Consider the following 57,671-nt stretch of genomic DNA (forward strand, 5'->3'; position numbering starts at 1 on the left):
AAAAGTAGGGGAGGAAGAGCAGATTGTTAAAAGTACTAGTAGTTGACGATGAAATGTTAGCACGTGATGAACTAAAGTATTTATTAGAGAGAACGAAAGAAGTTGAGATAATTGGTGAGGCTGATTGTGTGGAAGACGCATTAGAAGAACTAATGCAAAGTAGACCAGATATTGTGTTTTTAGATATTCAATTATCCGATGATAACGGATTTGAAATCGCGAATATATTAAAGAAGATGAAAAATCCACCTGCAATTGTATTTGCTACTGCCTATGATCAATATGCGCTGCAAGCATTTGAAGTAGATGCGTTAGACTACATTTTAAAACCATTTGATGAAGAGCGTATTGTGCAGACATTAAAGAAGTATAAAAAACAAAAACAAGCGCAAATAGAAACGAAGCACGAAATAAAGGGGACAGATGTAACAGCAGAGATGCATAAATTAGCATTACCAATTGAAGAATCAATCGTACTTGTGAATATTGAAGATATTATATATGTAGGGCTTGTAGATGGGAAAGTAACAGTAAAAACAATGAGGGAAACGTATGTAACACATGATACACTTGTAATTTTAGAGAAGAAGTTACCACAAGCAAGCTTCATGCGCGTACACCGTAGCTTTATTGCGAATATTAATCATATTACTGAAATTCAGCCATGGTTTAATTCTACTTATAATTTAATCATGAAAGAAGGATCGAAAGTACCTGTTAGCCGTACATATGCAAAAGAACTCAAGAAGCTGCTTCGTATTTAAGAAGCAGCTTTTGTATTTCATCCTTTTATATTTGTAACTGATTCTGTATATTTGACGTTCTGTTATGTAAACGCTTACTTATGCGTTTGTATCCTATACAATAAAGGTACCAAATCGAAAGAGGTGGCCAAAATGAGTACGAAAAAAGTATATAGTTTCTTATCACAAGCATTCATATTCTCAGCTATTATGTTAATTTCTAATATTATTGCAACACATTTACCAATTCCAATGCCTTCATCGGTAATCGGGTTAGTTATTTTATTTAGTCTATTATGTTTAAAAGTTATTAAATTGGAGCAAGTTGAATCACTCGGAACAGCTTTAACAGGTATTATTGGATTCTTATTCGTCCCATCAGGTATTTCAGTTATTAATTCTCTTGGTGTAATGGGGCAATACTTTGTACAAATTTTAACTGTAATTGTTGTAGCAACAGTTATTTTACTCGCTGTAACAGGGTTATTTGCACAATTTATTTTAGGAAAAGATGAAAAAGAAACAGAAGATACAAAAGAATTGAAAGTAGTAAATAAAGGACGCAAGCACGGAAAGGTTGCGTAACCATTGCATTTATATATTGTTAGGAGGTAATGAACATGGCAAGCACAATGACTCCATATTTCGGAATCGTCGTTTCATTAATCGCATACGGAATCGGAACATTATTATTCAAGCATTCAAAAGGGTTCTTCCTATTTACGCCATTATTCGTAGCGATGGTATTAGGGATTGTCTTTCTAAAGGTAGGTAACTTTACTTTTGAAGAATATAATACTGGCGGAAAAATGATTAGTTTCTTCTTAGAGCCAGCAACCATTGCATTTGCTATCCCACTCTATAAACAAGTTGATAAGTTGAAAAAATATTGGTGGCAAATTTTATCAGCTATCGTGGTTGGATCTATTTGCTCAGTAATTGTCGTGTTCATTGTTGCAAAAGCAATCGGTTTAGATACAGCAGTAATGAATTCAATGCTACCACAAGCAGCAACAACAGCAATTGCGTTACCAATTTCAGAAAGTATTGGTGGTATTCCAGCAATTACATCGTTTGCAGTTATTTTCAACGCAGTTATCGTATACGCATTAGGAGCATTATTCTTAAAAACATTTAGAGTGAAACATCCGATTGCAAAAGGTTTAGCACTTGGAACAGCGGGTCATGCATTAGGAGTTGCGGTAGGAATTGAAATGGGTGAGGTAGAGGCAGCAATGGCAAGTATTGCTGTAACGGTAGTTGGGGTTGTAACAGTAGTTGTCATCCCAATGTTCATACCATTCATTGGATAGTAAAACTTACTTAAAAAACAAGAAAAGCAAGCTATTTGTAGGACAGATTTCTACTGATAGCTTGCTTTTTATGTTACAGTAGTGGTAAGACCTATTTAAAAAAATGTAAGTTTCCTTAAATCTTCATTAATACTATGTAGAATACGTTTTGAATTAGGTCATTGTATTGTAAAATAAGAAGTAAGCTACTGTATACCTGTTAAGGTAGGCATATAATGAGTTTATAAAAATCTTAATATGAATGAATAATTAAAAGTAGAAAAGAGAGAGAAATCTACTTAGTAACGTTTTAGTTTATAGGACAGGAGAGAGTATTCGTCGATTATGCAAATAAAAAACCTGTTTCAAAGTAAAGGATTTCAGAGGTTACTCGTATTAGTAATACTTGCTCTCGTGTTATACGGGCTGCAAAGTATGTTGAATTTAATATTAATTACGTTTATTCTCACGTATTTAATGGATCGATTCCAAAAGTTTATTTCCCGCAAATTAGATCATTTCATGCCTATTAATCGAAAAATTATTATAGCATTTCTATATGTAATGTTAATTGGTGGAATTGCTATTACGCTATTTAAATATTTACCAGTATTGACGATACAAATTTCACAACTGATTTACCAATTCAATGTATTTTTAAGAAACCCACCAGATAGTGAACTAATTAAGTATGCAGTTAATGCTGTCAATCATATGGAACTTTCTAAATATGTAGGACAAGGCGTAGACATTTTGTATAAATCGATTACGAATGTTGGTAAATTTGGCCTTCAGGTTTTACTTTCTTTAATTTTGAGTTTGTTTTTCTTATTAGAAAAATCTCGTATTGTTGGTTTTACTGCAAAGTTTAAAGAAAGCAGGCTTGCAATTTTCTATACTGAAATTGAGTACTTCGGAAAGAAATTTGCACGTTCATTTGGAAAGGTAATCGAAGCACAATTTTTAATTGCTGTTGTTAACTGTGTTCTTTCAGTTATCGCATTATGGATATTAGGATTCCCGCAATTATTAGGTTTAGCATTAATGATTTTCTTGCTTGGATTAATTCCAGTAGCGGGGGTTATCATTTCGTTATTCCCACTTTGTATGATTGCTTACAATATTGGCGGTATTATGTACGTTGTTTATATTTTAGTTATCGTAACAGTGATTCATGCGCTTGAAAGTTACGTATTAAATCCGAAGTTTATGTCGCAAAAAACAAATTTACCGATTTTCTATACTTTTATGGTATTAATTTTCTCAGAGCACTTCTTAGGTGTATGGGGACTGATTATCGGTATTCCAATCTTCATTTTCTTACTAGATGTTTTAGACGTGACAAGTGATGAAATGGAGAAGGATGTTGGAAAAAATAAAGTGAAGTAAGAAAAAGCATCGATGTTCGATGCTTTTTCTTTTATAACATGATGTTCCTTATGCCATACTGTAAGAAGAACATAGAATAGGGGTGAAAGAATGGCTGTAAATGAAAAGGTAGAGTTAGCTACATTTGCTGGAGGGTGTTTCTGGTGTATGGTTTCTCCATTTGAAGAGATGGAGGGCATTATACAGGTTATTTCAGGTTATACAGGCGGTCATAAAGAGGACCCAACGTATAAAGAAGTGTGCTCAGAAACAACAGGACATTATGAAGCGGTACAAATTACATTTGATGCAAATAAAATGTCGTATGAGGAATTGTTAAATATATATTGGAGACAAATTGATCCGACCGATATTGGAGGACAATTCCACGACCGCGGACAGTCTTATGAAACAGTGATTTTTTATCATAATGAAGAACAACATAAAAAAGCAGAAGCCTCAAAAGAAGAACTTGAGCAGAGTGGGCGCTTTTCAAAACCAATTGCGACAAAAATACTACCAGCAGCTACATTTTATCCAGCTGAAGAATATCACCAAGGATATCATAAGAAAAACACATTCCGCTATGAGTTATATCGTAAAGGCTCAGGACGAGATGCTTTTATTAAGCAACATTGGCCAAAGGATAATGCCCATTTAAAAGAAAAACTCAATGAGATGCAGTTTTATGTAACGCAGGAAAATGGTACAGAACCACCATTTCGAAATGAGTATTGGAACCATAAAGAGGAAGGTCTTTATGTAGACATCGTTTCAGGTGAGCCGCTATTTACTTCTCTAGACAAATTTGATAGTGGATGTGGATGGCCTAGTTTTACAAAACCAGTTATGTCAGCAAGTGTGAAAGAAAAGATGGATGTGAGTCATAATATGACACGTACAGAAGTGAGAAGTAAAGAAGGAGACTCACATCTTGGGCACGTATTTCCAGACGGTCCAGGACCAAATGGCCTTCGTTACTGTATTAATTCCGCAGCTCTTCGATTTATTCCAAAAGAGGAATTAGAGAAAGAAGGCTATGGTGATTTCCTAATCTTGTTTGGAAATAAAAAATAACCTCGCAGTTAGCGAGGTTATTTTTTGTTATTTTGTTTTTTTCTTTTTAAATTTGCTTAATACTTCATAAACGATTGGAACAATAAGAAGTGTTAATAACGTTGAACTTGTTAATCCACCAATTACCGTTACACCAAGTCCTTTAGAAATTAAGCCACTACCTTCAAATCCTAATGCAAGCGGGATAAGAGCACCGATTGTTGCAATTGCAGTCATTAAAATTGGACGAAGGCGTGTTGCACCAGCTTCTAATAAAGCTTCACGTGTTGATAGTCCTTCATTTTCTTTATGAATAACGCGGTCGATAAGCACGATTGCGTTTGTTACAACGATACCGATTAACATAAGCGCACCAATCATTGCAGACACACTTAATGTTTCACCGGAGATTAATAAGGCAACAAGAGCTCCGATAATTGTAAATGGTAGCGAGAATAAAATTGCGAATGGTGCAAGGGCACCGCCAAATGTAACGACAAGAACGAAGTATACAATGGCAATCGCAGCTAACATCGCTAAGCCAAGTTGCTTAAATGATTCTTCAATATCTTTTGTAACGCCGCCCATAGAAACATCTACGCCAGAAGGAAGATCCATTTTATCTACTTCTTTTTGAACAGCGGCAGATGCTTTTGAAACGTCATCAGATGTTAGTTTTGCACTTACTTCTGCATAAACACGGCCATCGCGGTGTTTCACTGTATTCGAAGTTTCACCTTCTTTTACAGTCATAACATCTTTCACAGCCACTTCATTACCAAGTGGTGTTGTAATTTTACGATTTGTTAAGTCATCGATTGTTTCATAATTTTGTTTTTCAGCTTCTACATATACATTGATATCTTTACCGTCTTTTTTAATTGTTGTCAGAACAGGGCGATCATGTTGATTAGAAAGTCCCATTCCAATTTGAGCAGCCGTTAAGCCCATTTTACTCAGCTTTTCTTGATCTGCGACTAAAGTGTACTCTGCATACGTTTTTGCAATACTAGAATCTATATCTTTTAAGTCTTTATTTTTCTTCATGATATTTTGAATATCTTTTACAACAGGCTTAATGTCTTCTGAGCTATCTCCGTAAACGTATAGTTTAATTTCGTTACTACCGCCACTTGCTCCGAAGTCTTGGTTTTTCCATTCGCCTTTGCCAGACATCTTCTGTAAATCTTTAACGACTTGTTCTTTCTCTTTTTCAAAGTTTTTCGTGTCGTTATCATATTGCACGAAGAACATTGCTTGGTTTGATTGACCAGGACTCATTGGGTTTTCGCCACCTAATGAGAATTGAATTGTTTTGACGTCTTTATTATTTTGGAAGTGCTTCTCAGCTTTTGTTGCAATTTTTTCAACGTCTTCTAACGTTTGACCTGGTTCAGGGTTGTATGTTGCGATAATCATTTTTTCTTCTTCAGAAGGTAAGAAACTTACACCGATAACTGGTACAAGTGCAAGACTACCAACTAATAGAAGGACAGCGATACTTGATGTAATAATTTTGTGATTTAAAGCCCATGCAAGTATGCGTTTATACCCATTTGCTAATTTACTTGGTTTTTCTTCATGATGTACTTCTTTTTCCCTCATGCTCTCTTTCTTAAATAAGGAATGAGCTAGCATCGGTACGATTGTAACTGCTACTAGTAATGATGCTAATAAAGCGAAGACGATAGTTAAGGCAAATGGTAAGAACATTTCACCAATCATACCTTTTACTAGTCCAAGTGGTAAAAATACAGCAATTGTTACGATGGTAGAAGACATAATTGGGATAAACATTTCTTTCGTAGCTTCACGAATTAAATCTTTTCCGCGCAATTTCTCTTCTGATAACGACATACGTCGGTAAATATTTTCAATAACAACAATTGAGTCATCGACAACGCGGCCTATAGCAACGGTCATTGCTCCAAGTGTCATAATGTTAAGCGTAATATCCATTTGCTTTATGACTAAAACAGCAATTAATAAAGAAAGTGGTATTGAAACGACAGAGATTAACGTTGTTCGAATATTTCGTAGGAACAGCATGATAATAACGATCGCAAAGATAGCACCGAAAATTGCTTTGCTTAGCATTGTTTCAACTGATTTTTCAATAGGTGCACCTTGGTCGAATGTTGAAATGATCTCTAAATCTTTATATTTTTTCTCAAGATCTTTTACTTTATCTTTTACTGCATTTACAACATCAACTGTATTTGCATCAGAGGCCTTCACAATTTGAATTCCAATTGCTTCTTTTCCATTTGTTCGAGAAATAGATTCTGCTTTCCCAACTTCTTTAATGTCAGCAATTTCTTCTAATGTAACTGTTGGAATCCCGTTCATAGCAGCTGGATTCATTTGCGGCGTTTGTGAACCAGCGCCAGCATTTTGACTACCTTGACCGTTAGGTGAGGAAGGTATAGCTGGGATTTTAAGTTCTTTTAATGCTTTAATCGTTGTAATATTGCCATCTACAACAACTGATTTTTCCGTGTCTTTAAATGTGTATAAGCCAAGTGGTAAAGATACATCCGATCCCTTAATAACATTTTTTACAGTATCTTCACTTAGTCCTAGTTCTTTCATTTTATCTTTCTTGAAGACAAGCTGTACTTCATCTACTTGTTGGCCAGCAATTTGGACAGATGCAACACCATCAAGTCCTTTTAATCCTGGTACAACATTCTTTTCTACATTTTCAGTTAAGGTAGCTAAAGATTCATTCTTGCTTGCTACGCTTAACGAAATAACAGGAAAGGCATTGAAGTTTACTCGTGAAACTTTAGGATCTTTAACACCTTCTGGGAGCTTTACATTTGTGAGAGCTTCTTTAATTTCTGTTTCTGCTTTTTCCATATTTTTATCAAAATCGTATTCTACTTGAATAGAAGATGCGTTTTGAAAAGATGATGAGCTCACAACGTTAACACCACTTAAATTTTGTAGTTGTTCTTCCATCGGCTTTGAAACTTTATCAGCTACTTCTTCTGGTGTAGCACCAGGATAGACCGTAGTTACTGTCACAATCGGTGTTGTAATATCAGGAATTGTTTCCAGCTTCATATTGAGTCCAGAGTAGATCCCGGCAATAGTAACAATAATGGTTAGTAGCCAAACTGCGAACTTATTTTTTAACGAGAAATTGATGATTTTGTTCATGTTTGCGCTCCCTTTTTATTATATTGACCAACTGGTCAGTCTAATACATAATATAACTGACCGTTCGGTCAATCGTCAATAAAAAGAGATGGTATAATACATTTATAATAAGATGCGAGATTAAATTTAGGAGAGAAGATATGAAAGAAAAAGAGCGTTTGATTATAGAATCGGCTATGAAGTTATTTGCTACTAAGGGTGTAAATGCGACATCAGTGCAGGAAATTGTGACAGCTAGTGGTATATCTAAGGGAGCTTTTTACTTATATTTTAAATCGAAAGATGAGCTTTTATTAGCGACACTTCGATATTATTATGACAAAATCCAAAAGAAAATGCTGGATATTGAACAAGAGTCTTTATTACCACGTGAAAAATTTGCAAAACAATTACATTGTCAGTTTAATGATATACAAAAGCATAAAGAATTTATTATTATGCATGCGAGAGAAAATGCAATTCCGTTTAATAAAGAAGTAGAAGAATTTATGATGCGGATGAAGTTAGAGTCTCATGCATTTTATCGGAATAGTTTATTGTCCATTTATGGTGAAAAGGTTATGCCATATTTATTGGATTTAGTAATTATAGTAGAAGGCATATGCCGTGGTTATTTAGAATTAATTATTTTACAAGCACCAGAAATTGATTTATCGTATGTCGCTGCTTTTATTTTAAAAAGAGTAGATCATTTAGTAGATGGTTTGGTAGAATCTTCGGAAGAACCTATTTTACATGAAGAAAAGCTTGGAGAATTCCTTTGTAAATCAGAGCTTATTAAGGAACAAGTTAAAGAGCATTTTTTAAAAGAAATTATTGTATTTAAGCGTAGTTTAGCTGATCAATTAGAGGATGATGAGTTGTTAGTAACGTTAGATGTTTTAGAGGCGGAAATACGATTGCTTAATCCAAGAATTCCAGTAATTAGAGGTATGTTAGCAAATTTAGAGGCGTATCCGGAATTAAAAGAATTTCGATTACGACTTATAGGATACTACAATATAAAAAATTCTTAATAAAAATAAGTAAAAAACTCCTTGTCTACACAAGGAGTTTTTTCTTAAAGACTATTTACTATTTTGAGACCATTCTTCAACATCCCAAACTTTTGTAATCCAATCTTCATAGAAGTCTGGTTCGTGACATACAAGGAGGATTGTTCCTTTATATGCTTTCATAGCCTTCTTAAGTTCCGCTTTTGCTGTAACATCAAGATGGTTTGTCGGCTCATCAAATAGTAGCCAGTTACTTTCCTCACCCATTAGCTTACATAAACGAACTTTTGCTTGTTCTCCACCACTTAATTGACTTAATGGGCGAGAAATATGTTCATTTTTTAATCCGCATTTTGCTAACATCGCACGAATTTGATGCTGGTCTAAACCAGGGAATGTATTCCATACATCATCAATTGGTGTTATATTGTCAGCTTTAACTTCTTGCTCAAAGTATGCAGGCTCTAAGAAGTCACCAAGGCTTGTTTTACCGCTTAAAGGCTTAATTTTACCTAAGATTGTTTTTAGTAACGTTGATTTACCAACACCGTTACATCCAACAATAGCAATTTTTTCACCACGTTCGATCGTCATTGATAGCTTTGGTAGTAGCGGATGTGTATATCCGATTTCTACATTTTCACCTTCAAAGACGAAGCGACTACTTGCGCGACTTTCTTTAAATGAGAATTCAGGTTTAATTGCTGTTTCTGGGCGATCAATAAGTTCCATGCGATCAAGTTGCTTTTGACGACTCTTTGCACGACCTGTCGTTGAATAACGAGCCTTGTTTTTTGCAATGAAGTCTTCTTGCTTTTTGATAAACTCGCGCTGCTTTTCATAAGCGTTTATATGTTGATTTTTATTGATTTCTGCTAGTTCTAGGAATTTTTCATATGTCGCTGTATAGCGTGTCATTTTTGTGAATTCTAGATGGAAAATAACATCAACACATTTGTTCATAAATTCTGTATCATGAGAAATTAATAAGAATGCATGTGGGTATTCTTTCAAATAATTTGTTAACCAATGAATATGTTCAACGTCTAAATAGTTAGTAGGTTCATCAAGCAATAACACTTCTGGCTGTTCAAGTAATAGCTTTGCAAGCAATACCTTTGTACGTTGTCCACCACTTAGTGCTGAAACATCACGATCTAAACCAATAGCATCAATTCCAAGACCACGTGCAGCCTCTTCAATTTTCATATCTAGTAAATAGAAACCACCTGCTTCAAGTGCATCTTGTATTTCTGCCATTTGTTCAAGAAGTTCTTCTAGTTCTTCTGGTGTAGCAGTTCCCATTTTTTCTGTAACTTCATTTAAAGCTTTTTCCTTTTCGAATAACGGTAAAAATGCATCCGCTAGTACGTCACGGATTGTACGTCCAGGCGTTAAAACAGTATGCTGATCTAAGTAGCCGTAATGTGTGCCCGGTGTCCATTCTACACGACCTTGGTCATGAATAAGCTGACCAGTAATGATATTCATGAATGTTGATTTACCAACACCGTTTGCACCAACTAATCCAACGTGCTCACCTGCTAATAATCGCATAGATACATCTTTAAATAATGTACGATCACCAAATGTATGTCCTAATTTTTCAACTGTTAATAAGCTCATAGTATCCTCCGTCCAACTTGAAATAGTACCTTGAATCATGATACTAAATTCTTTCATATAATGCCATCATTTCAAAATGTATATATTTTCAAAACAAGCTAATGTACAAATGTTTATTGCTCATTTCCCAGACTTTTATGGTCCAAATGCAAAAAGCACACTTGTCCATCATACATTAAAGGCAATACTTACAAATAAAATGTCTAGCTTTGTTGGAGATAAAAAGATTGCCCGTGAATATATTTTCACACCAGATGGTGCAAAAGCAATGGTTAAATTAGCTTCACATGATGAGGCTTATGGACAAAATTGGAACATAACAGATTATGGTGTCATTACAGGTGAGGAAATGATTCAACACATACGGGAATTAGCGGGATATACCAAACGAATAATAACTGTAAAAAGAGGAATGATCCAGTTCATTGGTCTGTTTGATAAGCAGATGAAAGAATTTGTGGAAATGCTATATTTGACGGAAAAACCAGTTGTATTAAGTGGAGAGAAATACGAGAAATGTATTGGAGAGTTACCAAAAACTTCTTATTATGATGGGTTAAAAGAAACAATTATGTATATGAAAAACAGATGTAAATAAAGAAGTTAAGTTCCTTTTCATGATTTTGAAAAGGAACTTAACTTTATACTACCTTTTCACCTGATTTTTGTTTTATAAACCCTAAAACGAATCCACGTATTTGAGGATCAATTACAATTCCGATTATACCGTATAGTATACCAGTAAGAGTTAAAGCAATTAGTGGTGGTAAGTTAATTAATGCAATTCGGTATAAACCGTAACTAATAATAAAGGCTAAGGAATTAAATATAATTCCTTTAACTAATAATTGCATGCCTTTACGAATAAAGAGGGTAAATCCGATTAATAGTGTAATTTCGGTAAGGATAGCTGCGACAGCTGCCCCCATCATTCCATATTTACTACCTAATACAATATAACCTATGATGGCAACAACTAATCCAATAGTCATTGTTGTTGCACGTTTCCATTGCTGGCCAATCGTTGTTAAATTATCGGCTAGTGGATAGTTAATTGATTGTAAAATAACCATAAACGCTAGAATAGCAAGAGCGTCACCGGCGGGAGCGTATTCTTCTCCTAATAAACTAACAATCCAGAAACTTGGATCAGCAATAAAGGGGATAGAAATTCCCATTCCTAAAAAAGACATAAGTTTTAATTCAAAACTTGATAATTTTCTATGTTCTTCAATATTTTTCTCATTACCAAAAGCAAACAGCCTTGGATAAAAGGCAGCTGCAATTACCCCAGGTATTTGATATAGTACAGCAGGTATTTTAGATGCAGCACCAAAGAATCCAACTTGATTATACGTTGAAACCTTTTCTAATATAATAGGGCCCAATTGTGGTAAGAGCATAATGATGATTCCATTGATTGTGAAAATAAGTAGTTGATCTAAAATGCCTTTATCCCAACCCTTATGGACTTTCGTGTAACGTATTGTCATTATAAAGGCGATAACACCTGTTACAAGACTAGATACCCCATACATGGCAGCAACCATCATAAGTGACCATTGGAAAGACATCCCTAGTAATAGGGCAGCAGCAGCTGTTACACCTTGTAGTACAGAAATAATAGCTGTAAATTGCATGCGTTCTGTTACTTGGAAGTAAGCCATTCCAACACCTTGTAAAGTTGCTCCAAACATTGTTGGCAGAACAACCCAATATACCATCGCACGTAAGTAAGCATCGGGATAGAAGAACTGGGCACAAATAGCGAAAAGTACAGAAATTACGATAGCTAATATTAAACGAATACGTAAATAACTACTTATTAGCACGCTAATATTAGCATCGCTTCTCGTTCCTTCACGCATAAACGTATGTGTCAAACCTGCATCTGTAAAGTAACAAATAACAGCTGAAACTGCTAACGCAGTTGTAAACATACCGTAATCACTTGGAGAAACATATCTTGCAAAGAAAATTGTTGCAATAGCCAGTACAAAACGGACAGTAATGTTTCCTACAAAGAGGTAGGATGCGTTTTTTAGAATTTTATTTGTTTTCATGGGAAAAGACCTTTCTATTCTTTAGGACCCGGTTAGCTTGTCCTATTTGTAAATTTGATTTGTTCACAGAAAGAGAGAGTATCGTTATATTTTCAGTTTAAGAAAACAGAAATTTAATTCGTACAAACCAAAGCATTGCATATAGTTTTTTACTACGTTTTCCATTCTTTGAATAGATTTTACGGCAATATTTCTTTATATCTTTTTTGATTAATTGAACTTGTGATTTATCTAATTGAGAGTTTCCCTTAATATATATACAAGCGTTATTGATGACTGTATAAGGGAATAAATAAGTCTCAAGAATCTCAATAAGTGACTGAGGGTCTTTTGTAATGAAATCTTGAGATTTATTATGTACCCAATCTTTCATACGATTGAATACTTCCAACTCTTTTGTCGTTTTTAATTCATAATCTTTATACTTAGAAGAAAGATTCCCTTCTGATAAGATTCTATAGTAAGTTAAGTATTCATCGACATAACATACATTTGTCACACTCATAAGTTTAAATAAAAACTCCAAATCCTCTCCCCAACTACATCCTGGTGTAAAACGAATGTTATGATTCATTACGATGGATCGTTTGAAAATCCAAGTACTTGTTTGAGCAACAACTTGATGTGTTAGGAATGCTTTTGCCATATCACCTTTAATAAAGTTTGTTGTATGTTCAACCTTTTCGCCTGTTTCTTCGTAGAAATTCATATAACCACAATAGCACGCATCCATGTTGTTTTTATGTATACTGTCGACTTGCTTCTCAATTTTAGTTGGATGCCATAAGTCATCACTATCAAGGAAAGCAATATATTCTCCACTAGCGTTTTCAATTCCTGTATTACGAGCTACCGAAACGCCTTGGTTTTTTTGATGAACGTATTTTACTTGCCCTGGGTATTTTTCAGCAAGATTTTTTACGATAGAAGGTGACCGATCTTTACTTCCATCATCTACAATTACAATTTCGATATTTTTATATGTTTGATCCAGTATTGACTGCATTGTCTCTTCAATATATTTCTCTGCATTGTATAGAGGAATAACAACTGAGACAAGCTGGTTTTGTTCCATCATAGAATTTTAACTCCTCAAATTTTTATGTTTTTAAATTAACTCCTTTTATAAGGAATAAAATGAAAAGAATATCTGTATAAGTTTACCGCATATAAACTTTGTAAATCAACTTAATGTATATAATAATAATTATTAAAGGTATAGAAGTTAGATATGAAAGATGGTTATAATAGAAAAATGTATTGTAATAAAAGGGAGGAAACTTTAGAATGTTACAAAAGTATATGCGAAGACCTGAATTAATAATATTAGGTATCATTCTAGTTATTGGCCTAATCTTTCGGTTAATGACTTTAAAAACATATGGTAGTGATTTGACGCTTGGTAGCGATGACTTAATGTATCAAAAAAATGCTGTCAATTTTTTAGAAACAGGTATGTTGACTTATCATGATCCGACAAAACCAACTATTCATATTATGCCTGGACAAGTATTTTTATTAGCAGGCATATTCGCCATATTTGGGCATGGAAGCCTTGGTGTTTTATGTGCAAAATTAGTTATGATAACTTTTGGTGTCTTAAGTATTTATATGACTTATAAGATTGGTACATATATCTTAAATCCAGCAGTAGGATTAATTGCCGCATTGTTATTAGCATTATACCCTCCTGAAGTAGTAGTAGAGAACTTGACGTTGACAGAAAGTCCGTATCTATTTCTATCATTAGGGCTATTATATTGGAGCTTGAAATTAGCAGATACGCATTCAATGAAAGATTTTTATATTATTTTATTATTCTACTTTGTAGCACTATATTTTAGGGTACAAATCGCTTTATATCCAATTTTATTATTTATATATCTTGTATTAAAACGTTATCCAGTACGTCTAATGGTAAAGCAAGCCCTTATTAGTGTATTGGTATTATTTGTTGTGCTTGGTCCTTGGTGGGCACGTAATTACGTTCAATTTCACAAGTTTATCCCGCTTACAGCAGGTTCAGGTAATCCGTTATTACTGGGCACATATCAGGGTGAAGGTTATCCCCCTGGAAAAAGTGTGGAAGAAATTGATGCGGAACTTCTTGCGAAATATCCGGGTATAGAAGCGCATGAATTAATGGCGAAGCAACAAGAAATAGCGATGGACCGTATTAAGGAATGGTGGCATACAGATAAAAAATCAATGTTGAAAAGTTATTTAATTTTAAAACCACAAATTTTCTGGGAAAAAGCATATTATTATCCAGGCACTCCAATTAGTATTTTTGATATATCTGGGGAAGATATGAAGAAAATTTATGATCCAATTAAAACAGGTTTCATAATTTGCTCGATCCTAGCATTTGTATTCTGTTGGAGAAGGTGGAGAGAGTATTCATTTTTATGGATAAACATTTTATTCCAAACCTTTTTCAATAGTTTATACCTTGCGTATGATCGCTATGCGCTTCCATTGATGCCAATGCTTTTTATAATGATAGGTGTAGGTATTGTCGCAACTGTTATGAGGGTTAGCAGACCATTTTTAAAATAGGTAAATGATTTCATTAAGCCTATCAAAAAAATTACATTTAAATGGTATATAAAAATGACCTACTTTCTAAAATAGAAAGTAGGTCATTTTTAATTATGCATCGTGTAAAGAATCATTTTGCTCTTTATTATTTAATTTTTGTTTTAGCAACGCATAATCTTGTGTCAATGTTACAAGTTGGTGATGCTGTTTAGAAACCTTACGAGTTAAATCAAAAATTAAAATAAAACAGAATAAAAGTCCGAACAGGAATAAAACAGATGGTGGGTATTCTACGTGTAATAGCTTCCCAATCCAATTTATAATCTTATCTGTAGAGCTTAAAATCGCCATTGCGATACAAACAAAAATCCAAAGAATGGAATATTTTGTTTCCAAAGCTCCTTTACGTATCGAGTTAATAATCAGGAAAAATAATAATAGAATAAAGATAAATGAAAAGGTAATTATAGGCATGGATTATCAACCTTTCACAATTTTTTGCATTAATATAGCTAAACTTACTTTAATCATGTAATATGCAGATTTCAATGGTGTAATAGAAGATTGTCCACCTTGTCTTTCTTGCATATTAACTGATATTTCATTAATGCGAAGATTTTTCTTTTTTAAGTGAATAAGTACTTCTGGTTCTGGATAATCTTTTGGATAATTGTGTGCGAAAATCTGAATTACTTCGCGATTAATAGCACGGTATCCAGATGTTGGATCCATAAATGTTTGTTTCGTTAGTAACTTTAATAAGGCAGTGAAGTAAAATATTCCAATTCGCCTTGAAAGACTTCCCTTATATGCAGTTTTTTCCGTAAATCGAGACCCTAGCACCATATCGCATTGATTTTCAGCAATAGGTTGGATGATTTTATATAAATCCTCTGGGTTATGTTGTCCATCGGCATCAAATTGAATAGCGATATCATAGTCATTCTCATAAGCATACTTATATCCAGTTTGTACAGCTGACCCAATTCCTAAATTATAAGGTAGATTTACAAGATGGACTGGGAATGTTGTAACAATCTCAGGTGTTTTATCCATTGAACCATCGTTAATTACACAAATATCTAATCCTACAAAATGTTCTTTTAGTTCTAAAAGTCTTGTTAATGTATCTGCAATCGCTTCTTCTTCGTTGTAAGCAGGAATAATAATCAAAGTTTTAGGTATTACAATTGGTACCTCAACAGACATATTGCACCATCCTTCATATAATCGGCATCATTACTTTTATTAAACATCATATACTATACCATTAATAGTATAACAAAATAAAGGACAAGTTAGTGGGTTGTTTTGTAAACTAGGAAGCATATTTAGGTAGTGATAGGTGTTTATAATTAAAATTGAAATAAAAAAGCAGGTAAACATAAAGGAATGTTTACCTGTGTTACATAGTGTTATATGCTCCATGGCTTACTTAAGGTTAATACTTCAGCCATTTCCTTACTTTTCAAACGCCCTTTTTTTCGGTTTTCTGCGCGTTCTGATCCAGTTTGGTGTAGCCAGTGCTCTTCTTCTGTTTCAGGTAGTACTTGTGGTACGGACGAAGGTTTTCCATCTTTTATAGCCACAAATGTAATGAAGCAAGTAGCAGCAATTCTACGCTCGCCTGCTAATAAATTTTCTGCGATTACTTTTACGAAAACTTCCATTGAAGATTTCCCTGTATAACATACAAATGCTTCATAACAAACAGAATCAGCTTGGTGAATTGGAGTTAAAAAATCAACTGAATCAATAGATGCTGTTACGCAATGTTTACGACTATGTCTTGCAGCCGCAATCGAAGCAATACTATCAATTTCTGCTAATAATTTCCCTCCAAAAAGTGTTTGGTGATTATTTAAATCGTTAGGAAAGACACGTGTTGTCTTAATTGCTTTAGATTCTCGCATGAATTTCTTTTCCATATATTCAGCCCCTATAGTCTGTTTTCAATCAGAATAATATGTGTAAGCGGATTACTCATATTAGATATTTAATGAAGTAAAGTGTATTCCAAAAGAGGATTATTTAAATTTCTGTATTTGTATTCATGTAACTGAAAGAAAATTTATTTTATCTAAAATGTAGTTTAAAAGAGGATTCGCTTACATTGCAAGTAAAAAGTAATGACTATGTATTTGTCATAGAAATTCTCTATCAGCCGTGTACCCATTCATGATAGAATCGTTTTGTTATGAATGGAAATAGAGGTGCAATGGACATATGAATCATATACAAACAAATTTTTCATCTTTCTTCAATAAAATTATGATCGGTGCGATGCTCGCATTTTTTGTTTATAGTTGTTGGGCAGCATTTGAGACAAGTAAGCAATTCTTTGGAGGAAGTACAACAAGTGTAACAATCATATTGGCAATTTTCGTCATACTCATTTTGTTAGTGGCATCAATTCTACAATATCGTTTTACAGATAAACAATTTCTTATTTTTCTTATAAGTATATCTATAGTTGTGAGGCTTAGTATGCTGTTATTTGTAGACGCTCCAATAATAGGTGATATGAAAGTGATGTATGAGTCTGCAAAGCAGATTGCAATTGGTAATAATATAGGGACTGTAACTCATTTGCCTTTTATTATATATGAGTCAGTAATTATTCGTATATTTGGTGATACATTATTCGCTTTACAACTATTTAATGTGTTATTTTGCGCAGGAACCACATTTTTTATTTATCGTATTGCGGTAATGGTTTTTGGAGAAGAATGCGGTCGTATTGCTTCTATATTTTATGCTCTGTATATTCCAAACATATTCATGAGTTCCGTATTAACTCCTGAGTCACTTGCAATATTTTTATTTTATTTTGCTTGTTACATACTTTTATATAAAGGATTAGATCATCTTTATATGTGGGTGTTTTCAGCGATTTTATTTGCATTTAGTAATATGATTTTCCCAATGGGACTATTTATTCCTATTTTTATCACGGTATATGTATTATTAATTGAAGTATTTCAATCAGCAACGAAACAGAAAGTGTTACTAAAGATGATAGGGATACTTATTCTGTTTTATAGTGCTCATTTTGGTGTGAATTATGGAATTAAGACAATGGGATTATCACAATATACGATTGCGAATGAGACATATGTTCAATCTGTCTTAATTGGAAAAACGAAACATGGGGAAAAAATATCGAAAAATCAAAGTGTAACAGAGCATATTGATCAAAAGTTAAAAGAGATTGAGGGAGAAAGATTTAAACTTTTAGAACCGATGATAAATCAGTTTTCAGATGAGGGGATAAATTCTATTCTTTTCAAATGTGAAAAACTGATATATATAGCCGTAACATTGTTTATGACTATAGCTCTATTACACTTCCTTATTAAGAAACAACAAAATGAGGGATATATGTTGTTCTTATTTTTAATTAGTGGCTACGTATTGCTAAGGCTCTTCCAAGTAGATATGGTATATTACAATGTAATTATGCCGGCATTGTTTATTTTGCAGAGCTTTGGTGTTTATATGGGTTATGTGTATTGTCAAAAAATATTTTTCAGAAAATAAAAAGAATCCATTCTGGATTCTTTTTTTGATGGAAGATGAAATTTAATAGTCAGTGCAGATGAAAAGTATGCCTGACCTGAATTTTATGCCGCTATTTTCCAGGAAGTAAGACCCCCATCTTAAAATTCAGCGAAAACAAAGAAATTAGGTGGGGCCCTGCTGCCCGTAAAAGCCTGATTAGTGAGGGCTAATAATCAGTGGGAAATGAACAACCCCCCACTGATTAAAGTTTTACTTTATCTTATCGATTTAGTTCTAGTTGCAAATTATCGGCTGTTAGAGCCATTTGTGAGGAATCATCTTGAATTCCTTTCATTACTTGTGAAATAGCTTGTAGTTCGTGTTCAATTTTCTTATTCTGTTCTTTTGAGTTAGACATATCTTTTACAATTTCTTGGAAGTATCGATCTGTTGCCGACATACTATCCGTTCCTTCCGATACGAGAGAGCTAATTTGTTTCACGGAAGACGAGACACGAGTAATTTGTTCATTTGTTTTTTCGACGAGCTTTGTAACGTTAAATATAGATTCTTTCGTTTGCTCTGATAATTTTCGAATTTCACCAGCAACAACAGAAAACCCCTTCCCAAATTCTCCAGCACGTGCAGACTCGATAGCAGCGTTTAGTGCGAGTAAATTTGTTTGCTCCGCAATCGATTTAACAATATCTATGATTTCATTAATTTTGTTAGAAATATTGAGAAGTTCATGAGTATCTGTAATAATCGTTTCCATATTCATTTGAATAGATCCCATTCGTTTATTCTGCTGGTTTAATTGTTCTTTCCCTTTATTTGCTTTTTCTTCAGATGTTGTAGCTAATGATGTACCTGTTTTAGCAATCTCTACAATAGTTTCAGATTTGGCGGTTAGTTTTTGAATAGAAGAGCTTGTTTTTTCAGATACAGCAGCTAGTTCTGTTGCGATATGCGTAATTGTCATAGCAGTTAATTCTTTTTCTTTCTCATGCTCTTTTTGCATTCTTTCATATTCAGATTCATAAGCTGCAAGAACAAGTTCTTGTTCAAGAGTGAATAATTTATTTATGACATTTATAGAATAGGAAAAATCATCGATTGTTGTTATTTTTGTTTGCAAAATCTTCATGATAGAGCGGAATAATTCTTGATAAGCAGCAGTATACCATTTTCGATGTAAACCAATTTGTACATGCCTTTTGGCAATCCTAACACGCTGTTCAATAAAATCTTCATGCATATTGCCGCTGAATAATTCTTTAATATGTGTTTTTAAAGTTTGTTTTAGTTTTGGAATAGAGCTGTAACGTTCAATAATAGTAATTAAATTAGGTTGTTTTGTAATGTTGGCATAGAATTTTTCAGTAATCCAATCAATTTCTGCATAAATAAAAGGCTGTAGTATTTTTACAACTTGTAAATCTTCTTTTGAAATATGTAGCATATCCATTTGAATTTTCAATTCAGAATTAGTAGGTACATTAAAAGTTATTTGTTGCTCTTTACTTAATTCGATTATACTGGCGTTTGTTTTATTAATATTTTTTTTGAAAACCCCAAGCATCATTCTTCCCCCTGTATATAAAACGTTTTCAATTTTAAAACTAATATAGAGTAATTATATATGCTTATATATAATTACTCTATATTAGTTTGTTGAATAGTACATAAATTAAGAGAATTCTAGATAGAATTCTCTTAATGGCCTTTATTAATTTTAGCATGTGTTTTAAAGAAAACAGGGAAATGCACATTATATATTACAGTGACGACACGAATAACGAATGTTACTAATAAACAAACATAGAAAGCTAATACGTGCGCCCCCATAGCGTGTGTGATTAGGAAGCTAATTGCTCCTAAGATAGAAGCGATTGCGTAAATTTCTTTTCGGAATACGTAAGGGATATCTTGAGCACAAATGTCACGCAAAATACCGCCTCCAATACCTGTAATGACTCCCATTGAAACAACTAGAAATGAGGCGTCAACATGATGTGACATTGCCGCATTTGCACCAATAGCTGTAAAAACGCCTAAGCCAACAGCATCAGAAAGCATAATAACGACTTGAAGTTTATTGATGCGTTCAAAAAACATACAAGTAAATAATGCTGATAATACACTTACGAAAAAGTAAATGGGTTTTACAAATGCGACAGGGGGCAGGTTACCGATCATAATATCACGAATAATACCGCCGCCGAGCGCAGTAGCTACAGCTAAACAAAGGACACCAAATAAATCTAAATCTTTTTTTAAACCAACTAATGTACCAGAAATGGCAGCGGCGATAATGCCAAGAAACGTAAATATATCGATTAATAACATGGCCTTAATCCCTTCCTCTTAAAGATGTTCCAGAGAAAAAATATACACTAAAGTATTGGAAATAACAATTACTTTTCGTTACATGTAGAAAAACGGATAAAATACATAAAGAAAGCGTTTGAAAATGTTTAGGGAAAAATGAAGCAAGGTTAACCTTTAGTTGTGGGATAGCTGAGTAGATGTCATTTTGTAATTATTAAATTATATATATTAATATAATAATTAATGAATGTTACTATAATGCTGATAATAAGTAGAAGAGTGTTAGATAGTTTTTATAGAGATAGGGAAGGATAGCTAAAGGATAATATTTTCTAGTACTACTTAAGGTAGAGTGGCTAGTTTCGGTATAAAAATAGTTCTCAATTTAAATATGAGTTATGTTATAATTGCTAGGTGTGTTTTAACGATAATAAATTATGATTAAAAGATAATGTTAAGATTTTGTATGGAGGTCTTGGAATGTTAGCAAATCAAGCTAGGGTTAGATTTGAGCGTTTTTTGCTCTTTTTTATTATTTTACAGCCTGTTTTAGATTTATTAACGTCTCTTAGCATCACTTTATTAAAGTCAAATGCTACCGTTGGAATTTTAGTAAGATTCCTTATTATGGCTGTTGGTGGCATTTATATTTTAATTCAGGCAAAAGAGAAGGAAAATAGAAAGTTTTTAATTTATCTTATATTATTAGCCGGAGTTTTAGGAATAGGATTTATTAATAACAAACTAGTTAAGGATCCTATTGTACTTAGTGAAGAAGTTAAATTCGTTGCAAAAGCATTATATATATATATCATGCTGGGATCATACATTTTAGCTTTAAAATCATTGAAAAAGACAGTTAATATTAGTGATAAGGTTCGAAATAGTATTGTATATTCTACATTAATCATTAACGCAATTATGGTTATTTCTATTTCAACATCTACTGACTTTGGTAGTTATGAATGGATGAAGGTTGGTTCTCGAGGTTGGTTCTATGCAGGGAATGAACTAGGTTCAATCTTAGCTATTATTTTCCCTATTGTGGTACTATATTCTATTCAAAAAACAAAGAGCTGGAAACACATTTTATATTGGATTCCATCACTTTTAATGATTTATTCGCTAATTCAAGTTGGTACAAAAGTAGGGATGGGCTCAATTGGTGCTACGTTAGCGGCAGCAATCGGAATCATTGTACTACAATTATTATTTGATAGAAAAAATCCGAACAAAAAATCCCTTGCGCTTAATGCAGTAATTGCTATTGTCCTATTAGCTGGTGTAGTTGGAACGTTTAAACAAACGCCATTAGCACAAAATATGGGTATTCACAATAATTATTTATCAGAGCAAAATGTGGCGCAGCAAGGTCAAAAAGAAAAAGAAATTAAAGAGAAGCTGAAAAAAGAGCAAGAACTTAAAGAAAAAGAAGAAAATCACCATAAAGTTGAAAAGCCAGAAGAAAAGGCGAAGATAGAAGAGGAAGTTAAGAAAGAGCTTGAGAAAGAGCAAAAGAAAGAAAATCAAGAAAATCTTATTTTCAGTGGACGTCAAGTATATGAAGAAAGACATAAGCAGTTCTTTAAAGAAGCGCCAATGTCACAAAAGTTATTAGGAATGGGTTATGCAGGTAACTTTAAATACAATGAACAAAAGCAGCCAGATCCAAAACTAATTGAAATGGACTTCCATGATTGGTTTTATGATTTCGGGATTATTGGCTTTGTATTACTAATGATTCCATTTATTTATTACGGGCTAAGAATTCTACTAGCATTTGCTACGAGATTTAAGGACATATTTAATATAAAATATGGAATGATTTCAGCAAGCTTATTGTTAGCGTTAGGTATTGCTTATATTGCAGGACATATTTTAACAGCACCAGGAGTTGGTATTTACTTTGTAGTGGTGTTAGCTTATCTAATAGTAGACCTAGAAATTGAATGATAAAAATAAAAGCTAACTTTTGTTAGCTTTTATTTTTTAGTACAGTAAAATAAAAATAGATGGAAACGTAGCGAGGATTTAAAGGAGGAAAAAATATGAGAATATTGCATATGAATGCAGGAGCAGAAGATGGGGGAGGGAAAACACATATTATTTCACTTCTCGATCAGTTTTCAGCTGGTGAAGTAGAATTAGCAGTATTTGAAGATGGAATTGTTGCGAAGGAAGCAAGGGAGTTAGGGATAAAAGTCCATGTGTTTTCACAAAAATCGCGCTATGATTTATCCATTTTAAAGAATATAAGTGAATTTATTAATAAAGAAAAATTTGATGTAGTTCATACACATGGCCCTAGGGCTAATTTCTATGTTTCTTTAATGAAAAAGAGAATAAAGGCAAAATGGGTAACGACTATTCATAGTGATCCATTTCAAGACTTTACTAAACAGGGCTTAAAAGGTTGGATTTTTACGAAATTAAATTTGAAAGCCTTAAAAAATATAGACTTATTTTTCGTTGTAACAAATAGATTGAAAAAAAGCCTGGCAGCATTAGGTATTTCAAATGAAAAGATGCATGTTATTTATAATGGAATTGAATACGATAAGGAAAAAGCAGAAGGCTATAATAAAAAAGAAATGTTCAATATTGATGAAGATGTATTTACGGCAATTCAAGTAGCACGATTACATCCTGTCAAAGGACATGAAGTTTTATTCGATGCGTTACAACAAACAAAATTAGAGAAAATTAAAGTATTATTAGTTGGCGATGGCCCATTAGAAGAAAATCTAAAGTCATTAGCTACTGAAAAAGGGATTAACGATAAAGTAGAGTTTTTAGGACATCGTCAAGATGTAAAACAATTATTTGCGTCGTCACATGTAAATTTATTAACTTCCCATAGTGAAGGGTTCCCACTAGTTTTATTAGAAGCGGCAAATCAGCGCGTACCATCAATTGTGACTAGGGCTGGAGAAATTGAACCATTAATCGTAGATGAAACTTACGGATGGATTGTGCCGACAGGTGATGGAAAGGCATTAGCATTAGCTTTAGAAGAAGCGTATGATAAGTGGAAAACTGGAGAGTTAGCAGCAATGGGTAAACATATTTATGAGCATGCTACTATGAACTTCTCACTTCAAAAACTATATGAAGATACAAAGGAAACATATAAGCAATTAATAGCGAAAAACTTGTAATGATAGAGAGGATAGTTAACTATGGCAGTACAAACAGTTGATATTCTAGGCGTTCCTTTTTCTACAATGACAATGGATGAAACGGTCCAATATTTAAAAGAACAACTAGAAGCGGAGCGAACTCATACGTTTCAGGTAGTAACAGCAAACCCTGAAATTGTTATGTGCGCAAAAAAGGATGAAAAGTTCTATCAAACATTATTGAATACAGATTTAATTACACCTGATGGTATTGGGGTTGTAAAGGCAAGCGGGATGCTTGGTACACCTTTAAAAGAACGTGTAGCAGGTTTTGATTTAATGTGTAATTTACTTGCGAAGTTATCAGAAGATAGTAAGCCGGTATCTGTTTTCTTATTAGGTGCAAAGCCGCATGTTGTACAAGCTGCAGCAGATCATTTAACAAAGACATATTCAGCTGTATCCATCGCTGGTATACAAGATGGTTATTTTAAACAAGAAGACGAAGAGAATATTATTTCTCGCATTCAAGAAGCAAAACCAGATTTATTACTTGTTGCACTTGGTTTCCCGAGACAAGAGAACTTTATCCAAAACAATAAGCATCGTTTAGAAACGAAAATGGCTGTTGGAGTGGGTGGAAGTTTAGACGTATGGGCTGGAGAGGTAAAACGCGCACCAAAATGGATTCAAGCGATTCATTTAGAGTGGTTTTATAGATTATGCAGTAATCCAACACGCTGGCGTCGTCAGTTAGTATTAGCGGAATTTTTAAAAGAAGTAATGCGTTCGAAAAAGTAGCGAAATATCGCTGCTTTTTTTATTTGTTCATTTTTAATAAATTGAAACTTTAATCAGTGAGGCATCCCCACTGATTATTAGCTCTCACCAATCGGGATAGACGTTTTACTTTTTGGGAATGATGAAGGAGAATTTTTTACACAAAAGTATTTTACTTATACAATTCACACATGTAAAATGATGTGTAAAGACACCTGTGTGAGGAGGACTTCTAGTGGGCAAGGTAAAAGAAATTTCGAAGCGCAAACTGCTTGGTATAGCTGGGCTTGGATGGCTATTTGATGCAATGGATGTTGGAATGCTTTCATTTGTAATGGTAGCCTTGCAAAAGGATTGGGGATTAAGTACGCAAGAAATGGGCTGGATAGGCAGTATTAACTCAATCGGCATGGCAGTAGGAGCGCTTATTTTTGGGATACTATCAGATAAAATAGGGCGAAAATCAGTCTTTATTATTACATTATTATTATTTTCTATCGGTAGTGGTTTAACTGCATTAACAACGACACTTGCGATGTTTCTCGTTTTACGCTTTTTAATTGGTATGGGGCTTGGCGGAGAGCTTCCGGTTGCCTCTACACTAGTATCAGAGAGTGTTGAAGCGCATGAGCGTGGGAAAATTGTTGTGTTATTAGAAAGTTTTTGGGCAGGTGGATGGCTAATTGCAGCTCTTATCTCGTATTTTGTTATTCCTAAATATGGTTGGGAAGTTGCGATGGTATTGAGTGCAGTTCCAGCATTATATGCTTTATATTTAAGATGGAATTTACCGGATTCCCCAAGGTTCCAAAAAGTTGAAAAAAGGCCATCTGTTATTGAAAATATAAAATCAGTTTGGTCTGGGGAATATCGTAAAGCAACAATTATGCTATGGATTCTATGGTTTTGTGTTGTTTTTTCCTATTATGGAATGTTTCTTTGGTTACCGAGTGTAATGGTGCTAAAAGGATTTAGTTTAATAAAAAGTTTCCAATACGTACTTATTATGACATTAGCTCAACTTCCAGGATATTTCACAGCTGCTTGGTTTATTGAACGTCTCGGTCGTAAATTTGTTTTGGTTACGTATTTAATCGGGACAGCTTGCAGTGCTTATTTGTTTGGGGTTGCGGATTCATTAACAGTATTAATCGTGGCAGGTATGTTACTATCCTTCTTTAACTTAGGTGCTTGGGGAGCATTATACGCCTATACACCTGAGCAGTATCCAACGGTTATTCGTGGTACAGGTGCAGGAATGGCAGCAGCATTTGGTCGTATTGGTGGTATTCTTGGGCCACTATTAGTGGGATATTTAGTTGCTTCAGAAGCTTCACTATCATTAATATTTACGATTTTCTGTGGATCAATTTTAATTGGTGTATTCGCTGTAATAATACTTGGACAGGAAACGAAGCAACGAGAATTAGTATAAAGTGAAAATTTAAACGTATCCCTGACCGTTTATTATCCTACACTACTCGGCTCTTTATAGGCAGTTAGTGCGGGATAAAAGGGGAGAGGAAACCGAAGTGGTTTCCTTTTTTCTGTTTTTTTAGATAAATAATGGTATAGTAAGAAAAAGGGATTATTTCTTATAAAAGCGAATGTATACAACAGGACATATGGACAAAGAATTAGGTGGTTGAAGAAATGAAAATTTTACTAATCATGGAAGAGGCAGAAGAGAGAAGAGAGTTAGCTGAAAATTTCACTGAAAATATGAGAAATGTAGAATGTTTTGAAGCAAAGACAGGAACAGAATCTTTATTTATGATGAAAAAACATATACCAGACTTTGTTTTTTTAAGTTCCAAATTACTAGATGGTACTGGTTTTGAATATGCAAGTTTATTACGAGAAATAAATTGCTATACAAAATTTATTTTTGTAGGTGAAAACATAGAAGAATCTATTACAGCCTTTCGTTTCCAAGCATTTTATTATTTATTGCGACCATTTCGTGAAGAAGATTTACAATTTCTTTTATATAAAATAGGTAAAGAACAAGGTGAGAAAGCAAAGAGTTATTTGCGAAAACTACCGATAGAAAGTCAAGAGGGTATACGATATATTCTTCCAGAAGATATCGTATATGTAAGTAAAAATAAAGAAAATAAAACTGTTTCAATTTACACAACGAATAATCAGTATATTTCAACATATACACTTCAGGAATTAGAAAATAAGCTAAATGCATATGATTTTTTACGTGTACATAAAAGCTATTTAATTAATATGTCATATGTAAAAGAACTGAAACCGTATTATAATGGCACGTATAATTTGTATTTAGATAGGTATGATGAGCAACCGATTCCAGTCAGTCGTAATTATGTAAAACGCCTTCGAAATAACATTGAATTATAGTAGGTAATGAGAGTAATTTAACATGATAAACTGAAAATCCTTCATGATAGGGAGGATTCAAGTTAAATATTCAGAAAATTTAGTACAATCTCCACTAAGAAATAGTATTGGGGGAATTGTATGTGAAGACATTGAAATCGATCTTACTTTGGGGCGTTATTACAGCAGTAGGAGCAGGTGCTTTTGGGGTAATAGCTTTATCACAAGGTGAAACCATTAATGCTGTATGGCTCTTAGTAGCTGCCGTATGTGTATATGCAGTTGCTTACCGCTTTTATAGTAGATTTATAGCGAGAAAGGTTTTTAATTTAGATGATAATCGGCAAACACCAGCCCATACATTAAACGATGGGAAAGACTATGTTCCAACAAATAAGTGGGTATTGTTTGGACATCACTTTGCAGCGATTGCTGGGGCGGGACCTTTAGTAGGACCGATTTTAGCAGCACAAATGGGATATTTACCAGGAACCATTTGGATTATTGTTGGGGTAGTTGTTGCGGGGGCTGTCCAAGATTTTGTCATTTTATTTGCTTCGATGAGACGTAATGGTAAATCGTTAGGAGAAATGATTAAAGATGAGATTGGACCTGTTACAGGACTAATTGCAATGATAGGTATTTTAGGAATTATGATTATTTTATTAGCAGTATTAGCGTTAGTCGTAGTAAAGGCACTAATCGGAAGTCCTTGGGGAATGTTTACGATAGCAGCAACGATTCCTATCGCTATTTTAATGGGAGTTTATATGCGCTATATTAGGCCTGGTCGTGTTGGAGAAGGATCAGTAATTGGTATTATCCTACTTATTTTATCTCTTGTTGGAGGACAGTATGTAGCAGAAAATCCAACACTTGCAAGTATGTTCACATTTAGTGGTGAAACAATTGCTATTATGCTTATTGTATATGGATTTATCGCATCGGCATTACCAGTTTGGATGCTTTTAGCACCACGTGATTATTTAAGTACATTTTTAAAAGTCGGAACAATTGTAGGGTTAGCAATCGGTATCTTAATTGTAGCACCAGATTTACAAATGCCAGCAGTTTCGAAATTTATTGATGGAACTGGTCCTGTGTTTTCTGGAAACTTATTCCCGTTCTTATTTATTACTATTGCTTGTGGTGCAGTGTCTGGATTCCATGCTCTCGTTTCATCAGGTACGACGCCGAAGATGATCGAGCAAGAGGGACACGCACAGCCAATCGGTTATGGAGCAATGTTAATGGAGTCGTTTGTAGCAGCGATGGCGATGATTGCAGCTTGTGTATTAACACCGGGAACGTATTTTGCAATTAATAGCCCCGCAGCACTTATCGGTACAGATGTTTCGCAGGCAGCTCAAGTTATTTCCTCATGGGGATTTGCTATTACACCAAATGAACTAAAAGATCTCGCTGTAAATGTTGGAGAGCAAACAATTTTATCACGTACAGGTGGTGCGCCAACATTAGCGATAGGTATGGCATATATTTTCTCACAAGTAATAGGTGGAACAGCCATGATGGCATTTTGGTATCATTTTGCGATTCTCTTTGAAGCTCTATTCATTTTAACAACAATTGATGCCGGAACGCGTGTCGGCCGATTTATGATTCAAGATATTTTAGGACATGTATATAAGCCATTTGGGAAAACGGATTCTACATTAGCGAATGTAATCGCTACAACATTATGTGTATTAGGGTGGGGATATTTCTTATACCAAGGGGTAATAGATCCGCTCGGTGGAATTAATACATTATGGCCACTTTTCGGTATTGCAAATCAAATGCTAGCAGGTATTGCATTATTACTTGGAACGACAATTTTGTTTAAAATGGGAAAAAAGGCGTACGTTTGGGTAACACTTATTCCAACTATCGGGTTGCTGATTGTAACGATGACGGCGGGATATCAAAAGCTATTTCATGAAAATCCTAAAATTGGATTTCTATCGCATGCAAAGGTATTTCAGGGAGCATTAGATGAGGGAAAAGTGTTAGCGCCAGCTAAAAATGTCGCTCAAATGAAGCAAATTATTTTCAATGATTATATCGATGCAGCGCTTTGCGGAATTTTTATGATAGTTGTAATCGCTGTGTTAATTTCAGCACTTCGAATTTGGATCCAAGTATTAAGAAATAAGCCAATGCCGTTAAAAGAGGCACCATATATTCCTAGAGATGAAAGTGAGTCGAGGAACTATGCTTAAAAAGTTGTGGCAAGTATGGGGTGAAAGAAAACGCTTTATTAGTTTGCTCGTTGGAGTACCAAGTTATGAAGTATATGTGGAGCATATGAAAAAGCATCATCCTGAAGAAGAGGTTGTATGTCAAAAGCAATTTTTTGCTGAGGCACAAGAAGCAAGATTTAATGCAAAGGGTGGAAAAATATCACGCTGTTGTTAATGAAAAAGGGCGAGTTTTCGCTCTTTTTATTTTTTTGCTGTTTCACGTGGAACAGCAAAAATAAACAAAATATTTGGGAATTAAAGGTATTTCGTATACAATAAGGTGAGGAAGGGGATAGATGGAAAAGTAGGGAGATTATTTTATGTTAAGGGACTTATTTGTAAATACAACAATTATTCTTTCCTTTATTTTTATTGGAGGTCAGCTTTTAAGGGATAAGCCGTTAAAAGAAGGATTCTCTTTTGGGCAGAAATGTGTAGTAGGCATTTTTACTGGGATACTAGGTATAGTATTAATGTATTTCAGTGTTCGTGTTGGTACCATTCTATTGGATTTACGCTACTTAGCTGTTATTCTAGCTGTTATTATTGGAGGACCGATAGCGAGTACCATAACAATTGGTATGATTTTAGTAACTAGGCTGTTGTTTATGGATTATTCATTAGCTTCTCAAGTGGCTTTTTATACAATCATTGCGATAGGAATAGGGAGTATCTTTATTTCGCGCATGAAGCTTTCTTTAGGGGGAAAGTGGGTATGGTTACACACATATATTTTATCTATTCTAATCCCAGCGTTATATATATGGTTAATTAAAGAGATCCACATAGTGGGATTATATTTAATTTCTAGTATTATTACAGGTTACATAACATTCATAAGTGCAAATTATGTTTTACAATCCAATGAGTTATTTCAAAAGATGAAACAATACGCAACGATAGATGCATTGACAGGTTTAGGAAACGTAAGACAGTTTGATTTAGAGATGAATCGTCATATTAGTAATAAGAACATGAAAAATGATTCGTTTTGTTTACTACTTATAGATATTGACCACTTTAAGTATGTAAATGATACGTACGGGCATCCTGCAGGAGACGAAGTGCTAAAACAAGTAGGATGTATTTTACGAGAAACTTCACAATTTCCAGATTTGGCTTTTCGAAAGGGTGGAGAGGAGTTTGCGCTTTTGATACCGAATAAGGGATTAGCTTACGGAATTCTTACGGGCGAGCAAATTCGTACAGCTGTTGAAAGTCACTCATTTCAATTGTTAGATGAAACGAAAATAAAAATTACAGTTTCGGTGGGGGTTTCAGAATATGAAGGATCACCGGAGCAATTTATTCAAGCGGCAGATGATGCGTTATACTACTCGAAACGAAATGGTAGAAATAAGGTCAGCTCTGTATCTTAAAGATAAGATGACCAGAAGACATAAAGCTTATAAAAAACACTCACAGAGGCAATGTATGAACTTTGTGAGTGTTTTTTATTTATATATTAGACAAGTTCTTTTGATACAACAAATTTACGATATGCACCATGGTGAGTTGGACCTACGTATTCGTTAATTTTGAATGAGTAACGAATAGCAGCTGTGATGAATTCTTTAGCAGTTTTTACTGCTTCTTTCACAGGTTTTCCTTTTGCAAGTTCTGCTGTAATTGCAGCAGAATATGTGCAACCTGCGCCGTGTGTATTTGTCGTATCAATTTTTTCTGATTCTAGAAGGTCGAATGTTTCTCCATCATATAGGACGTCGATTGCAGTTTCCGTACCAAGTTTGCTACCGCCTTTAATTAGGACGTATTTTGCACCTAAAGCATGGATCTTTTTCGCTGCTTCTTTCATGTCTTCAAGAGAATTAATCTTTACGCCACTTAATTGGTAAGCTTCAAATAAGTTTGGTGTTACAACTAATGCCTTTGGAACAAGAACGTCACGTAAGCAGTCATTCGTTTCAGGATGTAATGCTTCATCAGCACCTTTACATACCATAACAGGGTCAACTACTACATTATTGAAATTGTGCTTTTCGATTGTTTCTGCAACCATTTCAATAATTTCTACTGATCCAAGCATACCTGTTTTTAAAGCGTCTACGCCAACACCTTCAATTGTTGTTTCTAATTGTGGTTTTAATGTAGAAGCTGGGATTGGAAATACGTTATGTGCCCAACCGTTATGTGGATCCATCGTTACGATTGTTGTAAGAGATGTCATTCCGTATACGCCCAGTTCTTGGAATGTTTTTAAATCTGCTTGTATACCAGCACCGCCACTTGTGTCAGAACCAGCGATAGTAAGTGCTTTATTTAATGTCATTATGAAAGCCCCCTCGAGTGATATAATGAAAACTATGTTCTCACCATTATATCAATGTTACGAATAAGTACAAAGTGAAAAGTAGATGATTTATTTTAAGAGCTATTTAAAATCTTGTATGCAGGAGACTGAGTATGTTTCGAGATAATCGTACAAATGAATTAGTTATATTAAAGGAAATTGCAGAAACATTAAATACATCAAATGATACATATCATGTATTGCAAGCTGTCCTAGAGAAATTACTAAGTGTAACAGGTTTAACGACAGGATGGATTTTTCTTGCGGATGAAAATGGGAAGTATACGAAGTTAATTGATTATCAATTACCAGAGGCACTTACATATGAAAATAAACGCCCGATGTGCGAAGGTGAATGTTGGTGTTTACGAGGTTTTGTAGATGGAAAATTAGAGAGAGCCGTTAATATTATTGAATGTAAAAGAATTAATAATGCAATTGAATATAATTGGGGGGATACGGAGGGCATTCTTCATCATGCTACGGTTCCTTTAAAAGCTGGGGGAGAAAAATTTGGGGTGTTAAATGTTGCAAGTCCGGGTAAAACACATTTTTCAGAAGAAGAATTAGTATTACTCCAATCGGTTGCTTTCCAAATTGGTACGGCTTTAAAGCGAACAAAATTATATGAAAATGAAAAGAGAAGAGCACATTATTATGTGAAATTAGAGCGTTTCATTCAAGATTTAAAAACGATTCATAAGTTTAATGTACTACCTGAAAAAGTGGTAAATCACGTAGGTGAAGTATTTCAATGGAATCAAGTAGCGCTTTTTATTAGGGAGGAAAAAGAATTATCTCTGCGAGCGTCTTACGTTCAGGAAGAGTTACAAGAGGATGTAAAAGAGGCGGCCAAGAGGGCGTTAGAACAAGATGAACCAGTTCTAATAAAACATCAAATAGGACATAATGTACATCTAAATCGAGCTGTTATTGCTACACCAATACATATTCAAAACCATATATTTGGTGTTTTATGTGTTAGCTTGAATAATGGAGAGTTTGATGCTAATACAATAGACGTAATTCAAGCATTATCGAACCATGTTTCGTTAATAATAGAGAATTTGAGGTTAAACGAGCAGCGCCGTGAACTTGTACGAATGGAAGAAAGAAATCGGTTAGCAAGAGATTTACATGATTCTGTTTCGCAAAAATTATTTTCATTAACCTTCATGACAAAAGGCGCCGAGGCAGTTTTAAAAGGTAAAAATGAAAAGGTAGATCAATCTTTGCATGAGATGCGTGAACTTGCGCAAGGAGCTTTGAAAGAAATGAGGACATTAATTTGGCAGCTTCGTCCGGCGGGATTAGAAAAAGGATTATTGCCAGCTCTAAAGCAGTACGGTGAAAATTTGGGACTGAAAATTAGGGAGCAAGTTACGGGTGTTCGTGATTTACCTCGTGTAGTAGAAGAAGCTTTGTGGCGCATAGGCCAAGAAGCACTGAACAATGTAAGTAAGCATGCAGGTGTAAAAGAAGCGACGATTTATTTTACAGTGAATGAGAAAAATGTATCATTAGAAATAGTTGATCAAGGAAAGGGATTTGTGGAAAAGAATATAAAAGAAAAGAAATCACTAGGTATGACTACGATGCGTGAAAGAGTAGAATTAGTTGGTGGAACAATTAAAATTGTAAGTAGTAATAAACGAACGAGCGTAAAAGTAAACGTACCATTATGATGTGAAAATGAGGGAAGTTTGTGAAAATAAAAGTATTGTTAGTTGATGATCATACAGTCGTTTTAAAAGGATTAGCATTTTTCTTAAGTACACAGGAAGATTTAGAGTTAGTTGGAGAAGCGAATAATGGGAAAGAAGCGTTAGTGAAAGTAGGAGAAACAACTCCCGATGTTATATTAATGGATTTATACATGCCTGAAATGGATGGTGTTGAGGCGACGGCATATATTAAAAAAGAGTATCCAAATGTGAAAGTAATTGTATTAACTAGCTTTTCTGATCAGGCGCATGTGTTACCTGCATTAAGGGCTGGAGCAAGTGGGTATATTTTAAAAGATGTAGAACCAGATCAGCTTGTTGAGGCTATTCGAAGCGCATATAAAGGTAATATTCAATTACATCCGGATATAGCAAATGCTCTTCTCTCTCAAACATTACCTGTAGAAGAAAAGGAAGAAGAACCTTCTATTCAAGTGGATGTGCTAACAGCGAGAGAAAATGAAGTATTGCAGCTATTAGCAAAAGGGATGAGCAATAAGGAAATTGCATCGGTTTTAGTTATTACAGAAAAGACAGTTAAGGCGCATGTAAGTAGCATTTTGAGTAAGTTGAATTTATCTGATCGTACGCAAGCGGCATTATATGCAGTGAAAAATGGAATTGTATAAGACGAAAGTCGTAAGACCAAGTTCGCCTTTGGAAGGTGGACTTTTTTTATGAAAAAATACGTCTATGTGAGGACGAAATTGTCTTTATATAAAGATAAAATATGTTTGTAAGCAACAAAACAACAATTACAAGGGATACCTTTTTTGAAAGCATATAACAACATAAGAGTGAGTACTAGGAGGAATAAATAATGGCAACAGTTTTATTCGTTAAAGCAAATAACCGTCCAGCGGAACAAGCGGTTAGTGTAAAATTATATGAGGCATTTTTAGCAAACTATAAAGAAGCACACCCAAATGATACAGTAGTAGAACTTGATTTATATAAAGAAGAATTACCATATGTAGGCGTAGACATGATTAATGGTACATTCAAGGCAGGTAAAGGCTTTGATTTAACAGAAGAAGAAGCAAAAGCAGTAGCAGTTGCTGATAAGTATTTAAATCAATTCCTAGAAGCTGATAAAGTTGTTTTCGGCTTCCCATTATGGAACTTAACGATTCCAGCAGTATTGCACACATATATTGATTATTTAAACCGTGCTGGTAAAACGTTCAAATATACGCCAGAGGGTCCAGTTGGCCTAATCGGAGATAAGAAGATTGCATTATTAAATGCAAGAGGCGGCGTATATTCAGAAGGTCCAGCAGCTGAGGTAGAAATGGCTGTTAAATATGTAGCAAGTATGATGGGCTTCTTCGGCGCAACAAACATGAAAACAGTAGTTATTGAAGGACATAACCAATTCCCAGATAAAGCAGAAGAAATCATCGCTGCAGGTCTTGAAGAAGCAGCTAAAGTAGCAAGTGAATTTTAATTAAAATTATAATCGTCACTCGAAAAAACAGTATTAACGTTTACATGTTAATGCTGTTTTTTATATTTTTAGTTCATCAGCAAGTTTTTCTAATGTATTTCGATCTTGTATATAATATGTTCGGCCTTCTTTTCTTAAATAATTTTGTTGGCAAAACTGATTTAATATATATAAAAGATGACGGTAGCTGACATTTAAATATTCCGAGGCCTCGGTATGCTTTTCTATATAACAATTATTTTGCTCTGTTAATAAAATAAAAGCAGCTAATCGATTTTCAAAAGGATAACTATAGTTTTTTGCGTAATTTTCAGTGCGAGTAATTGTCTTTTCTCCAATAAATTTACATAAGTGCTGTAAAAACGTTGCATCTTGTAATAAAAGTTGCTGACAATCTTTAAGAGGAAGTGCCAAACACACACAATCTTCTAGTACTTCAACGGACTTAGTAATATTTTCTACTCCTATTAATCCTAATTCCCCGATAAAAGATGGTGCTTGAATAAAATTAATTAATGAAACCTTCCCGTTTTTATGACTCATATATATTTTTGCTTTCCCAGAAATTAAGTAATAGAGATAAGGGAGAGCATTTCCTTCGCTACATATCATCTCTTTCGTTTGAAAAGAATGCAGCTCTACATATGGCAAGACATGAAATGAAAATAGGGTATGGAATTGATGGATTCGCATGTATTGATAAATTTCTTCCTCATTTTTGCTGATTTTCATATTTTCACCCCTATGTATAGTATGAGATATCTCCTATTATCTTTACAAGAAGGAATGATACGATTTATGTAAATTTGTTTTTGTAGAAAAGAGAGTGTGATGAATTTATGAAAAAATATAAAACGTTGTTATTTGATGTAGATGATACATTACTAGACTTCCAAAAGGCTGAAAAAGTGGCTTTACGGGTGCTTTTTGAAGAGAAGGGAATCCCTTTAACAGACGAGATAGAGGCTCGTTATAAAAAAATAAATAAAGGTCTTTGGGATGCTTTTGAAAAAGGGGAACTATCACGCAATGAAGTTGTAAATACAAGATTTTCTCTGTTGTTTAAAGAGTATGGAGAAGAAGTAGATGGAATATTATTGGAAAATAATTATCGTAACTACTTAGAAGAAGGAAATCAACTCATGCAAGGTGCGTTTGAATTTATAAATCAAATTCAAGGAGAGTATGAATTGTATATAGTGACAAATGGTGTTTCTAAGACGCAAGATAAACGTTTGCGTAATGCAGGTTTACATTCATTATTTAAAGATGTTTTTGTTTCGGAAGATACAGGTTTTCAAAAGCCGATGAAAGAGTATTTTGATTATGTTTTTGAACGGATTCCTAACTTTGCACCTGAAGCAGGGCTGATTATTGGGGATTCATTAAGCGCTGATATGAAAGGTGGATATGTAGCGGGAATTGATACTTGTTGGTTTAATCCAGAAAGGAAATTAAATGATAGTGGGATTATACCGACATATGAAGTGCATAATTTTGAGGAGTTAGAAGCGTTATTAAAGCAGCATGTGTAATAAAAAAATAGGCAGTGGAGCTTTTATCCCCACTGCCTATTTTTATTAATTTTTATTTTCGTTATGTTTTGGGAGCGGAAAGGCATTCCCGATAGCAGCTGCACCAAGCATGGGCAATAGTAAATTAAGCGGGAAAAACATAAGTAATAGTAATGTTATAGCTATTGGCTTTCGTAACGCATAGCTTGAAATTGCTGTCGTTACGATGGCAACAGATGCTACTGGATCTATAGGAAGAATAGATGCTACAGCGTATCCGATACTTGACCCGGAAAATATAATTGGGAAGATATGTCCACCTCGCCACCCTGTGTTCAAACAAACGGCAGTAATGCACAACTTTAAAATCCCTGAAAGAAGTAGTATCCAAAAAGATAAATGGCTCCATTCAACAACTAATTCTTTTAATTGATGTTCCCCTGAAAATAATGTGTACGGAAGAAAAGTTCCCGCAATTCCTAATAAAATACCACCGATAATTCCGAGTGTCAGTTTGTATTCCCTAAAAGGGTGAATTAACTTCTCTAATGTGAATTCTAACTTGAAATAAAAGAAACCAACTATAGCACCGATACTAGCAAGTGGAAGAAATGCGATCCATTCATTGAAAGAAAGTGCACCTTCCCCGAAATCAACAATAAAGGATCCACGATTATCGAGTTTACTCAGTAGTAAATAAACAGAAAAACCTGCGAAAGTAGTAGTTAAGTATACAATCGCCTTTTTTCCTTTAGAAAAAGCAGCAATTTGTTCCCCCTCATTTTCATTTGGTGCTAAATAACCGAATAATGGTGCGTTAAAAATGACACTTAAAGTAGCTCCAATTCCGATCTCGGTTAGCTCATTCATACCCTTTAAGGCAAATTTAAAGCGATCCCCTACCCATGTGCACAGTCCGCCTATAATTCCAACTAGTGCGGCTTCTGGACCAAGACTAGCTCCGAAAATTAAAACAATAATCGCTGTTAAAGTAGCCTGATGGACAAAGCGATATTCGATTCGACCAGTTTTTTTATATTCAGCCATCACTTCAGGCATAAGGCGTGGGTATGTACCGAAATGTTTTTGTGATAGACCAACAAGGACCCCGCCAATTATTGTTACGCAAAGGGTGTAATAAGAGGGAAAAGAGAGAACTTCAGGCAAGTATCCCCAAATAAAGTGGATTCCAATATTTATTGTGACTAAAAATAACCAGACTGTAGCTCCTACTATAGATCCTAGAAGAATGCCATATAGAGCAAGTATGTACTGCATATCTTTTTTATTTGTCATGTTATACCTCCGTTATGTAAATCTTAGTAGGTAAAAAAGTGAAATATACTAGTGAAAAATGGATTGAATATATATAGTATCTTTTTGAGAAGATGGCCTATTCAACATATAGGCTAACTTTAGGGGAATTTGAATTTATAGGTTAAATTACTTATTTAATTTTATAGACTGATTTGAGGTTTTTAAAGGTCTTTTTTGAAATAGACTAGAATATATTTCTTTTGTTGCTTTATATGAAACTGTTAACATTTATTTTAGAACATTCAGAAAAACTGTTTGACATTAGGAAATTATTGCTATAAAATCAACGGTAATTGCATAGTCTTATCAAGAAAAGGTGGAGGGACAGGCCCGATGAAACCTTGGCAACAGCCGTATAACGGAATTGTGCCAAATCCTGCAGGTAGTAATCCTGAGAGATAAGAAAGAGCCTTTAGAGCGTGTTTTCAAACTGCTCCTTTCTTGTTTTCAGGAAAGGGGCAGTTTTTTATTTTGTATAAAAGAAAGGAGAATGAGAGATGGGAGAATCATGGGGAAAAGGAACAATTTGTGTGCAAGGTGGCTATACGCCAAAAAATGGTGAACCACGTGTTTTACCACTTTATCAAAGTACAACATATAAATACGATACTTCAGATGATTTAGCAGCCCTATTTAACTTAGAGGCAGAAGGATATATTTATACACGTATTGGAAACCCTACTCTAGCCGCATTTGAGCAGAAGTTATCAGATTTAGAAGGCGGTGTAGGAGCTGTTGCAACGGCTTCTGGGCAAGCAGCTATTATGCTCGCAGTTTTAAATATTTGTAGTAGTGGGGATCATTTACTTTGTTCTTCAACGGTTTACGGGGGAACGTTTAATTTATTTGGAGTGAGTTTGCGTAAACTGGGTATTGATGTTACGTTCTTTAATCCAAATTTAACGGCAGATGAAATTACGGCGCTTGCTAATGACAAGACGAAACTTATCTATGCAGAATCGTTAGGAAATCCAGCGATGAATGTTTTAAATTTTAAAGAATTTTCAGCTGCTGCTAAAGAATTAGAGGTACCTTTTATCGTTGATAATACATTAGCAACTCCTTATTTATGCCAGGCGTTTGAACATGGGGCAAATATTATTGTTCATTCTACGACGAAGTATATCGATGGGCATGCGAGCTCCTTAGGCGGTATTGTAATTGACGGTGGAAACTTTGATTGGACAAATGGAAAGTATCCTGAACTTGTTGAACCAGATCCAAGTTATCACGGTGTAAGTTACGTTCAAAACTTTGGTGCAGCAGCGTATATTGTGAAAGCACGTGTTCAGCTATTAAGAGATTATGGAAATTGTATGAGCCCATTCAATGCATATATTAGCAATATTGGCTTAGAAACATTGCATTTACGAATGGAACGTCATAGTGAAAATGCTCTTGCAGTTGCTAAGTGGCTTGCTAGCCATGAACGTATTGAATGGGTGAATTATCCGGGCTTAGATAGTAATGAAAATTACTCATTGGCACAACAGTACTTGAAAAAAGGCGCTAGTGGTGTTTTAACTTTCGGTATTAAAGGCGGATTAGAAGCAGCAAAAGAATTTATCGCAAATGTAAAACTAGCAACTCTTGTAACGCACGTAGCTGATGCACGAACTTGCGTTATACATCCTGCTAGTACGACGCATAGACAATTAAATGCTGAAGATCAGCGTTTAGCTGGTGTTACATCTGATTTAATTCGTTTATCAGTTGGTATAGAAGATGTTTCTGATATTATTGCAGATTTGGAAGCAGCTCTAGTTGGGGGCAAAACACATGCCGATCATAATTGATAAAGATTTACCGGCTCGCAAAGTGTTACAAAAAGAAAATATTTTTGTAATGACGAAGGAGCGAGCGGAAACACAAGATATACGCGCTTTAAAAATTGCTATATTAAATTTAATGCCAACGAAGCAAGACACAGAGGCGCAATTACTTCGCTTAATTGGAAACACACCGTTACAATTAGATGTTCATTTGCTTCATATGGAATCACATCTATCTCGTAATGTAACGCAAGAACATTTAACAAGCTTTTATAAAACGTTTCGTGATATTGAAAATGAAAAGTTTGATGGGCTCATTATTACAGGAGCGCCAGTGGAGACCCTCGCTTTTGAAGAGGTAGATTATTGGGAAGAGCTTAAACATATTATGGAGTATTCAAAAACGAATGTAACATCTACGCTCCATATTTGCTGGGGAGCACAGGCTGGCTTGTACTATCATTATGGTGTTCCAAAGTATCCCCTTAAGGAAAAAATGTTCGGTGTATTTGAACATGAAGTTTGCGAGCAACATGTGAAATTGTTACAAGGATTTGATGAATTGTTTTTTGCTCCGCATTCTCGTCATACAGAAGTACGAGAGAATGATATTAGAGGAGTGAAAGACTTAACATTGTTAGCAAACTCTGAAGAAGCAGGTGTTCACCTTGTTATTGGGCCAGAAGGAAGGCAAGTGTTTGCCCTTGGACATAGCGAATATAGTTGTGAGACGTTAAAACAAGAATACGAACGAGATCGTGACAAGGGATTAAATATTGATGTGCCAAAAAACTATTTTAAACATAATAATCCAGATGAAAAGCCGCTTGTTAGGTGGAGGAGTCATGGTAATTTATTTTTTTCTAATTGGTTGAATTATTACGTGTATCAAGAAACCCCTTATATATTGTAAAGAAAGATTGTGTAACACGTGGCAACGTTTTCCTTGTAAAGGTTAACCTTTATTTTTCCGAATGTTCAAAATACATTGTTTTTCAGATTTTTTACTCATATAATTTCATCTAAACACAATTTTTGAGGGGTGGACAGTACTATGAAAGAAATTCAAGTTGGGTTATTAGGTCTTGGGACAGTTGGCAGTGGTGTGGTTCGTATTATTACGGATCATCAAGAACGACTCATACACCAAGTAGGTTGTCCAGTGAAGGTAACGAAAGTATTAGTGCAAAACATTGAGAAAGAGAGAGAGGTAGAGGTACCTTCTACTCTATTAACACAAGATGCAAATGAAATTTTAGATAATCCAAATATTGATGTTGTCATTGAAGTGATGGGTGGCATTGATGATGCAAAATCATATATTTTACAAGCTTTAAAAAGCGGAAAGCATGTTGTAACTGCAAATAAAGACTTAATGGCATTACATGGGGCGGAACTATTAGCGACAGCAAAAGATAATAAGGCTGATTTATTCTATGAGGCGAGTGTGGCAGGGGGAATTCCAATTTTACGCAGTATCGTAGAAGGACTTTCCTCAGATCTTATTACGAAAGTAATGGGAATTGTAAATGGAACGACAAATTTTATTTTGACGAAAATGTCAGACGAAGGGAGAGCATATAACGACGTGTTAAAAGAAGCCCAACAACTTGGATTTGCAGAAGCAGATCCAACATCAGATGTAGAAGGTTTAGATGCAGCAAGAAAAATGACGATTTTAGCTACTCTCGGTTTCTCTACAAATGTAGAGCTTGGAGACGTGAAAGTAAAAGGGATTACCTCTATTACAGAGGAAGATATTGAATATAGTAAGAGCTTAGGTTATACAATTAAATTAATCGGTCTTGCAAAACGAGATGGTGAAAAATTGGAGGTTACAGTTGAACCAACTTTACTTCCAAATACACATCCTCTTGCGGCAGTACAAAATGAATATAACGCTGTGTATGTTTACGGTGAAGCAGTTGGGGAAACGATGTTTTATGGACCAGGCGCAGGAAGTTTACCAACAGCGACAGCTGTTGTTTCGGATTTAGTTGCTGTAATGCAAAATATTAGATTAGGGGTAACAGGAAATAGTGCTGTAGTCCCACAATATCAAAAAGTATTAAAAGAGCCCGACGAAATTGTCGTGAAAAAGTTTTTAAGACTGCATGTAAAAGACGAAATTGGTGTATTTGCAAAAATTACTTCATTGTTCTCTGAGCGCGGAGTTAGCTTTGAGAAAATTATTCAAATGCCGCTTGAAGAGAAAGGAAAGGCTGAAATTGTAATTGTAACGCATCGTGCGTCTCTTGCTGATTATGATTATATTCTACATACGTTGCAAGGGTATGAAGAAATAGATTGTTTGAAAGCGAACTATCGAATTGAAGGGGATGCTAAGTAGTATCCTTACCATAAAACAGAAAGAGCCTATTAAGCAGCTTGCTTAATAGGCTCTTTTCTATTTAAAATCTGCGTACCAACTTGAATAAATGCTTGGATAATCCAGCCTGTTGTAAAGGATAAGATGATTGTTCCAAAATAGATAGGTCCGTCTAATAAAAAGCTTAACGTTAAAAATAAAAAGGCTAATGAAATCTCTGTTCTTCTAAACGTCCATTTTTTCTTCTCAGCAACCGTTAAAACGAAAGCTTCTTGAGGCGCTGCGCAAAGGTTTGTAGAGACGTAAAGACCAATTCCAGCTCCAACGAATAGATTTCCGCAAATAAGTGTTATATATTTTGGAAGAGAGCGGATAGCGTCCATAATAGTTGTAATGGAACCAATCCAATCAACAAAAAGAGAAATAAGAACCATCGTTACAATTGTACCGATTGTAATTTGTTTTTTATTCCAAAAGAGTACGATAAGTGTAAAGGCAAAGTTAATCATAAAAATCCAAAAACCAATACTTATGCCAAAATTTTGATATAGTGCAATAAAGAAGGAATCATAAGGGCTAAGTCCAAAGGAAGTAATTGTCGTCATCATATTAATACCGATGGCAAGAATGAGTAAACCGCCAATGAAAAATATATATTCTAATTTGAATCGAAGCATAGTTGTATATCCTTTCTAAATGTATTTGCTAGGAAAGGATATATTGTGGAAAGCTTACCAGGTCAAGGGAGAATTTTTGTGAGAAGGGGAAAATGAGATGACAAATATAAGAAAGATTGCTGAACTTGCTGGAGTATCTGTTTCAACTGTTTCACGTGTACTAAATAATCATCCGTACGTAAATGAACAGAAACGAAAAGAAATTTTAGCGATTATAGAAGAATTAAATTACACGCAAAATGTGAATGCAATTCATTTAGTGAAAGGAAAAACGAATGTAATTGGCGTTTTATTGCCACACGTAAATGATCAATATTATAGCGCTATTATCGAGGGGATATCAAAAGAGACAGCAAAGAATAATTATAATATGATGCTTTGCCAGACGAATTATAGCGAAGAAAGAGAACTAGAAATTTTAAATATGTTAAAAATGAAAAAGCTTGATGGGGTTATTATTTGTTCTCGGGCAAATAGTAAGGAGAAGCTTGAAGAATATACAAAATTCGGCCCGATTGTTATGTGTGAAGAAATAGATTCAAAATACATTTCAAGTGTCCATATCGATTACTACAAAGTATTTTCACTTGGGATGAAAAGCTTAATAGATGCCGGTCATACACATATTGGATATTGTATTGGAAGAAGTAATAGTGTTAATAGCCAAAGACGAAAGAAGGCATATGAAGATTCGCTTCAACAGAGTATCGTAACACCGTTAGAGACCTGGAAATTTGAGGGTTGTTTTACAGTGGAAGATGGACGCAATGTAATTAGAGAATGGGCTCATATGTCAGTAAAACCGACGGCGTTCCTTGTATCTTGTAACCATATTGCAGCGGGGATGGTTACAGAAGCAAAAAAACAAGGAATTTGTATTCCAGAGGATATTACGATTATCGGGTGTGATGATCAAGAGGTGGCAGATATATTGGGTATAACGACGATTTCGCATTCTAGTAAAAACGTTGGAGTAAAAGCGTTTGAATTATTATATGAAAAGATTAATGAAGAGAAATTAGATGTGAAGCATATAGAGTTATTACCAGAGTTAGTAAATAGAGAAACGACGTAATTGAGAAGGTGTGAAAATCGCTTTTCAAAATTTCGTTTGGTATAATTATGGACAATCTATGAGGGCTAAAAGGGGTTTTGATATGAGATCAAAAGTAGTAAAAGTAATTCTACTCATTACAATTGCATCTTTCTGTTTATTTGCATATGGCTTTGTTTCAGGTGTAAATGATGTATTAAATCCGAAAGCTTCAAATTTAATTAAAAAGACCGATGTAGTGGCAAAAGAGAAAAAGAAAACGGGAACGTTACAAATCGTTAGTTTAGGTGATTCATTAACGCGTGGCGTTGGTGATAAAGAAGGAATTGGCTATGTTGGGCGAATGAAAGAGGATTTACAAAAAGATTATAAGCAAAAAATTGCATTAACAAATTTAGCAGTTAGTGGTGCAAAAATGCCCGATTTATTAAAACAAATTGAAAGTAATGGCGCTCAATATTCAATTAAGCAAGCAGATGTAATCGTGTTAACGATTGGTGGGAATGATTTGTTCCCAGGCTGGGAATCGCTTGGGAAAATAGATTTAGAGACGTATCGTCCTGACACAGAAACGTTTCAAAATGAAGCAAAGAAAATTATAGAAGAAATTCGTAAATTAAATACAGATAGTCCGATTTTTTGGCTTGGTTTATACAATCCTTTTGAAGATGTAGAAGATTTAAAAGGGTCTTCAAACATTGTTGTGAACTGGAATGCATCTTTAGAGAAGTTAGCGCTAAACGATAAAAATGTGTATATTACACCGACATTTGATTTATTCCAAAACCGCGGGAAAGATTTATTATACTCTGATCATTTTCATCCGAACGAAGTAGGTTATACGTATATGGCAGAACGTTTAGTTCAAAATGTTGTAAGTAAATTAAAACTAGAACAAGGAGGGGTAAAATGACGACGATACTTTCCGTACGAGATTTGAAGAAGGTAATTGGAAAGAAGACTCTTGTAGAGAATATTTCCTTTGATGTAAAGCAAGGAGAAGTGTTCGGGTTCTTAGGACCAAATGGTGCTGGAAAGACGACTACCATTCGAATGTTAGTCGGATTGATTAAGGCGACAGAAGGTACGATTTCTATCGGTGGTTATTCGATTAAGGAAAATTTCAGAGAAGCGATGCGTCAAATTGGGAGTATCGTTGAAAACCCAGAGTTGTATACATATTTAACGGGATGGGAAAATTTAAAGCAATTTGCTCGTATGTTAGGTGATATATCAGATGAACGTATTATTGAAATTGCTGAAATGGTTCATTTAGATGAAAGAATTCATGACAAGGTAAAAACGTACTCACTTGGTATGAAACAACGCCTTGGAATTGCGCAGGCGCTCCTTGGGAATCCAAAATTGCTCATATTAGATGAGCCAACGAATGGTTTAGATCCAGCAGGGATTAGAGAACTTAGGGAATTTATACATAAGCTTGTAAAAGAAGAAAATATGAGCGTGTTTATTTCAAGTCACTTGCTAAGTGAAGTGCAAATGATATGTGATCGCGTTGCTATTATTCATAAAGGAAAAATGATAACAGTTGCCAAGGTTGAAGAATTAATTAAAACAGCAAGTGATCGTGTAGAATGGATTGTTACACCAATTTCTAAGGCGAAAGATATGCTAGAAGCGGCCGAAGAAGTAAGGGAAGTGAGTGTAGAAGGCGATCGATTACTATGCCGCATGGATATTGCATCTATAAGTAGTTGGAATAAACACTTTGTCGAAAATGAAATAGATGTACATAGCGTTAAGGAGCTTGTATTTACGCTAGAAGATTTATTTATTGAACTCACAAGGGGTGAGCAGCATGCGTGAATTTGCGAATCTAGTTTTAAATGAATCAGAAAAGATTTACCGTAAGAAACGTATTTTTGTTGTCATGCTTATTTTAGCAATCTTGATCCCGCTTTTTGTGTATGCGCAGTATCGTGAAATAGAAACGACACAAAAAAGACTCGGTACAACTGATTGGAAGGTTTCATTGCAACAGCAAATTGTTGATTCTCAGAACCGGTTGAACAATTCTAGGTTGCCAGAAGAATGGCGTGATTGGTTAAAGGTAAGAGTTGAGCAACAACAATATTATTTAGATCATGATATTAATCCGATGGCACCGGGTGCACCGACTTTTGTCAGATCATTTATTGAACAAGGAATTACATTATTTATTCCGCTTCTCGTAATGATTGTCGCCATTGATATCGTTTCAGGAGAACGAAGTGATGGGACGATGAAGATGTTACTTACGCGGCCAATTCGGCGCTGGAAAATACTCCTTAGTAAATACGTGACGATGTTATTTTTCATTTCGCTCATACTGTTTCTTGTAGGTTTGTTTGCTTACATATTATCAGGGCTTGTATTTGGATACTCGGGATGGAATTTACCTGTTTTAACAGGATTTGTTATTGATAAGGAAACGCTAAATACGAACTTTGTGCATCTTATTCCGCAGTGGCAATACATCTTAATGGCGTATGGACTAGCATGGTTTGTTGCTATCGTTGTCGGAACTATATCATTTATGGTCTCTGTTTTAATTCGTAATACACCAGCTGGTATGGGCGTTATGCTAGCTGCATTAATTGCAGGCGGTATTTTAAGCTCGTTCGCAACATCTTGGGAAGGCGCCAAATATATTTTTAGTGTGAATTTATCATTAACGGATTATTTATCAGGAAAATTACCTGCATTACAAGGTTTATCGATGGGATTTTCTTTGATGAATTTAACTGTTTGGGCAGTTGTTTCTCTTGTTATTTCGTTCGTAGTATTTACAAGACAGGATATGGTGAATTAATTAGACAGGAAGTGACAGTATGGAAAATGTTTTAAAGAATGATTGGGAGCCACTATTGGCACCAGAATTCGAGAAAGAGTATTATCTTACTCTATCCAGTTTTTTGACAGAAGAATATAGCACGCATGTTGTTTATCCGAAGGTAGAAGATATTTTTAACGCTCTTCAGTATACAAGTTATGAAAATACAAAGGTTGTTATTTTAGGACAAGATCCATATCATGGACCGAATCAAGCGCATGGTTTAAGCTTTTCTGTGCAACCTGGTGTTAAAACACCACCGTCATTGTTAAATATGTATAAAGAACTTCGAGATGAATATGGTTATGAAATCCCGAATAACGGTTATTTAGTAAAATGGGCGGAACAAGGAGTATTATTACTAAATACCGTATTAACAGTTCGTCAAGGCGAAGCAAATTCTCATAAGGGAAAAGGATGGGAGCACTTCACAGATCGTGTAATTGAACTATTGAATGAACGTGAAAAGCCAGTTATTTTCATATTGTGGGGGCGCCATGCGCAGGCGAAGAAGAAGTTAATTACGAATCCGAATCATCATATTATCGAATCTGTACATCCAAGCCCACTATCGGCAAGACGTGGTTTCTTTGGTAGTAAGCCATATTCTAAAGTAAATACGATTTTAGCTAATATGGGCGAAAGAGAAATTGATTGGGAAATTCCAAATTTATAAATAGAAAAGGTAGTTAACAGTCGTTAACTACCTTTTTATTATTATTGTTGCTCGTTCTTTAATTTTGCATCTAGTACAAAAGTGCCAAATGGGATAACTGATGAAACAAATGCTCCAAGTGCCCATAAAATTGATTTACGGTGTACGATTGTTACTTGAATTACTGCAAAGATGAATAGAATAAATAGAACACCATGAGCCATGCCTGTAATTTTAACAGCTGTTGCAAATCCTGCGAAATATTTCAATGGCATTGCTACAAATAATAGTAATAGGAAAGAAATACCCTCAACTAGTCCAATTGCTCTTAATCGTCCGATTGGTGTAGATAACATAAAGTAGCCTCCTTTAACGTATGCTTGTATATAGTAAATTTGTATTCTTTTTCAAAATAAAATAGTCTATTTTGTTTCATTATATACAAAAAGAAAGTTTACACTACGAGAATAGTGCAAAGTTCAAAATATAGTCACAAAAGCATGAGAATTTAAATAAAAACCTATTTGAAGTATTTGACTTCAAATAGGTTTTGTGAATGAAAATATTAAACAAGTACATCCGTTTTTAAAACGAATTTCTCTACAACTTTTGCAACACCATCGTTCATATTTGTATCTGTTACGTAGTTTGCAATTTCTTTAATATCATCAGGTGCATTGCCCATTGCAACGCCAAGACCAGCAAATTCAATCATCGCTTGGTCGTTATAGCTATCGCCCATTGCGATAACTTCTTCACGCTTAATGCCAAGCTTTTGGATCAGTTTGTTTAAGCTCGTTCCTTTTGTAACACCAGCTTCAGTAAATTCTAAGAAGAATGGTTTCGAACGCATCACGCTTAATTGGCCTTCTAGCTGTTTTTGTAGTTTCTTTTCAACTTCAACAAGGCGTTCAGCTTCTTTATTCATTAATACTTTTACTACGGGCTCTTTAACTGCAGCTTTAAAGTCATCTACTACAACAATTGGCATACCAGTAATATCGCCCTCAATTTCAGTATAAGGATTATTTTCTTCCGTTACGATATCATCGCCCATATAAGTATGAATCCATACATCTTCAGTTTTACTAATTTCAAATAGGTTGTGAACGATTTCAGGAGATAGTGTACTACTAAAGATTTCTTCGTTTGTTTTACAGTTAATAATTTTTGCACCATTAAAAGATAGAATGAAACTGCCGTATTCTTCTAAACGAAGTTCTTTCGCTACATTGCGCATACCGAACGTTGGACGTCCAGAAGCAAGTACAACCTTTACGCCTTGCTCTTGTGCAGTCATTAACGCTTCTTTCGTACGAGGTGAAATAGTATGGTCATCACGTAATAAAGTATCATCTAAATCTAAAACAATCATTTTATAAGTCATATAGAAAATTCCTTTCTTTAATTGAAATCAAAATACATGTTCATGAAGAGATTGAGGAATAATAGTAAGACATCAAACCTCTTTGAAAAGAAGTAGATAAATTATTATGAGTGTGTTGCTCATAATATTGGTTAATAATCATTGGGGATGAATAAAACCCCAATGATTAAAGTTTGATTTTATCGTAACAACTCTAAAGGTAGAGTGCAATAATGGAAGTTTTCCAATTTAAGATATTTGTTTTGCTGTGGAACGAGAAAATAGTATTTCTAGCAAGATTGCCATTACAGATCCAAGAACGAGACCATTACTTAAAAACGATGCTAGAAATGGTGGAAGTGTGGAATATGCTCCTGCTGGAACAAACATAACTCCGACTCCTGTAAAGATTGAAAGACCGGCTACTTTAAATAATCGTTCTTTATCCTGGACAGTTTCGTATTCTCGAAAGGCGAGGCCAATCATGCTTGCGAATACAGGATAAATAGCGGCATAACCAACTGCAACAGGGATTGCTGCAAAGAATGAAGTAATCTTTGGAAATATACTAACGACAATAATAAAGCTTGACCCTAATATAAACGGGAGACGTTTATAAATATTAGTCGTTGCAATAAAACCTGCTGATCCAGAAATAGCGACAGGCCCAATAGCTGAAAATAGGCCGCCTAGCAATTGGTTGATTCCTGTTATAATGCCAGCTTGTTTAAAACGATCTGATGCAGCGTTTTCTTCATATTTAGAGACAACCTTTTGTACAACGCGAATACTTGCTAACATATTTGTTAGAAGTAAGAGCGTAACGAAAATGACCGTAATTACCATGTTCCATTCAACACGAGGCATTCCGAAAACAAATAAGGATGGAAAACGGATTATGTCTGTCACTGGTGTTATTGGATTAGATAATCCGAAGCATGCGAATAATATCCAGCCGCATACGATACTGAAAAGAACGGAATATTGTCCAATAATAGGTAGCTTCATGATGAAAAAGGATAGTAAAATAACAATGAGTGAAAGAATAAATACGTTAGGTTGTACTTCTGTATGTTTTCCATCAAGGCCAAACATTCCCTTTAAGAAGGAGCCACTAAGCTGCGCGACAAGAAGAAATAAATACGTTCCAATGACTGTCGGTGTAAAATAGCGAACGAGTTTATCAATAAGTCCAAAAACGCTAAGAATAATACAAATAATACCACTTAATAAGAAAGCATATTGAAGAACTTTAAGTGTCTCATTATTTGATCCAAATAGTACGACGCCTAAACTTGCGTAAAGAGAGAAAATTCCCCACCAAAGGCCAGCAGGACCTTCTTGAATAGGAAGTTTATGCCCAAATATAGCTTGCAAGAGACCAGCAAAACCTAGAACAAATAATGTTCTTTGTACAAATGCGATGGCTTCAGCGCCATTAAGACCATAACTAGTTGCGACACTAATTGGTACAATAAGGCTTCCAGCTAAAATAAATAGTGCCCATTGTAAGGCGGAAAGAAATGTCTTCATTATATCAACCTCTTTCATAGATTCCGTATCTAGTATATACGTATTTTATTTCCACTGGCAAAGATTGTAGATAGAGAAAAGAGTTGAAACACAGTATGAATGCACGTAAGCAATTATGGATAGCAGTTATATGTATGACTTTTGTTGTAATTCTAGGAACGATAGGATTTATGACGATTGAAGAGATTAGTTTGTTTCAAGCATTTTGGATGACAATGATTACTGTATTGACTGTTGGATACGGAGATGCCGTTCCTGTAACGCAAGCGGGGAAAGTATTTGCGCTTCTTATTATTCCTGTTGGCGTAGGTATTGTTACGTATGCAATTGGGGTAGTGGCAGCTATGATTATTGAAGGGAATTTATTTCATGCAGTACGGAGGAAGAAGATGGATAAACAAATAGCGCAGTTGAAAAATCATATTATAGTGTGTGGTTGCGGTAGAGTGGGGCTTCAAGTTGTACATGAATTGCAAGAAAAGAATATTCCATTTGTCGTTGTTGATAAAGATGAAAGTATATTGGAGCAGGAAAAGCTTTTATTTGTACATGGAGATGCAACGGAAGATCAAGTATTACATAATGCCGGAATTTTAAAAGCAGCTGGTTTAGTTGCTATTGTTGCAAATGATGCCGAAAATGTATTTATTACATTAACAGCAAGAGGGTTAAACGATACGATTAAAATTGTGGCGAGATCTGAAAAGCCAGAAACTGAAGAGAAATTAAGGCGTGCTGGTGCAAATAAGGTTATTAATCCATCTAGTATGGCGGGTATTCATATCGCAAAAGGTATTGCAAATCCATTAACTGTTCATTATATTGATACAGTGTTGTATGGAGTAGAACAGTCATTTGTCATTGAAGAAATTCTAGTTGGAAAAGATTCAATATTGGTTGGTAAATCGTTACTAGAGAGTAATGTAAGGAATCAGTTTGATGTAACAATATTAGCGATTTCAAGAAATGGGAATATTATACATAATCCGACAGGGCAGGAAAAATTGAAAGAACGTGATATGATAATAGTATTTGGTTCAGTAGAAAAATTGGGACAATTCGAGAAAGAATTACAAAGTACGAGGTGATAAGGAATGCAAATATCTAGCGACAAGATTTTAAATAAAATGGCGAATGAAATTGCGAAGGCAAAAAGTAGTGAAGGACAAAAGTCAAAAGAACATTTATTAGTTGTGCGTGCTTTATGTGACTTATTATTAGATGAACAAGTTGAAACATCTACATATAGAGAACCGAAAATTCAATCGCAAGTAATTGGATCACAACCAGTAACAACTATGCAACCAATTGCACCTGTTTCTGGGGAGCCAGTATATATAAAAGAAAGTGATGCAAACGGTAATTCTTTATTTGATTTTTAGAAGATAAATCGTTTGGCTTATATGCAAAAATTGCTTATGATAAAGGTAAAAAAGGGGAATTAAGATGAAAATTTTCTTTTTACTAGGTTGTATTGCAGCGGGGCTATCTGTTGCGTTAGGGGCCTTTGGAGCACACGGTTTAGAAAATAAAATTTCTGCAAAAATGTTAGAAGTTTGGAAAACAGGCGTTACATATCAAATGTTTCATGCAGGTGGACTATTCGTAGTTGCTTTATTGATGGATAAGGTTCAATCATCACTTTTAACTACTGCTGGTTGGCTAATGGTAGCTGGAATTATTATGTTCTCAGGTAGTTTGTATGCATTAAGTACGACAGGCATTAAGTTCTTTGGTCCAATTACACCTCTTGGTGGTGTAGCGTTTATAGTGGCGTGGATTCTAGTAGGGACTGCAGTTGTAAAAGGATTATAAAAAAACAAAAGCTGGCATTTGCCAGCTTTTTTTATGGTCTTGGAGTATAAGTTGCTTGTTGACTAGGTAAATACGTAATTTCTTCTGGAAACTCTACGTAATCTAAGTAGATCATTAGTAGTAAATAGCGTTTTCCTGATTGCGGTTCACTAATAACAATATGGTCACGGCCAGCTGCTTCAATAATACCTGTATAAGATTGTGTACCAAGGGAACTGCCACGTTCATAAGTCATTACAACCGTAGCTTGCTTACCTTTGTTTAAACGAAGGATATTTTCAATATAGGATTGCTCTAGAGGTAACATGCCTTGAGAAATTGCATATTGAGCTTGCGCAGCTTGAGCTGTTTGTTGTTGCATCGCTTGCTGCTGTTGTTGAGTCATTTGTTGCGGTTGTACATAAGTTCCAGATGGTTGATAAAAACCTGTTCCATAGTACGGATTTTGTTGCTGTGCCATTCAAAAATCCCTCCTCATTTTTATTCCTTAATATACGCTAGGGCAGTCTCCAGCAGATGGCTGGAAGAAGCAGTGCTTTTTAAAGCGACCAGAGTTTTGTTGGTTATACCAAGTCGGTGGACATGCCCCTTCAGGTCTAAAGAACCATAAGGCAAAGTTGGCAGGCCAAAAACGTTGCCCTTGAATGGTCCGTCTCGCTAGGGCAATATCTTGTTCACGTGCCCGTTGATAAAAGTATCCTTTTTGCGTTGCTTCAAAACCGCCGGGGTTTTGATAAACCATTTGACGTAAATTACGAATGCTTTTAAAGTCTAAACAATTTCCGCGGACACGATTTACCCCAACGTTTCCGACCATTAACATTCCTTGTTGTCCTTCTCCTTCGGCTTCAGCACGCATCAGTCTAGCTAACAACTTTACATCTTCTTCGTTATAAGCAATAACTCCCATTATGTGTCACCTCTCTTTTTGGAATACCTTTTGGAAAGAGGTTTATCTCTAGATGAAGTGTGTAACAATTACTAGTTCATACGTATGAGGAAAAGGGCTCAGATATGACAACCAAACGAAGTTTTACATTGAGAGCGGAAAATAAAAAAAGCTAGCGTGAGCCAGCTTTTTTATTAAAAAACTTTAGACCATAAGTTTGAGAAGAAATCACCAATAGAGCGCATTGTTAACACAAACCAATTTGCTTTTTCAACTTCCTCTGTCGTTTTTGCAGTAACTTTCATACTTTTACTACCGTCTAAGAAACCATATTTATCAGTTGATTCTAAAGTAATTGAGCCTACTTTGGCATCTTTCTTAATAGGAGCAACTAAATGTCCATCTTCAGCAAGAGATTTATCTAATTCAGTCCCAATTTTATAAGGTTCTTTGCTACCTTTTTTCGCAATTACTGTTATTTCTTTTTCGGGTGCAACAGTTACTTGGTCTTCTTTCCCTTTTACTACAGAGATTGTATTGTTCTTATTAACTTTTAGTTTTTGTTTTTCAAAGTTATTAAATCCGTATTCGATTAATTCACGAGATTCTGTGAAACGTTCATCCATTGATTTTGTTTTAATAATAACCGAGATAAGACGTACATCACCACGTTTAGCAGTAATAGTAAATCCGTATCCAGCTGTATCAGAACTTCCAGTTTTTAAACCATCAGTACCTTCATAAGCGAAAGCAGCTCCTGGTAACATCCAATTCCAGTTTTCCATACGAATTGGTTTTGGGTGATTGTCTGGGAAGTTTCTAAATCTTTGTTTTGTATCCTCTAGCATTTCTGGATACTTTGTAATCATTGCTTTTGAAAGCATACCCATATCACGAGCTGACATAGAGTTTTCTGCATTTGGATCAGTACCCTCAGGATGTTTTCCTTTTAAGTCAGCGTTATTTAAGCCCGTAGCGTTTACAAATTTATATTTCTTTAATCCTAGCTTTTTAGCATGTTCATTTGCAAGATTTAAGAAGTTTTTCTCACTTCCTGCAAGAAGTTCTGCTAAAGCGATACTAGATCCATTTGCAGAGAATATAACAATAGAATGATATAATTCTTTTACAGTATATTGACGTCCTTTTTCGAACGGTACATTAGAGAATTCATTATTACGAGAGACTTCATAAGCGTAATCAGAAATATTTACTTTCGTATCCCATGTGATTTTTCCTTCTTTAATTGCTTCTAAAACAGCGTAAACAACAATTAATTTCGACATACTAGCAATAGCTAGCAATTCATCGGGATTTTGCTCGTGAAGTATTTTTCCTGTATCTGCATCAAATAAAAGTGCAGCGGCTGCCTCAATATGTATTTTTTCTTCCGCATGGGATGTTGTTACTCCCAAGGAAGAAATTGACAATACAAGCAATAGTAAAATAGACAAAATTTTTTTCATATAGATTATCACCTTCGCATCGTTATTTAGCATATAGCTCGTATCATTTTAGCATATCTTTACATATAAAAAGGTTACAATTTTACAATAAATTTGAAAAAATGTCGGTTTTTCTTCAAAAGTGCAGAAAAAAGGGGATTTTTGAGGATAAATATAGAGAAGAATAAAAAAAGGAACGAATTTCGTTCCTTTTCACCATTTATATGTGTAAAAATTTCTCTACTTTTTCGTCTGGTAAAATGTTTCCAACGAAGAATGTTCCAAATTCACCATAACGAGCACTTACTTCATCGAAGCGCATTTCATATATAAGTTTTTTAAATTGAAGAACATCGTCAGCGAATAATGTTACGCCCCATTCGAAATCGTCGAATCCAACAGATCCTGAAATCACTTGGCGTACTTTACCTGCGTATTGACGGCCAATTTTACTATGACTGTACATCATTTTTTTACGCTCTTCCATAGGAAGCATGTACCAGTTGTCATCACCTTGGCGACGCTTATCCATTGGATAGAAGCAAATATGATTTGCTTTCGGCAATTCAGGATATAAGCGAGCTAAAATTTGCGGGTTTTGGTATGGATCCTCATCAGCTGGAAGATAGTTGCTTAATTCAACAACAGATACGTAAGAATATGCAGGAACCATATATTCAGCTAAAGTTGTTTTATTCAATTCTGTCTCAATTTCATTTAACTCTTCCATTGTTGGACGTAAAATCATAAGCATAATATCAGCTTTTTGGCCAACAACTGTATACATTGCGTGACTACCTTTTTTCGCAGTAGCTACTTCGTTCCATTTTTCAACGACATTTAAAAATTCAGACACTGCTTGTCCGCGTTCGTCGCTAGATAATGTTTTCCATGCAGCCCAATCAATAGAACGTAAATCATGTAAACAATACCAGCCATCTAACGTTGTTGTTGCTTCACTCATTCTATTCACCTCAGTTAATGATAGTTTTACACGTTAACTATAGCATATATAGTTTTAAAATCATCTATATAAAACCTTGGCGCATAAAATTGTCACATTTAAGTGTTTAAGCAAGGTGAATTTAACGGCTGAATTTTATGAAAATATAATCATTTTTATTTTATCTATTTTTTGGGAGCTATAAGTTTAAAATATAGAAGAAAAGCAGTATTCTTAAAGATAGAGTTTTTTTAACATATGTAGGAGGGTTTATTCGTGAGCAACTTATTTACAACAGTAAAAGAAAAAGTTCAAGGAAAAGGCATTTCTATCGTACTTCCTGAAGGAACTGATGAAAGAATTTTAGGCGCTGCAGAGCGTTTAGCAAAAGAAGAGTTAGTAAAACCAATCTTAGTTGGTAATAGAGAAGAAATTAGCGCAAAAGCTGCTAGCATGAATTTAACATTAGCAGGCGTTGATATTTACGACCCAGCTACATACGAAGAAATGGATGCAATGGTAGCATCTTTCGTTGAACGCCGTAAAGGTAAAGCAACTGAAGAAGACGCTCGCAAAATCCTTAAAGACGAAAACTACTTCGGTACAATGCTTGTATACATGGGCAAAGCACACGGTCTAGTAAGTGGTGCAGCTCACTCTACAGCTGATACAGTTCGTCCAGCACTTCAAATTATTAAAACAAAACCAGGCGTTACAAAAACTTCTGGCGTATTCATCATGGTACGTGAAGAAGAGAAATATGTATTCGCTGATTGCGCAATTAACATTGCACCAAACAGCCAAGATTTAGCTGAAATCGGTATCGAAAGTGCGAAAACTGCTGAGTTATTCGGCATTGATCCACGCGTTGCTATGTTAAGCTTCTCTACAAAAGGTTCTGCGAAATCTCCAGAAACAGAAAAAGTTGTAGAAGCAACTCGCATTGCAAAAGAAATGGCTCCTGAGTTAACTTTAGATGGAGAATTCCAATTCGATGCTGCATTCGTACCATCTGTAGCTGAGAAAAAAGCTCCAGGTTCTACAATTAAAGGTGATGCTAACGTATTCGTATTCCCAAGCTTAGAAGCTGGTAATATCGGCTACAAAATCGCTCAACGTTTAGGTAACTTCGAAGCAGTAGGACCAATCTTACAAGGCTTAAACATGCCTGTAAATGACCTATCTCGTGGATGTAACGAGGAAGAAGTGTACAAGTTAGCTTTAATTACAGCAGCTCAAGCACTTTAATTCTATAATGAATTGAAATAAAGACCGTCGCTATTATAGCGACGGTCTTTATTTTTCTAAACCAAGTGCTTTATTATTACGATCAATAATACGTTGTAAATTCGTCTCATATAAAGGAATCTCATCTATTGTTAATTGAGATGGTGTTAACTTTGGAGCGAATTGCTGCAATGTTTTTAAAAGACGCATCATTAAATCTTGTACTGTAATGGTTTCACCAAGTAATTCTGAGAGTGAGGCCATCGTACTTGGTACAATTTCAGGGTACGTAAAGCGTGTTTCTTCCCCTTGAATTGCTAGGTTGTAGAAATCACGAACGAGTGCGGCACGCTCAGAGCCACTTCCGGTAGCGCAAAGATAGATTTGGACAGCGACACCTCCGCGAATACGACGTTGTGAAATACCAGCGAATTTTTGATCGCGAATACTTAAGTCATAACTACCAGGACAGTAAGAGCCGACAATTTCTTTTGCCTCGATAGTAACGTCGTAATCCTTTAACATCTCCTTAATCAAATGCCACATTGTATCGTATCCAAGGTCAATATCGATACCTTTTTCTGTTTCTTGGAATAAAAGTGATACGTTTAAAACACCTTCATCAAGCACGACCGCAAGCCCGCCAGAATTACGGACAATAACATTGAAGTTGTTTTGTTTTAAAAAAGAAATACCTTCTTCTAAATGCGGAAGGCGTGAATCTTGAATGCCAAGGACAATTGTATTGTGATGAACCCATGAACGCATTGTTGCCGCTGACTTGCCATTTCCAATGCTTGTGCATAATGTGTCATCCATTGCGAATGACTGAAGTGCATGGAATGTTGGTCCTAAACTAGATTGATCTACAATGCGCCACTCTGGCTGAGATAAAATGGAACGGGAATTGCTCATATAACTAACCCCTTATCTTTAAAATGACAATCTCTATTATAGCAAAAAATGAAGAATGGAGTTTTCTCACATATAAAGGGGGAGCTTATAGGTGAAATAATAAAAAGGATGCATTACATGCATCCTTTTTATTCTGCAATTTTTTCTAAATTACCGTTTCGGTCCATTCGGAAAGATGTTTGAGAACGTTCTTCGTCATCCATGACTGCCAATTTACGAGCTCGGTTCATAATGTTCATAAGTGTTTCGTAATCTTCTTGTACAGTATGAGATTGCTTTTCTAATTTTTCTAGTTTCTTTTCTAGTTCCTCATTCCGAAGGATTTGTGCTTTAATTTCTTGTTTCAATCTCGTATTCTCGTTTTCAAGAGCTGTCACTTTTATATTTGAAGATCCGACTGTTTGTAAAAAATAAATAACATCTTGCATTGTCATAGAGCTTCTTGCAGCAGGAGCAGTAGATTCTTGATATGGAATAGCTTCTTTATATTGTACGATTGATTCTTCTTGTACTAATTCTTCATAATCAGTTATCGAATCTGAAGCTGGTGGTGTATAAAGTAAACGTTTTTTCGCTTGTTCACCGCTTGCAGCACGCATTTTATCTTTACGATGTTTTTTTGCTAGTTGAAGAGCTTGTTCATAGCTATAGCGAACAACAGCATTCCAGCGGAAACCACAAGCAGCAGATGTACGATTTAACTGATCCCCTACTTCCTCAAATGCATTTAATTGCG

General features: G+C 34.9%; 55 protein-coding genes, 1 pseudogene and 1 riboswitch (2 of these 57 cut by a window edge). Of the genes and pseudogenes, 34 read left to right on the forward strand and 22 right to left on the reverse strand.

The window, feature by feature from the left end; genetic code table 11:
• The 6 genes from lytS to msrB all read left to right on the forward strand — a co-directional run.
• On the forward strand, nucleotides 1-46 hold the end of the coding sequence (gene lytS, locus AU379_RS17700; RefSeq protein WP_000933589.1) for a two-component system sensor histidine kinase LytS. Its footprint begins 1,724 nt before the window's first position; the window shows 46 of its 1,770 coding nt (coding positions 1,725-1,770); its start codon lies off the left edge, out of view; it ends in the stop codon at nucleotides 44-46.
• Nucleotides 24-764, forward strand: coding sequence for a LytTR family DNA-binding domain-containing protein (locus AU379_RS17705; RefSeq protein ID WP_000921840.1), 741 nt, complete (start codon nucleotides 24-26; stop codon nucleotides 762-764). Before lytS ends, AU379_RS17705 begins: the two co-directional genes overlap by 23 nt.
• A gap of 132 nt (nucleotides 765-896) precedes the next feature.
• Complete coding sequence (gene lrgA, locus AU379_RS17710; RefSeq protein ID WP_000104901.1) at nucleotides 897-1,328, forward strand: antiholin-like murein hydrolase modulator LrgA; 432 nt, start codon at nucleotides 897-899, stop codon at nucleotides 1,326-1,328.
• Nucleotides 1,329-1,363: 35 nt separating this feature from the next.
• On the forward strand, nucleotides 1,364-2,056 hold the full coding sequence (gene lrgB, locus AU379_RS17715; protein ID WP_000168868.1) for an antiholin-like protein LrgB: 693 nt from the start codon (nucleotides 1,364-1,366) through the stop codon (nucleotides 2,054-2,056).
• Between the two features lie 324 nt (nucleotides 2,057-2,380).
• Nucleotides 2,381-3,424 carry an AI-2E family transporter gene (locus AU379_RS17720; protein ID WP_001166010.1) on the forward strand — a complete coding sequence of 348 codons (1,044 nt, stop codon included), beginning with the start codon at nucleotides 2,381-2,383 and terminating at the stop codon, nucleotides 3,422-3,424.
• Between the two features lie 90 nt (nucleotides 3,425-3,514).
• Nucleotides 3,515-4,480, forward strand: a complete 966-nt coding sequence (gene msrB, locus AU379_RS17725) for a peptide-methionine (R)-S-oxide reductase MsrB (RefSeq protein ID WP_000290174.1) — start codon at nucleotides 3,515-3,517, stop codon at nucleotides 4,478-4,480.
• Between the two features lie 27 nt (nucleotides 4,481-4,507).
• Here the strand turns inward: msrB and AU379_RS17730 are convergent, their stop codons facing one another.
• Nucleotides 4,508-7,624 (reverse strand): efflux RND transporter permease subunit, encoded by a 3,117-nt coding sequence (locus tag AU379_RS17730; protein WP_061139573.1) that lies wholly within the window; start codon nucleotides 7,622-7,624, stop codon nucleotides 4,508-4,510.
• Between the two features lie 140 nt (nucleotides 7,625-7,764).
• On the opposite strand from AU379_RS17730, the gene AU379_RS17735 reads away from it, so the two are divergent.
• Nucleotides 7,765-8,640: a TetR/AcrR family transcriptional regulator gene (locus AU379_RS17735; protein ID WP_000659645.1), complete on the forward strand. Its 876-nt coding sequence runs from the start codon at nucleotides 7,765-7,767 to the stop codon at nucleotides 8,638-8,640.
• A gap of 51 nt (nucleotides 8,641-8,691) precedes the next feature.
• Here AU379_RS17735 and AU379_RS17740 read toward each other — a convergent pair whose 3' ends face one another.
• Nucleotides 8,692-10,245: an ABC-F family ATP-binding cassette domain-containing protein gene (locus tag AU379_RS17740; protein ID WP_000055410.1), complete on the reverse strand. Its 1,554-nt coding sequence runs from the start codon at nucleotides 10,243-10,245 to the stop codon at nucleotides 8,692-8,694.
• Nucleotides 10,246-10,333: 88 nt separating this feature from the next.
• Between AU379_RS17740 and AU379_RS17745 the strand changes: the two are divergent.
• Nucleotides 10,334-10,843: pseudogene (locus AU379_RS17745) on the forward strand (NAD-dependent epimerase/dehydratase family protein); the annotation flags it as partial.
• Nucleotides 10,844-10,886: 43 nt separating this feature from the next.
• Here the strand turns inward: AU379_RS17745 and AU379_RS17750 are convergent.
• Together AU379_RS17750 and AU379_RS17755 are read right to left on the reverse strand one after the other, a co-directional pair.
• Nucleotides 10,887-12,308, reverse strand: coding sequence for an oligosaccharide flippase family protein (locus AU379_RS17750; RefSeq protein WP_000856127.1), 1,422 nt, complete (start codon nucleotides 12,306-12,308; stop codon nucleotides 10,887-10,889).
• Nucleotides 12,309-12,405: 97 nt separating this feature from the next.
• Nucleotides 12,406-13,386 carry a glycosyltransferase gene (locus AU379_RS17755; RefSeq protein ID WP_000970540.1) on the reverse strand — a complete coding sequence of 327 codons (981 nt, stop codon included), beginning with the start codon at nucleotides 13,384-13,386 and terminating at the stop codon, nucleotides 12,406-12,408.
• A gap of 209 nt (nucleotides 13,387-13,595) precedes the next feature.
• Here AU379_RS17755 and AU379_RS17760 point away from each other — a divergent pair, with 209 nt between their 5' ends.
• Complete coding sequence (locus AU379_RS17760) at nucleotides 13,596-14,867, forward strand: glycosyltransferase family 39 protein (RefSeq protein WP_000939653.1); 1,272 nt, start codon at nucleotides 13,596-13,598, stop codon at nucleotides 14,865-14,867.
• Between the two features lie 93 nt (nucleotides 14,868-14,960).
• Here the strand turns inward: AU379_RS17760 and AU379_RS17765 are convergent, their stop codons facing one another.
• The 3 genes from AU379_RS17765 to AU379_RS17775 all read right to left on the reverse strand — a co-directional run bounded on the left by AU379_RS17765 (nucleotide 14,961) and on the right by AU379_RS17775 (nucleotide 16,777).
• Nucleotides 14,961-15,323, reverse strand: a complete 363-nt coding sequence (locus AU379_RS17765; RefSeq protein WP_001121765.1) for a DUF2304 domain-containing protein — start codon at nucleotides 15,321-15,323, stop codon at nucleotides 14,961-14,963.
• Nucleotides 15,324-15,329: 6 nt separating this feature from the next.
• Nucleotides 15,330-16,058 (reverse strand): glycosyltransferase family 2 protein, encoded by a 729-nt coding sequence (locus tag AU379_RS17770; protein ID WP_000110207.1) that lies wholly within the window; start codon nucleotides 16,056-16,058, stop codon nucleotides 15,330-15,332.
• 206 nt (nucleotides 16,059-16,264) lie between these two features.
• On the reverse strand, nucleotides 16,265-16,777 hold the full coding sequence (locus tag AU379_RS17775) for an acyl-CoA thioesterase (RefSeq protein WP_000412119.1): 513 nt from the start codon (nucleotides 16,775-16,777) through the stop codon (nucleotides 16,265-16,267).
• 298 nt (nucleotides 16,778-17,075) lie between these two features.
• On the opposite strand from AU379_RS17775, the gene AU379_RS17780 reads away from it, so the two are divergent.
• Nucleotides 17,076-18,389 (forward strand): glycosyltransferase family 39 protein, encoded by a 1,314-nt coding sequence (locus AU379_RS17780; RefSeq protein WP_061139574.1) that lies wholly within the window; start codon nucleotides 17,076-17,078, stop codon nucleotides 18,387-18,389.
• A gap of 241 nt (nucleotides 18,390-18,630) precedes the next feature.
• On the opposite strand, the gene AU379_RS17785 is transcribed toward AU379_RS17780, so the two are convergent.
• Nucleotides 18,631-19,932 carry a globin-coupled sensor protein gene (locus AU379_RS17785; protein WP_048568678.1) on the reverse strand — a complete coding sequence of 434 codons (1,302 nt, stop codon included), beginning with the start codon at nucleotides 19,930-19,932 and terminating at the stop codon, nucleotides 18,631-18,633.
• A gap of 134 nt (nucleotides 19,933-20,066) precedes the next feature.
• Complete coding sequence (locus AU379_RS17790) at nucleotides 20,067-20,699, reverse strand: trimeric intracellular cation channel family protein (protein WP_000924371.1); 633 nt, start codon at nucleotides 20,697-20,699, stop codon at nucleotides 20,067-20,069.
• Between the two features lie 462 nt (nucleotides 20,700-21,161).
• Here AU379_RS17790 and AU379_RS17795 point away from each other — a divergent pair, with 462 nt between their 5' ends.
• The 8 genes from AU379_RS17795 to AU379_RS17830 all read left to right on the forward strand — a co-directional run bounded on the left by AU379_RS17795 (nucleotide 21,162) and on the right by AU379_RS17830 (nucleotide 30,548).
• On the forward strand, nucleotides 21,162-22,634 hold the full coding sequence (locus tag AU379_RS17795) for an O-antigen ligase family protein (RefSeq protein ID WP_000880764.1): 1,473 nt from the start codon (nucleotides 21,162-21,164) through the stop codon (nucleotides 22,632-22,634).
• 95 nt (nucleotides 22,635-22,729) lie between these two features.
• Entirely contained in the window at nucleotides 22,730-23,839 is a 1,110-nt protein-coding gene (locus tag AU379_RS17800) for a glycosyltransferase family 4 protein (RefSeq protein WP_061139575.1), read from the forward strand.
• A 21-nt stretch (nucleotides 23,840-23,860) separates the two neighbouring features.
• Nucleotides 23,861-24,601, forward strand: a complete 741-nt coding sequence (locus tag AU379_RS17805; RefSeq protein ID WP_000290748.1) for a WecB/TagA/CpsF family glycosyltransferase — start codon at nucleotides 23,861-23,863, stop codon at nucleotides 24,599-24,601.
• 214 nt (nucleotides 24,602-24,815) lie between these two features.
• Nucleotides 24,816-26,015 (forward strand): MFS transporter, encoded by a 1,200-nt coding sequence (locus AU379_RS17810; RefSeq protein ID WP_000521077.1) that lies wholly within the window; start codon nucleotides 24,816-24,818, stop codon nucleotides 26,013-26,015.
• Between the two features lie 218 nt (nucleotides 26,016-26,233).
• On the forward strand, nucleotides 26,234-26,950 hold the full coding sequence (locus AU379_RS17815) for a LytTR family DNA-binding domain-containing protein (protein WP_000698256.1): 717 nt from the start codon (nucleotides 26,234-26,236) through the stop codon (nucleotides 26,948-26,950).
• Between the two features lie 122 nt (nucleotides 26,951-27,072).
• Nucleotides 27,073-29,148 carry a carbon starvation protein CstA gene (gene cstA / locus AU379_RS17820; RefSeq protein WP_000854310.1) on the forward strand — a complete coding sequence of 692 codons (2,076 nt, stop codon included), beginning with the start codon at nucleotides 27,073-27,075 and terminating at the stop codon, nucleotides 29,146-29,148.
• Nucleotides 29,141-29,344, forward strand: a complete 204-nt coding sequence (locus AU379_RS17825; RefSeq protein WP_000914504.1) for a YbdD/YjiX family protein — start codon at nucleotides 29,141-29,143, stop codon at nucleotides 29,342-29,344. The genes cstA and AU379_RS17825 overlap by 8 nt, the downstream gene beginning before the upstream one ends.
• Before the next feature lie 145 nt (nucleotides 29,345-29,489).
• On the forward strand, nucleotides 29,490-30,548 hold the full coding sequence (locus AU379_RS17830) for a diguanylate cyclase (protein WP_000942901.1): 1,059 nt from the start codon (nucleotides 29,490-29,492) through the stop codon (nucleotides 30,546-30,548).
• Nucleotides 30,549-30,634: 86 nt separating this feature from the next.
• On the opposite strand, the gene pdxK is transcribed toward AU379_RS17830, so the two are convergent.
• Nucleotides 30,635-31,459, reverse strand: a complete 825-nt coding sequence (pdxK, locus tag AU379_RS17835) for a pyridoxine/pyridoxal/pyridoxamine kinase (protein ID WP_000174264.1) — start codon at nucleotides 31,457-31,459, stop codon at nucleotides 30,635-30,637.
• A 134-nt stretch (nucleotides 31,460-31,593) separates the two neighbouring features.
• Between pdxK and AU379_RS17840 the strand changes: the two genes are divergently transcribed.
• The 3 genes from AU379_RS17840 to AU379_RS17850 all read left to right on the forward strand — a co-directional run bounded on the left by AU379_RS17840 (nucleotide 31,594) and on the right by AU379_RS17850 (nucleotide 34,651).
• Entirely contained in the window at nucleotides 31,594-33,165 is a 1,572-nt protein-coding gene (locus tag AU379_RS17840) for a GAF domain-containing sensor histidine kinase (protein ID WP_000488144.1), read from the forward strand.
• A 20-nt stretch (nucleotides 33,166-33,185) separates the two neighbouring features.
• A complete protein-coding gene (locus AU379_RS17845; protein WP_000695812.1) occupies nucleotides 33,186-33,833 on the forward strand; it encodes a response regulator transcription factor in 648 nt (215 codons plus the stop codon).
• 191 nt (nucleotides 33,834-34,024) lie between these two features.
• Complete coding sequence (locus AU379_RS17850; protein ID WP_061139576.1) at nucleotides 34,025-34,651, forward strand: FMN-dependent NADH-azoreductase; 627 nt, start codon at nucleotides 34,025-34,027, stop codon at nucleotides 34,649-34,651.
• Nucleotides 34,652-34,711: 60 nt separating this feature from the next.
• Here the strand turns inward: AU379_RS17850 and AU379_RS17855 are convergent, their stop codons facing one another.
• A complete protein-coding gene (locus AU379_RS17855) occupies nucleotides 34,712-35,383 on the reverse strand; it encodes a transcriptional regulator YeiL (RefSeq protein ID WP_000703321.1) in 672 nt (223 codons plus the stop codon).
• A gap of 107 nt (nucleotides 35,384-35,490) precedes the next feature.
• On the opposite strand from AU379_RS17855, the gene AU379_RS17860 reads away from it, so the two are divergent.
• Nucleotides 35,491-36,186, forward strand: coding sequence for a YjjG family noncanonical pyrimidine nucleotidase (locus AU379_RS17860; RefSeq protein ID WP_000760192.1), 696 nt, complete (start codon nucleotides 35,491-35,493; stop codon nucleotides 36,184-36,186).
• Nucleotides 36,187-36,231: 45 nt separating this feature from the next.
• Here AU379_RS17860 and AU379_RS17865 read toward each other — a convergent pair whose 3' ends face one another.
• Complete coding sequence (locus tag AU379_RS17865; RefSeq protein ID WP_000182467.1) at nucleotides 36,232-37,461, reverse strand: chloride channel protein; 1,230 nt, start codon at nucleotides 37,459-37,461, stop codon at nucleotides 36,232-36,234.
• A 321-nt stretch (nucleotides 37,462-37,782) separates the two neighbouring features.
• Nucleotides 37,783-37,887, forward strand: a riboswitch (SAM riboswitch).
• 92 nt (nucleotides 37,888-37,979) lie between these two features.
• Here AU379_RS17865 and AU379_RS17870 point away from each other — a divergent pair.
• From AU379_RS17870 to AU379_RS17880, 3 genes are all read left to right on the forward strand, one after another.
• Nucleotides 37,980-39,278 (forward strand): bifunctional O-acetylhomoserine aminocarboxypropyltransferase/cysteine synthase, encoded by a 1,299-nt coding sequence (locus AU379_RS17870; RefSeq protein WP_044585038.1) that lies wholly within the window; start codon nucleotides 37,980-37,982, stop codon nucleotides 39,276-39,278.
• Complete coding sequence (gene metA, locus AU379_RS17875; protein ID WP_061139577.1) at nucleotides 39,262-40,167, forward strand: homoserine O-succinyltransferase; 906 nt, start codon at nucleotides 39,262-39,264, stop codon at nucleotides 40,165-40,167. Before AU379_RS17870 ends, metA begins: the two co-directional genes overlap by 17 nt.
• A 141-nt stretch (nucleotides 40,168-40,308) precedes the next feature.
• Nucleotides 40,309-41,604 (forward strand): homoserine dehydrogenase, encoded by a 1,296-nt coding sequence (locus AU379_RS17880; RefSeq protein WP_000659109.1) that lies wholly within the window; start codon nucleotides 40,309-40,311, stop codon nucleotides 41,602-41,604.
• Between the two features lie 29 nt (nucleotides 41,605-41,633).
• On the opposite strand, the gene AU379_RS17885 is transcribed toward AU379_RS17880, so the two are convergent.
• Nucleotides 41,634-42,260 (reverse strand): YitT family protein, encoded by a 627-nt coding sequence (locus tag AU379_RS17885; protein ID WP_000943411.1) that lies wholly within the window; start codon nucleotides 42,258-42,260, stop codon nucleotides 41,634-41,636.
• A gap of 97 nt (nucleotides 42,261-42,357) precedes the next feature.
• Between AU379_RS17885 and AU379_RS17890 the strand changes: the two genes are divergently transcribed.
• From AU379_RS17890 to AU379_RS17910, 5 genes are read left to right on the forward strand one after another with little or no spacing between them, the layout of a single operon-like run.
• Complete coding sequence (locus AU379_RS17890; protein WP_061139578.1) at nucleotides 42,358-43,335, forward strand: LacI family DNA-binding transcriptional regulator; 978 nt, start codon at nucleotides 42,358-42,360, stop codon at nucleotides 43,333-43,335.
• Between the two features lie 10 nt (nucleotides 43,336-43,345).
• Nucleotides 43,346-44,227, forward strand: coding sequence for an SGNH/GDSL hydrolase family protein (locus AU379_RS17895; protein WP_157462678.1), 882 nt, complete (start codon nucleotides 43,346-43,348; stop codon nucleotides 44,225-44,227).
• Nucleotides 44,224-45,141, forward strand: a complete 918-nt coding sequence (locus tag AU379_RS17900; RefSeq protein WP_000207719.1) for an ABC transporter ATP-binding protein — start codon at nucleotides 44,224-44,226, stop codon at nucleotides 45,139-45,141. The genes AU379_RS17895 and AU379_RS17900 overlap by 4 nt, the downstream gene beginning before the upstream one ends.
• Complete coding sequence (locus tag AU379_RS17905; RefSeq protein ID WP_001206497.1) at nucleotides 45,134-46,126, forward strand: ABC transporter permease subunit; 993 nt, start codon at nucleotides 45,134-45,136, stop codon at nucleotides 46,124-46,126. The genes AU379_RS17900 and AU379_RS17905 overlap by 8 nt, the downstream gene beginning before the upstream one ends.
• Before the next feature lie 19 nt (nucleotides 46,127-46,145).
• Nucleotides 46,146-46,823 (forward strand): uracil-DNA glycosylase, encoded by a 678-nt coding sequence (locus AU379_RS17910; RefSeq protein ID WP_000432520.1) that lies wholly within the window; start codon nucleotides 46,146-46,148, stop codon nucleotides 46,821-46,823.
• Nucleotides 46,824-46,864: 41 nt separating this feature from the next.
• Here AU379_RS17910 and AU379_RS17915 read toward each other — a convergent pair whose 3' ends face one another.
• The 3 genes from AU379_RS17915 to AU379_RS17925 form a co-directional block, all read right to left on the reverse strand.
• Complete coding sequence (locus AU379_RS17915) at nucleotides 46,865-47,158, reverse strand: DUF3817 domain-containing protein (protein ID WP_000953396.1); 294 nt, start codon at nucleotides 47,156-47,158, stop codon at nucleotides 46,865-46,867.
• A 209-nt stretch (nucleotides 47,159-47,367) separates the two neighbouring features.
• A complete protein-coding gene (locus AU379_RS17920) occupies nucleotides 47,368-48,189 on the reverse strand; it encodes a Cof-type HAD-IIB family hydrolase (RefSeq protein ID WP_000221382.1) in 822 nt (273 codons plus the stop codon).
• Between the two features lie 228 nt (nucleotides 48,190-48,417).
• On the reverse strand, nucleotides 48,418-49,701 hold the full coding sequence (locus tag AU379_RS17925) for a purine/pyrimidine permease (RefSeq protein WP_000847044.1): 1,284 nt from the start codon (nucleotides 49,699-49,701) through the stop codon (nucleotides 48,418-48,420).
• Nucleotides 49,702-49,796: 95 nt separating this feature from the next.
• Between AU379_RS17925 and AU379_RS17930 the strand changes: the two genes are divergently transcribed.
• From AU379_RS17930 to AU379_RS17940, 3 genes are all read left to right on the forward strand, one after another.
• Nucleotides 49,797-50,789, forward strand: a complete 993-nt coding sequence (locus AU379_RS17930) for a potassium channel protein (RefSeq protein ID WP_000993984.1) — start codon at nucleotides 49,797-49,799, stop codon at nucleotides 50,787-50,789.
• 6 nt (nucleotides 50,790-50,795) lie between these two features.
• A complete protein-coding gene (locus AU379_RS17935; protein ID WP_001167349.1) occupies nucleotides 50,796-51,083 on the forward strand; it encodes a YwdI family protein in 288 nt (95 codons plus the stop codon).
• A gap of 64 nt (nucleotides 51,084-51,147) precedes the next feature.
• The gene (locus AU379_RS17940) at nucleotides 51,148-51,516 is read left to right on the forward strand and encodes a DUF423 domain-containing protein (RefSeq protein WP_000688315.1); all 369 of its coding nucleotides are present in this window, start codon (nucleotides 51,148-51,150) and stop codon (nucleotides 51,514-51,516) included.
• A 31-nt stretch (nucleotides 51,517-51,547) separates the two neighbouring features.
• On the opposite strand, the gene gerQ is transcribed toward AU379_RS17940, so the two are convergent.
• The 4 genes from gerQ to hemQ form a co-directional block, all read right to left on the reverse strand.
• Nucleotides 51,548-51,976, reverse strand: a complete 429-nt coding sequence (gene gerQ, locus AU379_RS17945; RefSeq protein WP_000068652.1) for a spore coat protein GerQ — start codon at nucleotides 51,974-51,976, stop codon at nucleotides 51,548-51,550.
• A gap of 27 nt (nucleotides 51,977-52,003) precedes the next feature.
• Entirely contained in the window at nucleotides 52,004-52,426 is a 423-nt protein-coding gene (gene cwlJ / locus AU379_RS17950) for a cell wall hydrolase CwlJ (protein WP_000538167.1), read from the reverse strand.
• A 173-nt stretch (nucleotides 52,427-52,599) separates the two neighbouring features.
• The gene (locus AU379_RS17955; RefSeq protein WP_000722867.1) at nucleotides 52,600-53,871 is read right to left on the reverse strand and encodes a serine hydrolase; all 1,272 of its coding nucleotides are present in this window, start codon (nucleotides 53,869-53,871) and stop codon (nucleotides 52,600-52,602) included.
• Between the two features lie 199 nt (nucleotides 53,872-54,070).
• Nucleotides 54,071-54,814 carry a hydrogen peroxide-dependent heme synthase gene (gene hemQ, locus AU379_RS17960; protein WP_001287595.1) on the reverse strand — a complete coding sequence of 248 codons (744 nt, stop codon included), beginning with the start codon at nucleotides 54,812-54,814 and terminating at the stop codon, nucleotides 54,071-54,073.
• Nucleotides 54,815-55,069: 255 nt separating this feature from the next.
• On the opposite strand from hemQ, the gene pta reads away from it, so the two are divergent.
• On the forward strand, nucleotides 55,070-56,041 hold the full coding sequence (gene pta, locus AU379_RS17965; protein ID WP_000067225.1) for a phosphate acetyltransferase: 972 nt from the start codon (nucleotides 55,070-55,072) through the stop codon (nucleotides 56,039-56,041).
• 48 nt (nucleotides 56,042-56,089) lie between these two features.
• Here pta and AU379_RS17970 read toward each other — a convergent pair whose 3' ends face one another.
• Nucleotides 56,090-56,935, reverse strand: a complete 846-nt coding sequence (locus AU379_RS17970) for a biotin/lipoate A/B protein ligase family protein (RefSeq protein WP_000071949.1) — start codon at nucleotides 56,933-56,935, stop codon at nucleotides 56,090-56,092.
• A gap of 128 nt (nucleotides 56,936-57,063) precedes the next feature.
• A protein-coding gene (locus AU379_RS17975) for an RsfA family transcriptional regulator (protein WP_000868358.1) crosses the window boundary here: on the reverse strand, nucleotides 57,064-57,671 show its 3' portion. It continues 85 nt past the right edge of the window; the window shows 608 of its 693 coding nt (coding positions 86-693); the start codon falls outside the window, past its right edge — the gene reads right to left on this strand; it ends in the stop codon at nucleotides 57,064-57,066.

The organism is Bacillus sp. JH7, from assembly GCF_001563515.1.
In the GTDB taxonomy this organism is placed as follows: domain Bacteria; phylum Bacillota; class Bacilli; order Bacillales; family Bacillaceae_G; genus Bacillus_A; species Bacillus_A cereus.

Coding starts and splice junctions, on each gene's coding strand:
- lrgA (WP_000104901.1), top strand. CDS start 897: ATGAGTACGAAAAAAGTATATAGTTTCTTATCACAAGCATTCATATTC.
- lrgB (WP_000168868.1), top strand. CDS start 1,364: ATGGCAAGCACAATGACTCCATATTTCGGAATCGTCGTTTCATTAATC.
- AU379_RS17720 (WP_001166010.1), top strand. CDS start 2,381: ATGCAAATAAAAAACCTGTTTCAAAGTAAAGGATTTCAGAGGTTACTC.
- msrB (WP_000290174.1), top strand. CDS start 3,515: ATGGCTGTAAATGAAAAGGTAGAGTTAGCTACATTTGCTGGAGGGTGT.
- AU379_RS17730 (WP_061139573.1), bottom strand. CDS start 7,624: ATGAACAAAATCATCAATTTCTCGTTAAAAAATAAGTTCGCAGTTTGG.
- AU379_RS17735 (WP_000659645.1), top strand. CDS start 7,765: ATGAAAGAAAAAGAGCGTTTGATTATAGAATCGGCTATGAAGTTATTT.
- AU379_RS17740 (WP_000055410.1), bottom strand. CDS start 10,245: ATGAGCTTATTAACAGTTGAAAAATTAGGACATACATTTGGTGATCGT.
- AU379_RS17750 (WP_000856127.1), bottom strand. CDS start 12,308: ATGAAAACAAATAAAATTCTAAAAAACGCATCCTACCTCTTTGTAGGA.
- AU379_RS17755 (WP_000970540.1), bottom strand. CDS start 13,386: ATGATGGAACAAAACCAGCTTGTCTCAGTTGTTATTCCTCTATACAAT.
- AU379_RS17760 (WP_000939653.1), top strand. CDS start 13,596: ATGTTACAAAAGTATATGCGAAGACCTGAATTAATAATATTAGGTATC.
- AU379_RS17765 (WP_001121765.1), bottom strand. CDS start 15,323: ATGCCTATAATTACCTTTTCATTTATCTTTATTCTATTATTATTTTTC.
- AU379_RS17770 (WP_000110207.1), bottom strand. CDS start 16,058: ATGTCTGTTGAGGTACCAATTGTAATACCTAAAACTTTGATTATTATT.
- AU379_RS17775 (WP_000412119.1), bottom strand. CDS start 16,777: ATGGAAAAGAAATTCATGCGAGAATCTAAAGCAATTAAGACAACACGT.
- AU379_RS17780 (WP_061139574.1), top strand. CDS start 17,076: ATGAATCATATACAAACAAATTTTTCATCTTTCTTCAATAAAATTATG.
- AU379_RS17785 (WP_048568678.1), bottom strand. CDS start 19,932: ATGCTTGGGGTTTTCAAAAAAAATATTAATAAAACAAACGCCAGTATA.
- AU379_RS17790 (WP_000924371.1), bottom strand. CDS start 20,699: ATGTTATTAATCGATATATTTACGTTTCTTGGCATTATCGCCGCTGCC.
- AU379_RS17795 (WP_000880764.1), top strand. CDS start 21,162: ATGTTAGCAAATCAAGCTAGGGTTAGATTTGAGCGTTTTTTGCTCTTT.
- AU379_RS17800 (WP_061139575.1), top strand. CDS start 22,730: ATGAGAATATTGCATATGAATGCAGGAGCAGAAGATGGGGGAGGGAAA.
- AU379_RS17805 (WP_000290748.1), top strand. CDS start 23,861: ATGGCAGTACAAACAGTTGATATTCTAGGCGTTCCTTTTTCTACAATG.
- AU379_RS17815 (WP_000698256.1), top strand. CDS start 26,234: ATGAAAATTTTACTAATCATGGAAGAGGCAGAAGAGAGAAGAGAGTTA.
- AU379_RS17825 (WP_000914504.1), top strand. CDS start 29,141: ATGCTTAAAAAGTTGTGGCAAGTATGGGGTGAAAGAAAACGCTTTATT.
- AU379_RS17830 (WP_000942901.1), top strand. CDS start 29,490: ATGTTAAGGGACTTATTTGTAAATACAACAATTATTCTTTCCTTTATT.
- pdxK (WP_000174264.1), bottom strand. CDS start 31,459: ATGACATTAAATAAAGCACTTACTATCGCTGGTTCTGACACAAGTGGC.
- AU379_RS17840 (WP_000488144.1), top strand. CDS start 31,594: ATGTTTCGAGATAATCGTACAAATGAATTAGTTATATTAAAGGAAATT.
- AU379_RS17850 (WP_061139576.1), top strand. CDS start 34,025: ATGGCAACAGTTTTATTCGTTAAAGCAAATAACCGTCCAGCGGAACAA.
- AU379_RS17855 (WP_000703321.1), bottom strand. CDS start 35,383: ATGAAAATCAGCAAAAATGAGGAAGAAATTTATCAATACATGCGAATC.
- AU379_RS17860 (WP_000760192.1), top strand. CDS start 35,491: ATGAAAAAATATAAAACGTTGTTATTTGATGTAGATGATACATTACTA.
- AU379_RS17865 (WP_000182467.1), bottom strand. CDS start 37,461: ATGACAAATAAAAAAGATATGCAGTACATACTTGCTCTATATGGCATT.
- AU379_RS17870 (WP_044585038.1), top strand. CDS start 37,980: ATGGGAGAATCATGGGGAAAAGGAACAATTTGTGTGCAAGGTGGCTAT.
- metA (WP_061139577.1), top strand. CDS start 39,262: ATGCCGATCATAATTGATAAAGATTTACCGGCTCGCAAAGTGTTACAA.
- AU379_RS17880 (WP_000659109.1), top strand. CDS start 40,309: ATGAAAGAAATTCAAGTTGGGTTATTAGGTCTTGGGACAGTTGGCAGT.
- AU379_RS17885 (WP_000943411.1), bottom strand. CDS start 42,260: ATGCTTCGATTCAAATTAGAATATATATTTTTCATTGGCGGTTTACTC.
- AU379_RS17890 (WP_061139578.1), top strand. CDS start 42,358: ATGACAAATATAAGAAAGATTGCTGAACTTGCTGGAGTATCTGTTTCA.
- AU379_RS17900 (WP_000207719.1), top strand. CDS start 44,224: ATGACGACGATACTTTCCGTACGAGATTTGAAGAAGGTAATTGGAAAG.
- AU379_RS17905 (WP_001206497.1), top strand. CDS start 45,134: ATGCGTGAATTTGCGAATCTAGTTTTAAATGAATCAGAAAAGATTTAC.
- AU379_RS17910 (WP_000432520.1), top strand. CDS start 46,146: ATGGAAAATGTTTTAAAGAATGATTGGGAGCCACTATTGGCACCAGAA.
- AU379_RS17915 (WP_000953396.1), bottom strand. CDS start 47,158: ATGTTATCTACACCAATCGGACGATTAAGAGCAATTGGACTAGTTGAG.
- AU379_RS17920 (WP_000221382.1), bottom strand. CDS start 48,189: ATGACTTATAAAATGATTGTTTTAGATTTAGATGATACTTTATTACGT.
- AU379_RS17925 (WP_000847044.1), bottom strand. CDS start 49,701: ATGAAGACATTTCTTTCCGCCTTACAATGGGCACTATTTATTTTAGCT.
- AU379_RS17930 (WP_000993984.1), top strand. CDS start 49,797: ATGAATGCACGTAAGCAATTATGGATAGCAGTTATATGTATGACTTTT.
- AU379_RS17935 (WP_001167349.1), top strand. CDS start 50,796: ATGCAAATATCTAGCGACAAGATTTTAAATAAAATGGCGAATGAAATT.
- AU379_RS17940 (WP_000688315.1), top strand. CDS start 51,148: ATGAAAATTTTCTTTTTACTAGGTTGTATTGCAGCGGGGCTATCTGTT.
- gerQ (WP_000068652.1), bottom strand. CDS start 51,976: ATGGCACAGCAACAAAATCCGTACTATGGAACAGGTTTTTATCAACCA.
- cwlJ (WP_000538167.1), bottom strand. CDS start 52,426: ATGGGAGTTATTGCTTATAACGAAGAAGATGTAAAGTTGTTAGCTAGA.
- AU379_RS17955 (WP_000722867.1), bottom strand. CDS start 53,871: ATGAAAAAAATTTTGTCTATTTTACTATTGCTTGTATTGTCAATTTCT.
- hemQ (WP_001287595.1), bottom strand. CDS start 54,814: ATGAGTGAAGCAACAACAACGTTAGATGGCTGGTATTGTTTACATGAT.
- AU379_RS17970 (WP_000071949.1), bottom strand. CDS start 56,935: ATGAGCAATTCCCGTTCCATTTTATCTCAGCCAGAGTGGCGCATTGTA.